This window comes from Anaerolineales bacterium (assembly GCA_016928575.1).
Classification (GTDB): domain Bacteria; phylum Chloroflexota; class Anaerolineae; order Anaerolineales; family RBG-16-64-43; genus JAFGKK01.
This window is the reverse complement of the sequence record JAFGKK010000015.1, coordinates 1-57671: the sequence shown is the minus strand read 5'-3', so window position 1 is coordinate 57671 and position 57671 is coordinate 1. Positions and strand designations below refer to the sequence as shown.

50 protein-coding genes (1 of these 50 running past the window's edge) are annotated in these 57671 nt (G+C 62.6%); 23 read left to right on the top strand and 27 right to left on the bottom strand.

Translation table 11 applies throughout. From position 1 onward, the window contains the following. From JW929_02435 to JW929_02410, 6 genes are all read right to left on the bottom strand, one after another. Positions 1–925, bottom strand: partial view of an FHA domain-containing protein gene (locus JW929_02435; protein ID MBN1438241.1) — the start only. The gene continues 1010 nt to the left of window position 1, outside the view; the window shows 925 of its 1935 coding nt (coding positions 1–925); it begins with the start codon at positions 923–925; its stop codon lies off the left edge, out of view. 254 nt (positions 926–1179) lie between these two features. Continuing rightward, positions 1180–2376 (bottom strand): DinB family protein, encoded by a 1197-nt coding sequence (locus JW929_02430; protein MBN1438240.1) that lies wholly within the window; start codon positions 2374–2376, stop codon positions 1180–1182. A gap of 433 nt (positions 2377–2809) precedes the next feature. Beyond that, the gene (efp, locus tag JW929_02425) at positions 2810–3367 is read right to left on the bottom strand and encodes an elongation factor P (protein MBN1438239.1); all 558 of its coding nucleotides are present in this window, start codon (positions 3365–3367) and stop codon (positions 2810–2812) included. A gap of 136 nt (positions 3368–3503) precedes the next feature. Beyond that, positions 3504–4166 (bottom strand): response regulator transcription factor, encoded by a 663-nt coding sequence (locus JW929_02420; GenBank protein ID MBN1438238.1) that lies wholly within the window; start codon positions 4164–4166, stop codon positions 3504–3506. Beyond that, entirely contained in the window at positions 4159–5646 is a 1488-nt protein-coding gene (locus JW929_02415; protein MBN1438237.1) for a HAMP domain-containing protein, read from the bottom strand. The genes JW929_02420 and JW929_02415 overlap by 8 nt, the downstream gene beginning before the upstream one ends. 103 nt (positions 5647–5749) lie before the next feature. Continuing rightward, positions 5750–7141, bottom strand: coding sequence for an aspartyl protease family protein (locus JW929_02410; GenBank protein ID MBN1438236.1), 1392 nt, complete (start codon positions 7139–7141; stop codon positions 5750–5752). 429 nt (positions 7142–7570) lie between these two features. Here JW929_02410 and JW929_02405 point away from each other — a divergent pair, with 429 nt between their 5' ends. From JW929_02405 to JW929_02385, 5 genes are all read left to right on the top strand, one after another. Continuing rightward, positions 7571–8125: an RNA polymerase sigma factor gene (locus JW929_02405; protein MBN1438235.1), complete on the top strand. Its 555-nt coding sequence runs from the start codon at positions 7571–7573 to the stop codon at positions 8123–8125. A gap of 124 nt (positions 8126–8249) precedes the next feature. Further along, the gene (locus tag JW929_02400; protein ID MBN1438234.1) at positions 8250–8633 is read left to right on the top strand and encodes a hypothetical protein; all 384 of its coding nucleotides are present in this window, start codon (positions 8250–8252) and stop codon (positions 8631–8633) included. Positions 8634–8760: 127 nt separating this feature from the next. Then, positions 8761–9057: a DUF4386 domain-containing protein gene (locus JW929_02395; protein ID MBN1438233.1), complete on the top strand. Its 297-nt coding sequence runs from the start codon at positions 8761–8763 to the stop codon at positions 9055–9057. Positions 9058–9452: 395 nt separating this feature from the next. Next, on the top strand, positions 9453–10193 hold the full coding sequence (locus JW929_02390; protein MBN1438232.1) for a DUF4386 family protein: 741 nt from the start codon (positions 9453–9455) through the stop codon (positions 10191–10193). Between the two features lie 129 nt (positions 10194–10322). Next, positions 10323–11132 carry an EFR1 family ferrodoxin gene (locus JW929_02385; GenBank protein MBN1438231.1) on the top strand — a complete coding sequence of 270 codons (810 nt, stop codon included), beginning with the start codon at positions 10323–10325 and terminating at the stop codon, positions 11130–11132. 202 nt (positions 11133–11334) lie between these two features. Here the strand turns inward: JW929_02385 and JW929_02380 are convergent, their stop codons facing one another. From JW929_02380 to JW929_02360, 5 genes are all read right to left on the bottom strand, one after another. Then, the gene (locus tag JW929_02380) at positions 11335–13533 is read right to left on the bottom strand and encodes a PD40 domain-containing protein (protein ID MBN1438230.1); all 2199 of its coding nucleotides are present in this window, start codon (positions 13531–13533) and stop codon (positions 11335–11337) included. 533 nt (positions 13534–14066) lie between these two features. After that, a complete protein-coding gene (locus JW929_02375) occupies positions 14067–15185 on the bottom strand; it encodes an ABC transporter permease (protein ID MBN1438229.1) in 1119 nt (372 codons plus the stop codon). 1 nt (position 15186) lies between these two features. Continuing rightward, on the bottom strand, positions 15187–16131 hold the full coding sequence (locus JW929_02370; GenBank protein ID MBN1438228.1) for an ABC transporter ATP-binding protein: 945 nt from the start codon (positions 16129–16131) through the stop codon (positions 15187–15189). Between the two features lie 144 nt (positions 16132–16275). Next, on the bottom strand, positions 16276–17472 hold the full coding sequence (locus JW929_02365; protein MBN1438227.1) for an ABC transporter permease: 1197 nt from the start codon (positions 17470–17472) through the stop codon (positions 16276–16278). Beyond that, positions 17469–18158: a TetR/AcrR family transcriptional regulator gene (locus JW929_02360; protein ID MBN1438226.1), complete on the bottom strand. Its 690-nt coding sequence runs from the start codon at positions 18156–18158 to the stop codon at positions 17469–17471. The genes JW929_02365 and JW929_02360 overlap by 4 nt, the downstream gene beginning before the upstream one ends. A gap of 307 nt (positions 18159–18465) precedes the next feature. On the opposite strand from JW929_02360, the gene JW929_02355 reads away from it, so the two are divergent. The 5 genes from JW929_02355 to JW929_02335 all read left to right on the top strand — a co-directional run bounded on the left by JW929_02355 (position 18466) and on the right by JW929_02335 (position 24975). Continuing rightward, positions 18466–19227: a MerR family transcriptional regulator gene (locus JW929_02355; GenBank protein ID MBN1438225.1), complete on the top strand. Its 762-nt coding sequence runs from the start codon at positions 18466–18468 to the stop codon at positions 19225–19227. 123 nt (positions 19228–19350) lie between these two features. Continuing rightward, positions 19351–20412 carry a hypothetical protein gene (locus JW929_02350; GenBank protein MBN1438224.1) on the top strand — a complete coding sequence of 354 codons (1062 nt, stop codon included), beginning with the start codon at positions 19351–19353 and terminating at the stop codon, positions 20410–20412. 252 nt (positions 20413–20664) lie between these two features. After that, positions 20665–21051 (top strand): VOC family protein, encoded by a 387-nt coding sequence (locus tag JW929_02345; GenBank protein ID MBN1438223.1) that lies wholly within the window; start codon positions 20665–20667, stop codon positions 21049–21051. A gap of 337 nt (positions 21052–21388) precedes the next feature. After that, entirely contained in the window at positions 21389–23899 is a 2511-nt protein-coding gene (gene uvrA / locus JW929_02340; GenBank protein MBN1438222.1) for an excinuclease ABC subunit UvrA, read from the top strand. A gap of 164 nt (positions 23900–24063) precedes the next feature. Further along, positions 24064–24975: an alpha/beta fold hydrolase gene (locus tag JW929_02335; protein MBN1438221.1), complete on the top strand. Its 912-nt coding sequence runs from the start codon at positions 24064–24066 to the stop codon at positions 24973–24975. Between the two features lie 121 nt (positions 24976–25096). On the opposite strand, the gene JW929_02330 is transcribed toward JW929_02335, so the two are convergent. Then, positions 25097–25624 carry a maleylpyruvate isomerase N-terminal domain-containing protein gene (locus JW929_02330; GenBank protein ID MBN1438220.1) on the bottom strand — a complete coding sequence of 176 codons (528 nt, stop codon included), beginning with the start codon at positions 25622–25624 and terminating at the stop codon, positions 25097–25099. Between the two features lie 341 nt (positions 25625–25965). Here JW929_02330 and JW929_02325 point away from each other — a divergent pair, with 341 nt between their 5' ends. The 7 genes from JW929_02325 to JW929_02295 all read left to right on the top strand — a co-directional run bounded on the left by JW929_02325 (position 25966) and on the right by JW929_02295 (position 32822). Then, on the top strand, positions 25966–26529 hold the full coding sequence (locus tag JW929_02325; protein MBN1438219.1) for a flavodoxin family protein: 564 nt from the start codon (positions 25966–25968) through the stop codon (positions 26527–26529). Between the two features lie 67 nt (positions 26530–26596). Then, positions 26597–29323, top strand: a complete 2727-nt coding sequence (locus JW929_02320; GenBank protein MBN1438218.1) for a hypothetical protein — start codon at positions 26597–26599, stop codon at positions 29321–29323. 249 nt (positions 29324–29572) lie between these two features. Continuing rightward, positions 29573–30301, top strand: a complete 729-nt coding sequence (locus JW929_02315) for a DUF4386 family protein (GenBank protein MBN1438217.1) — start codon at positions 29573–29575, stop codon at positions 30299–30301. Positions 30302–30330: 29 nt separating this feature from the next. Further along, positions 30331–31071, top strand: coding sequence for a DUF4386 family protein (locus JW929_02310; GenBank protein MBN1438216.1), 741 nt, complete (start codon positions 30331–30333; stop codon positions 31069–31071). 114 nt (positions 31072–31185) lie between these two features. Beyond that, positions 31186–31461 carry a hypothetical protein gene (locus JW929_02305; GenBank protein ID MBN1438215.1) on the top strand — a complete coding sequence of 92 codons (276 nt, stop codon included), beginning with the start codon at positions 31186–31188 and terminating at the stop codon, positions 31459–31461. 180 nt (positions 31462–31641) lie between these two features. Continuing rightward, the gene (locus JW929_02300) at positions 31642–32136 is read left to right on the top strand and encodes a hypothetical protein (protein MBN1438214.1); all 495 of its coding nucleotides are present in this window, start codon (positions 31642–31644) and stop codon (positions 32134–32136) included. A 62-nt stretch (positions 32137–32198) separates the two neighbouring features. Next, the gene (locus JW929_02295) at positions 32199–32822 is read left to right on the top strand and encodes a ribonuclease H family protein (GenBank protein MBN1438213.1); all 624 of its coding nucleotides are present in this window, start codon (positions 32199–32201) and stop codon (positions 32820–32822) included. 359 nt (positions 32823–33181) lie between these two features. On the opposite strand, the gene JW929_02290 is transcribed toward JW929_02295, so the two are convergent. The 4 genes from JW929_02290 to JW929_02275 all read right to left on the bottom strand — a co-directional run bounded on the left by JW929_02290 (position 33182) and on the right by JW929_02275 (position 36921). Beyond that, positions 33182–33964, bottom strand: a complete 783-nt coding sequence (locus JW929_02290) for an alpha/beta hydrolase (protein MBN1438212.1) — start codon at positions 33962–33964, stop codon at positions 33182–33184. Positions 33965–34081: 117 nt separating this feature from the next. Then, on the bottom strand, positions 34082–35344 hold the full coding sequence (locus tag JW929_02285; protein MBN1438211.1) for a MiaB/RimO family radical SAM methylthiotransferase: 1263 nt from the start codon (positions 35342–35344) through the stop codon (positions 34082–34084). Positions 35345–35428: 84 nt separating this feature from the next. Next, positions 35429–36190 carry an imidazole glycerol phosphate synthase subunit HisF gene (gene hisF / locus JW929_02280; GenBank protein MBN1438210.1) on the bottom strand — a complete coding sequence of 254 codons (762 nt, stop codon included), beginning with the start codon at positions 36188–36190 and terminating at the stop codon, positions 35429–35431. After that, a complete protein-coding gene (locus JW929_02275) occupies positions 36187–36921 on the bottom strand; it encodes a hypothetical protein (GenBank protein ID MBN1438209.1) in 735 nt (244 codons plus the stop codon). Before JW929_02275 ends, hisF begins: the two co-directional genes overlap by 4 nt. Before the next feature lie 507 nt (positions 36922–37428). Between JW929_02275 and JW929_02270 the strand changes: the two genes are divergently transcribed. Then, entirely contained in the window at positions 37429–38679 is a 1251-nt protein-coding gene (locus tag JW929_02270; GenBank protein MBN1438208.1) for a ribonuclease H-like domain-containing protein, read from the top strand. Between the two features lie 193 nt (positions 38680–38872). Here JW929_02270 and JW929_02265 read toward each other — a convergent pair whose 3' ends face one another. Further along, positions 38873–39241 (bottom strand): DUF2812 domain-containing protein, encoded by a 369-nt coding sequence (locus JW929_02265; protein MBN1438207.1) that lies wholly within the window; start codon positions 39239–39241, stop codon positions 38873–38875. 102 nt (positions 39242–39343) lie between these two features. Beyond that, positions 39344–39670, bottom strand: coding sequence for a helix-turn-helix transcriptional regulator (locus JW929_02260; protein ID MBN1438206.1), 327 nt, complete (start codon positions 39668–39670; stop codon positions 39344–39346). A gap of 367 nt (positions 39671–40037) precedes the next feature. Here JW929_02260 and JW929_02255 point away from each other — a divergent pair, with 367 nt between their 5' ends. Then, complete coding sequence (locus JW929_02255) at positions 40038–41258, top strand: DNA replication/repair protein RecF (protein MBN1438205.1); 1221 nt, start codon at positions 40038–40040, stop codon at positions 41256–41258. A gap of 30 nt (positions 41259–41288) precedes the next feature. On the opposite strand, the gene JW929_02250 is transcribed toward JW929_02255, so the two are convergent. The 9 genes from JW929_02250 to JW929_02210 form a co-directional block, all read right to left on the bottom strand. Beyond that, the gene (locus tag JW929_02250) at positions 41289–42203 is read right to left on the bottom strand and encodes a hypothetical protein (protein ID MBN1438204.1); all 915 of its coding nucleotides are present in this window, start codon (positions 42201–42203) and stop codon (positions 41289–41291) included. Between the two features lie 120 nt (positions 42204–42323). After that, complete coding sequence (locus JW929_02245) at positions 42324–43874, bottom strand: polysaccharide deacetylase family protein (protein ID MBN1438203.1); 1551 nt, start codon at positions 43872–43874, stop codon at positions 42324–42326. Positions 43875–43879: 5 nt separating this feature from the next. After that, entirely contained in the window at positions 43880–45244 is a 1365-nt protein-coding gene (locus JW929_02240; protein MBN1438202.1) for a glycosyltransferase family 2 protein, read from the bottom strand. Between the two features lie 710 nt (positions 45245–45954). Next, positions 45955–46707: a 16S rRNA (guanine(527)-N(7))-methyltransferase RsmG gene (gene rsmG, locus JW929_02235; GenBank protein ID MBN1438201.1), complete on the bottom strand. Its 753-nt coding sequence runs from the start codon at positions 46705–46707 to the stop codon at positions 45955–45957. Continuing rightward, positions 46700–48181 carry a hypothetical protein gene (locus tag JW929_02230; GenBank protein MBN1438200.1) on the bottom strand — a complete coding sequence of 494 codons (1482 nt, stop codon included), beginning with the start codon at positions 48179–48181 and terminating at the stop codon, positions 46700–46702. The genes rsmG and JW929_02230 overlap by 8 nt, the downstream gene beginning before the upstream one ends. Before the next feature lie 125 nt (positions 48182–48306). Beyond that, positions 48307–48969, bottom strand: a complete 663-nt coding sequence (locus JW929_02225; protein ID MBN1438199.1) for a hypothetical protein — start codon at positions 48967–48969, stop codon at positions 48307–48309. 521 nt (positions 48970–49490) lie between these two features. Next, on the bottom strand, positions 49491–50108 hold the full coding sequence (locus JW929_02220; protein ID MBN1438198.1) for a hypothetical protein: 618 nt from the start codon (positions 50106–50108) through the stop codon (positions 49491–49493). Between the two features lie 78 nt (positions 50109–50186). Further along, positions 50187–52016, bottom strand: coding sequence for a GAF domain-containing protein (locus JW929_02215; GenBank protein MBN1438197.1), 1830 nt, complete (start codon positions 52014–52016; stop codon positions 50187–50189). Between the two features lie 360 nt (positions 52017–52376). After that, positions 52377–53054 carry an endonuclease III gene (locus tag JW929_02210; protein MBN1438196.1) on the bottom strand — a complete coding sequence of 226 codons (678 nt, stop codon included), beginning with the start codon at positions 53052–53054 and terminating at the stop codon, positions 52377–52379. 45 nt (positions 53055–53099) lie between these two features. Here JW929_02210 and JW929_02205 point away from each other — a divergent pair, with 45 nt between their 5' ends. From JW929_02205 to JW929_02190, 4 genes are all read left to right on the top strand, one after another. Next, complete coding sequence (locus JW929_02205) at positions 53100–53357, top strand: hypothetical protein (GenBank protein MBN1438195.1); 258 nt, start codon at positions 53100–53102, stop codon at positions 53355–53357. A gap of 461 nt (positions 53358–53818) precedes the next feature. Next, positions 53819–56326: an ATP-dependent Clp protease ATP-binding subunit gene (locus JW929_02200; GenBank protein ID MBN1438194.1), complete on the top strand. Its 2508-nt coding sequence runs from the start codon at positions 53819–53821 to the stop codon at positions 56324–56326. 54 nt (positions 56327–56380) lie between these two features. After that, a complete protein-coding gene (locus JW929_02195) occupies positions 56381–57094 on the top strand; it encodes a hypothetical protein (protein MBN1438193.1) in 714 nt (237 codons plus the stop codon). Between the two features lie 371 nt (positions 57095–57465). Further along, positions 57466–57671 (top strand): DNA primase (locus JW929_02190; protein MBN1438192.1); only part of this gene is annotated, 206 nt, incomplete at its 3' end.

The following is a 57671-nucleotide window of genomic DNA, read 5'->3' as shown; positions in this document are numbered from 1 at the left end:
CGTATTTCAAGCCGACCGCAACCACCCGGGTTCCGCTTTCCGCGTTCGGCGAGCGGTAGGTGAGCACATACTGGGTCCGCAGACCCGTGAGCTGCGGCTTCAAGCCGGCGATGCTCGCCGCGCCTTCCGCGGTGTAATAGAAATACCGCCCCCCGGTCTGCTCGGCCAGCTGTTTGAGGTCCTCCTGCTCCGTTTCGGCGAACCGAACCTGTATGGTGTGCACGGGCACGCCCATGAGAACGGCTTTCTGGACGACGCTGGAAAGCGGATATTTCCTGTCCACATGGAACTCGCTGGAAAGGACGACGATCGCCTGCGCCTTGCCAGCGCCCTGCGAAGCTTCGTCCAGGAACGAATCCAAGAGCGCACTTACGCCTTCCAGCGGATACGCGAGGTGATAGGTGATGGCGGGATTGTATTGATTGAGGATGTTGGGAATTTGCGTGGCTTGTGTTTCCGGACTGACCAGCGCCTGGGGGCCGCCGGGCTGTTGAGAAATGACGTAGAAGACATCCTTCCCGGTAAGGAGCAAGGGGTCCTGGGTGAGTTCAACGACGGCGTCCTTCATCTCCTGGAGCACGGTGCCCCCGCCCGCGCCGGTCCGGTAGAGGCCCAAGCCGGTGTCCAGGATGAACCCGATCTCCGCCCCCGTTTCCTGCTTCTCGATCCCGTATTCCACCGAAACGTTGTTCTCCGAAAGCGCGAGGCTCTCGGCGGTCGGGGCGGCGGCTTCGATGCCGCCCGGCCCCAGCACCAGAATTTGAACTTTCACTTCCGGGAAGGCGCTCGAATCGACCCTGACGATCCGCAGGGTTGAGGCGACTGCCTGCGAATGGACGGGACCGGTTCGCAGCAGCAATCCGATCAAGGCAAGCAGAAGGCACCCGCAGAGGGGACGGGGGAAGATCCGCCGGAAGGGGAGCATGTCTCCTCCATTTATTCATATCGTTTGGGAGAGAAGCCGCTACGGGAGAGATTATACTCCGGGCGGAATCCCCCTGAGATGAGTTGCATTATAAATCCGTACCAACCGGTCGGCAATCGGATTCCGTCAACCCGGGCCGCGGCGTTCTACCGGAGGCGAGGGATCGGTGATGGAGGGACGCGGGAAGGCGTCGATCCGCATCCGCCGCCGGCGTCTCGGCGCAGGAAAGCCTCGGACGGGTTGCCTTCGATAAATCATCCTCCCGCCGCGGCCTGCGAGCCCTGCAGTTGCTCGATGTGCAGCAGATCGTGGCGGGCGGAAAAGCGCATCTGCTCGGCAAGCGTGGTCGGTCCGAAAAGCGCGTGACGGGCCGCGCGCCGCCAATCCCCCGGACGGAGGTCGCGCAGAAGGGCGATCGTCGCTTTGCGCGCCGCGGCGAAATCCCGCAATGCCTGCGGGCCGTCCTGGCTTCGGTAACGGCGTTCTTCCGCCCACGGATCGGATTCCACGGGCGCAAGAAACGGATTCTCTTCCGAGAGGATTTTCCGCAGACGGGGCTGGGTGATCTCACGCTCCACATCCCGCAAATGGCAGGCGATTTCCACCGGCCCCCAGCCTTCCTCGAGCGGGCAGCACGACCAGCGGCTCTCGCCGAAGATGTGCAATGCGGCGGCCAGGTGTCCGGCAAGCAGGGCTGGAAGGACGCAGGGCGAGGGTTCGGGGGATTGCAGAAAAGCCGCGTCGCAATGGTCGGATTCAAGCCCGGCGGCGAGTTGGTTCATCGTTCCTTCCCCCGTGGCGGGAAGCGGGCCGGCAGCGGCGCCCCGGATCACCCGGAAGGTCGACAGGCCCAACGCGCGCGCCGGCGCCAGGTCTTCCGCGGGATCGTTGCCGATGAAGGCTGTTTCGGACGGCGTCGCCGCGATTCTTCCGAGGACCTCGGCCGTGAACTCGGGCCGCGGTTTTGCGAAATGCATGCTCTCGTAGGAAGGGACAAGGTCGAAACCGCCGGCGTGCGAATTGAATCCCGCCCAGGCCAGGCGGTGTTCGACCGCCGCCAGCGGAAACACCGGATTGGTGGCCACCGCCACCTTCCACCGCAATCCGAAGGCGAGTTCGACCGCGCGGGCCGCGCCTTCCATCGGACGGGTCAATGCCCGGAGGGAGGGGAACCCCTCCGCATAGAAACGCTCAAATTCGTGAACCAGCGGTTCCCGTTCCATGCCGAGCCGGGGAAAGAAGACCGCTTCGAAAGCGCGCTGAAGCGTGGTTTCCGGATCGGTGTTTTCGAGCATGGCTTTGGTTCCGGCCATGAGCGCCTCCTGCAAGCGCGCCGGATCGATCCGGGAGGAAAAGAATTTCCCCAACAAACGCAGGTAGGCGGGCAGGAACCGGTCGATGTCGTTTTCGAGGAGGGTATCGTCCAGGTCGAACAGAATGGCGGAGATCATGACCGAACCTTCAACCCTTTTCACCGCAAAGGCGCAAAGTCGGCGAGGAGCAATTCAAAAAAACCGGCGCTTCGGAAAACCCGCGGCGATTGTCGGAGGCGGATTACGACAACGGCTTGCGAATCTCCCGGATGGCCCGGTGGCATTCGCCGCACCCGATGTGGGGATCGAATCCGGAGCGCTGGGTGCGGCGGCAATAAGAAGCAACCTTCACCCGACGGCCCCGGCCGAATATCCCCCGGGAAATCTCGCCGCGGAGGACCATCTCGGGGCAGGCATTCGCTAAAAGGATGCCGGGGACCGGACAATCCCTGCAGAGTTCGGGTTTCCAATCGCTTTGAGCTACCAGCAACCGGCATTCCTGAGTCGCCCGGCCGCGGCCAAAATCCTGATAGTAGTAGCCGCACTCTTTTCCGTAAGGGGTGAGCATCGGTCAGGCGCGGGTGAGATACTGTCCGGTGCGGGTATCAACGCGGATCGTGTCACCGTTTTCAACGAACAACGGGACGAGGACTTTGAGTCCGGTCTCGGTCTTGACGCTCTTGGTCGCGCCGGTGGCCGTATCGCCCTTGACCCCCATCTCGGCTTCGACGATCCTAAGGTCCACCGAAGCCGGAAGCTCCACGTCGATCGGCTCGGAATCGTGGAAGGTCAGCTTGACCTCCTGGCCTTCTTTGAGGTAGGGGGAGTTTTCCCCCACCACAGGTGCGGCGATGGCGGTCTGATCGTAGTTTTCCGTGTCCATGAAGTGGAACAGGTGGCCGTCGCTGTAGAGGAACTGCGCCTGGTGGTGGTCGAGGCGGATATCCTGCACGCGGTCGCCGGATTGGAAGGTTTTCTCCAGCACGTTGCCGGAACGCAGATCGCGCACTTTGGTGCGGATGGTGGCGTTGCCGCGGCCGGGTTTGTTGTGCGAGTATTCGAGGACCTTGAACAGCCGGCCGTCGAGTTCGAAGGTCACACCCTTGCGGAGGTCGTTGACGTCGATCATTGCTTGATGCCTTTTCTAGTCCGGTTTCGAAAGATGTCGCCCCAAGGCCGCGCATCTAGAAGGGAGCGGGGAACCGCGAGGCCGAAGGGATCAGGATCGGCGGGATTATACCGCATGCGGAAGGCGCATCCGCGGCTTATTTCGAATTGCTTCCGGCGTCCTCGAGTGACGCGAGTTTCTTTTTCAGGGCGTAGAGTGCCGCCTGGGTGCGGTGCGCCAGGTGCAGCTTGGAGAGGATGTTGCTGACGTGACTCTTGACCGTACCCTCGGCCAGGGTCAGCTCGTCGGCGATTTCCTTGTTGCTTCGTCCGCGGGCGATCAGCCGTAGAACCTCGAGTTCGCGGGGGCTGAGGTCGGCCGCCGGTTCGTCTTCCGCCCCGCTTTTCTTAAGCAGACGGGCGGCGACGGACGGATGCAACGTGGCCTGGCCGAGCGAAGCGGCGCGGATCGCGCCGACCAATTGCTCCGGTTCCATATCCTTTAACAGGTATCCTTGCGCTCCGGCCTGCATGGCGGGAAACAGATATTCATCGTCGGGGTAGCTGGTCAGCACAAGGATCCGGGCGGCGGGGCAGACGTCCATGATCCGGTCGATGGCTGCCACGCCGTTCATCTCAGGCATCAGCAGATCCATCAGGATGACATCGGGCGCGAATTTCCGCGCCAGTTCCACGGCCCGCGCTCCGTTCTCCGCCTCGGCCACGATCTCGATGTCGGGATAGGTACCCAGGAAGCTGCACAGGCCGTTGCGGACGACGGGATGGTCGTCGGCGATGAGAATCCTGATGACGTCAGTCATGGGCGGCTCCTTGTGCCTGCGAGGCCGGTCCGGGGAGGATGACGGTCACGCGGGTTCCGCCGCCGGGATCGGAATCGATCGCTAGCGTCCCCTGCAACTCCGCCAGCCTCTCGCGGATTCCCCGCAAACCGGTCGACCGTTCGGGATCAACAGCCGAGGGATCAAACCCCGCGCCGTCATCCGTGATCCGCATCCGGATTTCCTTGGCTCCGGATACCAGCTCCAGAAATACGCGCTTGGCGTGGGCGTGCCGGGCGACGTTCGTCAATAATTCCTGGGCGATGCGGAACAGTGCCTGCTGGCAATGCGGGGGCGGATCGAAATCCGCAGCAGTCGCGCGCCAGACCACCTCGATCCCCTCACGCTTGCCGAACGTCTGCAGGTAGTCCTGCAGCGCCGCAGCCAAGCCCCGCGGATCGGAGAGGGCCGGGCGAAGCTCGCCGATCAGGGTCTGCATCTCCGCACCGGCCTGGCGGCTGTGGTCGCGGGCTTCGAGGAGCTTTGTGCGCGCGGCTTCCGGGTTTGAATCCAGTAGATTCAGAGCGGCGGCTACGGCCAAATTCGCGCCAAAGAGGTTTTGTTTGATCCCGTCGTGAAGATCGCGGGCCAGCCGCTGGCGTTCCTGCAGGGCGGCCAGTTCCCGCTGCCTTCCGGCGCCGGCTTGGATTTCCTCCGCCATGCGGTTGAACTGGCGGGAGAGGAGGCCGATTTCGTCGCCGGAAGCATCTTCGACCCGCCGGGCGAGGTTACCACCGGCCAGGCCGACGCTGGCTTGGGTCAAATGCTTCAGCCGGCGGGTGAATCCGGTTGCCGTCACAATTCCGAAGATCAACCCCAGCGGGATCATACACGGCAGAAGGACAAGTGTTGTGGCGGCCAGCGGCTGGAAGAGGTCGCCGGGGGCCAAATGGACAATCGCCGGGCGCGGTTGACGGTAGAACAGGATGCCGAAGATTTCTCCACCGCTGCTGATGATCGGGACGGCGGCCGCAAAGACGTCCGCCGTCTTCATGAGCTCCGCGGCGGTGCGCTGATCGGCTAACGCTTTTTCCACCAGCATTTCCGCCTCGGGGAATCCCTCATCGGCGAACTGCTTGCCCGCGGGATAGCGGTCCGGCCGGTTGCTGGCGACCACGACGCCTTGTGGATCGACCACCACGCGCACATCGTCAAGGAACCGCGTGTCTTCTTCCCCGGAGACACCGAATTTCAGGATCAATCCGGTGGGCGCGTACAGCGCCTCTGCCAAGTTCTCCGCCGATCCATACTCCATCGGCCCGGCCGACCTGCGGGCCATTTGTTCGGCGGTCCACAAGCCGACGTTCCGCGCCCAAAAATCTCCAATGGGCTCGCCGAACAACCCCAAGATCGCAAACAGGATGATCTCGAGAGTCAGCGCGGTGATCAGCGTTACGCCGACATATGAGAGCGCCAGTTTCCACCGAAGGGTGGCGAATTTCTGAAGGAAGGAGGCCGACATGGTTTTTGGAAAAATCCCGCCCCGGAGGGCGGCACAAGTATTGTACTGGCAATGCCGTTCCGTCGGGGCGGGATTTTACCCCATGGGCGGACTCAAAAGAAGCTCACTGGAGGATCAAGCGCATTCCTGTGAAATCAAACGTCAGTGCATACGGGCGGAAGAAGGCATGCGAGATCAATCCGCCGACCTGAAATCCATGCGAGCCCTGCAAGGTCTGCAACCCGCCTTCCATGACGGTGCCAAGAACGTCAATGGCGACGACCTCATTCGGACCCGATCCGAGGGTCAACCGGCGGATTTGGACGTCCACGGATCGGAAGTTTTCCGTTGCCCCGCCGATATCTTCCTTGGCCCTGCTCCAATCCACGGCGATCCCCGCCCGCTTCATCACGGCTTCCATTCCGGTGAACCCTTTTCCGGCCAGCCCGGTGTCCACAAAAAAGAGCATTGGTTCAAGGTCGTTGAGGGTGCCCCAGGCCAAGATGACGTGCATGTCGGCCAGCCAGAACGGAATGGTCTTGACGGTTCCCCGCCCGATTTGCCGGTCGAGATCTTCCAGGGCGCCGGGGGTGATTTTCCGAAGCGTCAAGCATCCACCGGCGTAGTCGATGGTGGAGAGAAAATGCATCAGGAACCTCGTCCCGACGACGCCTTTGATTTCCATTCCTATTACGGATACCCAACGATCCGTGTCCAACACTTGGATCGGGACGTTGCGGATGAGGAAATCCCCGATGGCGACCGAATCCACCAGCCCCAATCCCAGTTCGGATTTTTTCCCGCCGGCGAACGTGCCCTGGAGCGATCCGCCGATCCGCGCGCCGGTCTTTTCGGCAAGATCGTCGTCAAGGAGGATCTCCGCGCCGCCGGTGTCGATGATGAAATTTACCGGCGGGAGACCGTTGATGGCAACTTCGACCACCGGCAACGGATCGGTGATGACGAAGCCTATCCGGCTTTCCTCCGGCCCCTCGATATCGTATGTCGCAAGGCCGGCAAGCAATCCCGCCTGTCGGCCGAGCCCTTGCGCATCCGCCAGCGGTCCGACGGCGAGCGGACCTGCGGTGTCGAGAAAAGCCGCCGAGGCGTCGGCGAAGCGGTCGGCGCGGTAGTAGGCCAGACTCAGCCGGGATTTCAGGTTCGCGTTCAAGGGCCAGAAGTTGGTATACCAAGGGGTGGATCGCAAGGCCTCCAGGAAAAATTGCTGCGCTTCTCCGGCGCGATTGTTCAGCAGCGCGATGTTGCCCAGCTGTTCCAGGATCCGCGGATTTCCCGGAGAGAGACGGTTGGCCTCGCCGTACAACTCCGCGGCGTCGGCGAACCGGCCGGCGGAATAGGCTGCGTCGGCGGCATCGAGTTGGCCTTTCAATTGAGGATCCATATCTTCACATCCCAGAAACAGGACGGCCAGCGGGATGATGCAAAAAGTCAGCATGCCGGCTGCGCCAAGCAAGAGGATTCTGCGAAGAGACTTTGTTCGATTTTTCTTTTCCATTCATACCTCCATCCGTATTCAATATGTTTGCCTCTCCAAATCGGTCCACCCCTACATCCAGCCGGAGGGCAAGACAACCGGTCGCAATCGGAAAGTGCCATACCCGGACGGCCTCCTCCGGCGGGAGCCCTATCCATCGGATTGCGCATACCATATCGTGGGGTGCCTTCGAGGAAAAGGATCAAAAGAATGATTGTTCCCTAAACGAAAGATGTGTTCCCAAGTCAAAAGACCTGAGGATGGGTCTGTGCGGAGCGGAACGGCCGAAGTTGCAATTCGAGGAAGGAATTTTCACCGGGATGCGTCCGGGAAATTCCCATCTTGGCCGTCCGGCAGGGAAATCGCCGGAGCATTTCCGCCGCTTTTCCGGATCATCCCAAACGGAATACACTAATACCGGGTCCCGTACGTCGATATAGGTGAAATGCCATGGAACGGAAGACAGTTTGGAGTAGCGGCGAGACTCACAGACGGCTCGCGGAAACCTATACACGCGAGAAGCCGAAACTATTGGCCCGCCTGCGCGCCGCCGGACGAACTTGGGAAGAGGCGGAGGATCTCGTCCACGATGTCTACGCCGAGATCATGGAAAAGCTGCCGCTAGTGTCGGAGATCCGCAACCTTCCCGCCTGGATCAATTCCCTGACCACGCGCCGGATGATTGACGCCTGGCGGCGCGACCGGGCCCGCGAGAGGGCCGGTGAAACGGACGTGGCCGAGGATACGCTGTGCGAGATCATCGCCGGGGTGGGGCTGGATCCACAGGATGAATTCATCCGCGAGAGCCTGGTCGAAGCGCTGAACGACGCCCTGCACGCGCTTCCCTCAGCCCAGCGCAGGGTGGTGGAAGCCCAAGTCTTCGGCGGGCTGACCTTCCGGGAGATCGCGGAAGCCACCGGCGAAAGCATCGACACGCTTACGGCCCGCAAGCGATACGCCATCCGCAGCCTGTCGCGCGCATTGCGGCAATGGATAGAGGAATGATTTGCTTTGGGCTGCCCCGGCCCGCCGGGTTTCCGGATTGCGGGATTGGACATGCCCGCGGGCGGCTCGATCCCGCGGGTTGAAAAGAGCGAATGACCGGATGAATGCCGGAGGAGGAAAAGCCATGCGAGTCGAAAAGGAAATTCTGGTAGAGCTGGGTCCTGATGAGGAAAAAGTCGACGGGGAGGGCTTCGAGGCCTGGTGGGAAGACCGCAGCCTGCCGCAGAAGGTTGGCCTCGGGATTGTATTTGCGGCGGGCGGCATCGCCCTGGTGGCGCTGATCGGATTAATCGTCATGCTGCTGTGGAACTGGCTGATGCCCGAGATTTTCGGCCTGCCGACCATCGATTACTGGAAAGCGTGGGGCTTGATGGTCCTGAGTTGGATCCTATTCAAGGGGATCCGTTTCGGGGAAACCAGCACCGCCCGCACCGAACGGAAGCGCAAGCAGGAATTGCGGCGATACATCCGCGAAGGGCAGGATGAGGAAGCCTCCTCGAAGGGATAAGCGGGCGATCAGAGTCGGGCCGCGGGATAAGCCCGGACGGATCGGCGGATGTCCGGGCTTTGCTTTCGTATAATCCCGAGGATCCGGCAGAGGACCGGATTGGTCGGAAAAAAGCAGGAGCTCGACAATGAGCGTGAATGCGCGAACGGTCCGATCGACGGAGATCCCCCGGTCGAGGCAGGCGGGGATTGCGGGATTCTGGTACCTCCTGATGGCCGTGCGCAGCGGGTTTGCGATGATGTTCGTGGATAAGCAAGTCGTCGTCCCCGGAGATGCCGGGGCGACGGCGGCCAACATCCTGGCATCCGAAGGGCTGTCCGCCTGGGGTTCGTCGCCAATATCGCCGGGCAGGTCGTTTTCCTGTTTCCGGCGCTGGCGTTGTACCGGCTGTTGCAGTCCGTGGATCATCGTCCGGCCCGGCTGATGGTCGCCCTCGTCACCGCCGCCGTTCCCGCCGTCTGTCAGACGATGTCCTTCAATTCGCCCCCGTCCCGGTGCTGGGCGGCGCGCCCTACCTGCAGACGTTCGGACCGGACCGGAGCGGCTGAATGCGTTGGCGATGCTTTTTGTCGATCTGTACGGGCAGGGAGATGAAGTCATGAGGGTTAATTCCGCGGTCGGATTCCTACCTTTTTTCGGATTGGGACCCGTGACCCTGGTCTCGGCCCTCGCCAACGACATTTCCCGGCAGAACGGAGAGGTATGACTGTCTTTGACGGGTTGGGGAGCCAAGGGAAGCGTCTTTTCCCGCACAGACGACCGCCGACCCTTATCCGCATCCTGCTTGAGGCGAATGAAATGGAAAGGAAGGCGTAAACCATGAATTCAACCCGTAATCCCGACATCGATCACCGGGTTCTTTGCACACTCGGGGGCGCCGCCGCCTGGGTTGCGGCGGGGCTGGTGCTGGGCGAGGCGGCGGTGTTCGCCGTCTTTCCTCAACCGGATGAAATTGGAGACTGGTTCCGCTTGTTGCAGGAAAAACCGCTGGTCGGATGGTTGGACCTTTGGGGACTGGAGCTTCCGTTGTACGCGGCTTTTCTGTTTTTGTTTCTCGCTCTCTACGCCGTCCTCCGGAAGACCGATCCACAATGGATGAAGATCGCATTGGCCGCCGGATTGATCGGGATCGGGGTCTTCTTTGCCACGAACAATCCCGCGGCAGTGATCTCCCTCAGCCGCCAACACGCGGCGGCGGCGACTGAGACGGATCGTTCGGCGTTGCTTGCGGCGGGGCGGGCACTCCTGGCCGCCACCGGACAGCGGGCCGTGGGCGGTTTCAACACGGGCCTGGGCCTGGTGTCCGTCGCTGGATTGATCGTTTCCTGCGTGATGATCGGCAGCCAGGTGTTCGGAAAGCCGACCGCGTATCTCGGCATTGTGGCGCACGCCTTGTCGTTGGCCGATTTCTTGAGAGCGGCGTTGACGGACTCGGATATCGCCGTGCTGATCTTGGTCGCGCCCAATGCATTGCTGCTTGTGATTTGGTATGTTGCCGTCGGCCGGACGCTCCTGAAAACGACCGATCGGAGGAAAGGATCCACGGCCCGGCATCCATAGACCCATTTTGTTGCTCAGGGTAAATCGAACGCGTAACGGCAGCCCTTCCGGTTTCCTGCAGGTTTTCTTCCTTTGGTTGGAAGATTCTGACGGGACCAAGTTCCGAGCGATAAAGGGAAAAAGGAAACGATGAACGCGCAAATATACTATTTTTCCGGCACCGGCAACTCCCTGCACGTCGCCAAAGAATTGCAGAAGAGATTCGGGAGCGGCGAGCTTGTGCCGATCGTCCGGGAGTTGAAAAAACCGTCTTCCGCCTCAACCGGGGAGGTGGTGGGTTTTGTTTTTCCGATTCACAATCTGACCTCGCCGGTTCCGGTGAGGAAGTTTTTCGAGTGCGTGGATCTGCGCTCGGCGAAATACCTGTTTGCAGTGGCCACCCGCGAATGCTCCGACAAGGTGTTCCTGGATATCGAAAAGATTCTTGCGCCGCAGGGGAAATCGTTGGATGCCTGGTTCTCCGTGGAGATGCCGTGCACGTACATCCCATTGTTTGCGCTTCCCTCGAAGGAAGCCGCCGCGGAAATGGAGCGGAAGCTTAAGCAGAAGCTGGATGAAATCATGGATGCGGCGGTGCAGAGGAAGATCCGCCGCGTGAAGGACGATCCGCTGGTGTTTCTGCTGGGGCACGTCCTCTATCCGCCGATCACGGAGTTTTTCTTCCGGGTTCGGTTTCCGGAAATGGTCCGTTCCTTTTACGCCGATTCCCACTGCAACGGATGCGGATTGTGCGAGAAGGTCTGCCCCTCCGACCGGATCCGAATGCGGAACGGAAAACCCGAGTGGATGGAAAGCGTCGATTGCATGTATTGCTTCGCCTGCCTGCATTTGTGCCCGAAGGAGGCGGTCCAGATCCGCGGGAGGAACACGGTCGGCAAAGGGCGATACCATCATCCGCAGATCAAGCCGGTGGAAATCGTGCGCCAGAAAAATCCCTAGCCGGTTGCTGAAAAAGGGGAAAAAGGCGGTCGGGCCTCGCTGTGCGAAACGGGGCGGGGCCGACCGCCTTTTTCAGCGCAACGCTGGGATCGTATCCCAATAACTCCTGTCAGCATTCTGATGGTTCAAAGGGCCGAGATGAAGCGCATTCCTTGCGCTCGGCCCGGGTTTGCCTTCCCCTTTGTTGGCCATCAATACCTCTTCACCGATCGAGGACTCCCGCCACATCCCAAAGCAAAATCGTACCGTCGTAGGATGCCGAGGCCACGGTCTTTCCGTCCGCGGAAAAGTCCACGCCGATGACCAGGGAGGTATGCCCTGTCAGTCCTGCAAGGTATTTCCCGCTCGAGGGATCCCAGAGGTTGACAAAATAATATTGATTTCCGGGGGAACCCGAGGCGCAAACCGTCCCATCCGGCGAGCAAGCGGCATCCGTCCCGCCTTCCGGGCTGCCATGGTACTCGTACCCGGGAAGTTTGTAGACGGAGATCATGGAGGAAAAGGAAACCACTATTAGGTACTTCCCATCGGGCGAGTACGCAACCCGTGAGACCCCCCAAAACTCCTCTCCCAATGTTCCTAGAAGCTCGCCGGTGGCCGGATCACGGAAGTAGACATCCGTGGGCGAGCCGGCCGTGTAGGCCAGGGTCTTTCCGTCCGGCGAAAAGGCAACGTTCGATACACCCCCGCCGAGTCCGGCCTTCACCCACAGCTTGGCGCCGGAGGTTGCATCCCAGAGAATGAGGGTTTGATCGTCGCCGCCCGAAGCCAGCGCGTCGCCGTCCGGGGAAAAGGCAATCGAGTTCACGAGGTCGGTGTGCCCGTGCAAGACCGATTTCTGACTCCATACGTTCGTCTCCCACAGGATGATGGACTTCGCGGCTCCGGCGGTGGCGAGCGTCTTCCCATCGGAGGCGTACGCGGAAGGCCCGGCGTAAACCGTGAGGAGGATTTTCCGGCCGGCGATATCCCACAGGTCCACTCCGGCGCAGACATCCGCCGCCGCCAGGGTCTTGTCATCGGGGGAGATGGCGACGCTCGAGAGCTGGGCATGCTCCTTAAGGGAATAGGCTTGGATGACCGCGCCGCTGGATACCCGGTAGCGCACGATGCTGCGGTCGAAGGACACCGAGGCTAATTCGAGGCCGTCGCCGGAAAAGGAGAGCGCGAGGATGCCGGATTTCTGCGCATTAAGCATACGGATTATCGCTCCGGTGGCGCTGTTCCATTCATAGATCCGGCCGTCGCTCATTCCCGCAGCCAGCGTCTTGCCGTCGGTGGAAAAAGCGAGGCGGGTGTTGTTTCCGCCGAGGCAGTAGTAGTTCACGCCCTTCTTTTCCGCGGAACCGGTTGTCAGGCTGCGGATTTTTTCCCAGCGGACGGCATCCCAGAGGATGACCACACCCTTCCCGTCAGCGGAGGCCAGCAGGGTCCCGTCCGGGGAGAACAACGTGCTCCGCACTCCCTCGGCGTGACCGGCGAGCGTTTGGATCATTTCGCCCGTCTCGGCGTTCAACAGCAGCACGGCCCCCTGTTTTTTGATGGAAAAGTCGAGGAATTCCATGCCGACCGCCAATAGCGCGCCGTCCGGGGAAAAAGACAAGCCCATGACCTGCTGGGGCTGGAGTTCTTCGAATTCAAACGAATATAGGAGGCTCACAACGGAGGTATTTCCGTTTTGCGGATTCACGAGGGCGACGCCCAGACTGATCAACTCGGCTTCGTCGGCGACGACTTTGTATCCGGCCGCCAGCCGGGTCCCGTCCGGAGCGAAGGCAAGGCTCGTGATTTCGGTGCCCGGCCCGCCGACAGAGAAGATATCCAGCGGCGTCCCGGATGAAACATCCAGCAGCAGCACCACGGTGCTGTCGGGAGCTTCCCCGGACGCCCGATCCATGCCGAGATGGGATCCGCACGCCAGAGTTCTCCCGTCCGGGGAGAAAGCGACCGCGGTCATGCGGAGGGCGGTCGGAAGAAACCATGCTTCCTCGAGGACGCCGCCCTCTTCCATCCGGTACAAATACACGCCGATCGACGTGGCGACGGCGATCTCTTTGCCGGAGGGCGAAACCGCCGCGCCGTTCAGAGCGCCTTTCCCCAAACGCCCGACGGCGAATTCCGGCAGCGGCTTCGACAGGTACGCCGCAAAAGGAGCGGGCGAAGGGGTTGCGGCAGGCGGCAGAGTCGGGGGGGGTGCAGCGGTTGCGGTCTTCGTGATCTTCGCGGCGGATATGCCCGTGGGGTGCGCAGGCAACGCGGATTGAACGGCGGGGGAACCGCCGGTCTTCTCCAAAGGCGCCGCGGGCGACGGCGGCGGGAAAACCCCGCAGGACGCGGGAAATAGCGCCGTGAGCAGCACAAAAACGCAATTTCGCGGAAGGATGGTTCGATAGGTCTTCATCCGTAGGCCTCTCACTTGGAACGGAACGATTCTCCACCCGGATTCCGGCTCAACCACGAATAATGGCGCCGGTATGCATCTACGAGGGAGTATACCTAACAGGGATGCATGGGAGGTGACAATCCGGTGTTATTTTTGAAACACGGTTTGCGATTCCCGAATATTCCCCTGTTTTCACCGATTTTCTCATCCCGCATTCCCGACAACCTGGGACGCGACAACCTCCATATCATCCATGGGATCGCCGCCGGAAGTGATGGGAGTCGAATTTGACCAATGGCATTGTATTTGTTCGCCGGGGGGAATGTCTTGTTCCTGGCCGTCTACCGGGTCGTGGTGGCGGCGATCGGCCGCAGGCCGAGGTTCTTCACCGCAAATGCGCAAGCGTGAGCGCCGATTGCATTAAAAGGAATGCCTTGGGATGGGGAAAGCCGGCCAAACGCATACCGCGCCGCGGGTTCCGGGCGTCCGCCTGGAAGAAGATGCGAAGCCCCGCTACGATCCCCGTAAGAATGCCCCTTTGCTCCGGAACCTCAACCCGCCGAATACCGCATTACCTTCCATTGGAATAACCACGCGCCGGCAATGAAGAAGGCCGCCGAAAGCGCCGCCGCCGCGGCCAGGCGGAATCCGATCTGCCCGAGGTCGGATCCGTAAAGGACCGCCTGTTGCAGCGCGGTCATGGCATGGGTGGCGGGGAAGACGTCGTTCCATCCGATCTCGTGTCCGAAGAGGTGGAACAGCGGCGGAGCGGGCATCGGGAAGAAGGATCCGGAGACGAACACCTGAAGCATCGTGACCGTTGCCCCGAGGTTGACCGCCTGGCTGTCGTTCTGGACCAGGCAGCCGACGATCAGGCCGGCCCCGACGGCGGACACGGCGGTCAGAAAGGCGCCGAGAAAAATCGGTATGGCGGCGCGGGAATAATCCAATCCGAATAGGATCATCCCGCCCATCACCAGCGCGATCTGCACGGCCGCCATCGCCAGTTGCGAAAGGGCGATCCCGCCGAGCAACTCCGGCCCCGACACAGGGCTGAGCCTGAGACGCCGGATGGTGCGGGTGCGCATCTCGCGGCCGAGCAGCAGGGCCGTTTGCGGGATGAGGAACAGGATGCTGAAGACCAGCAGGCCCGGCGCGTAGACGGTGAAATCGGTGCGGGCCCGGAAACTTGTCGCAGGGATGGCTTCCTGCCGCTGGCGGACCGGCAACGCAACGCCGATCGCTTCGAGAAGGTATTCGCTCAGCCGGCTCTCGAGGATCGCCGAAGACGTCAGAAAGTCGTTGAACAGGGCGTCTCCGCGGATGGTGTAGGCAAAGGGCAGCCCGTCGGCGGCCGGATCGAAGATCAGCAGCGCGGCCGCCGTCCGGTCGCGCAGGGCTCGATCGGCGGCGGAATAATCTGAGTCGGTCTCGATGGTAAAAACAGGGCGGCCGTCGGGATATTCCAGCGCCCGCAGGCCATCGAGCGCGCCGTTCCCGGCCGGCGCGTTCACGATCGCCAGTACCCGGTAGGTTTTTAAGTGGGGAGTCTGGTAGGCGAATCCATAGACGAGCAAAAACATCAGCGGCGTTAGCAGGACCATGCCGAGCAGCATCGGCTCGCGCAGCAGTTCGACCAGGCTCTTGCGGGCGACGGCCAGCAGTTTCATGCTATTCCCGCAGCCTCCGGCCGGTGAGTTGGAGGAAGGCGTCTTCGAGCGTGTTCTCGCGGATGCGCATCTCCGCGGCGCGGGCCCCCGAGCGGCGGATCGATTCCACGAGGTCCGGGACCCTTCCCACCGCGTCGAGCATCCGCACCGAGAGCAGGTCCGCCTCCAACCGGGCGTCGGCGCGCGGGTCGGCGGCCCGCGCGGCGGCCAAAGCGGCCGCCAATTGCGGCGGATCGCCTTCCAGCCGAATTTCCACAACGTCGCCCTCGCCGATCGTGCGCTTGAGCTCGCCGGGCGTCCCCGTGCGCAGCAGCTCGCCGTGGTCGATGATCGCGATCCGGTCGGCCACCCGGTCGGCCTCGTCCATGTTGTGGGTGGTGAGGATGACGGTCTTCCGCCGGGCGAGGGATTGGATGTATTGCCGGACACGCACGCGGCTTTGCGGATCCAATCCGGCTTCCGGTTCATCGAGGATCACGATCTCCGGATCGTGGACCAGCGCCATCACCAAGTTCAACCGGCGCTGAAGCCCGCCGGAAAGCGTCCGCGCCTGGGCGTTGCGTTTCTCCTCGAGGTTCATCTCCGCCAGGAGCAGGTCCGCGCGCTCCCGGGCGGTTCTCGCAGGCAGTCCGTACATTTCGCCGATGAAGATCATTTGCTCGCGGCAGGTCAGCCGCTCCCACAGCACGATGTCCTGCGGACAGACGCCGATCCTCCGGGTGATTCCTCCGTTGCCGCGGATCGATTCCCCGTGGATCCGCACCTCGCCGGAATCCGGGGCGATCAAACCGCAGATCATGTTGATCGACGTGGTCTTGCCGGCGCCGTTGGGGCCGAGGAAACCGAACACCTCTCCCGCGCGGATCTCGAGGCTGAGGTCCTTGACCGCTTGGACGGAGCCGAAGCGTTTGGCGAGACGGGTGGTTTGCAGGACGAAGTCGGTCATGATTGATCCTTATCGGTTCTTTGCCACAGGGTCGTTATCACACGGAAGTATGTCATTGCGAGGAGCGAAGCGACGAAGCCATCTCATCCCTACTTCGAAAACCGGAGATTGCTTCGGGGCCTTAGGCCCCTCGCAAAGACATGGTCATACCCTCAATTTCCTGCGCTGGTACAGCGCCGCGCCGATCCACAGGATGACCGCGCTCTGCAGCAGCATCCCGACCACCGGAAACACCAACGCGGCAGGATCGCCCAGCGTGACGGCCTTGCGGATGGCCTCCGACGCCAGCGTGGACGGAAAAAGATCGTACAGCCCGACGGTCCGGCCGCCGACGGCGAACAACGGTACGGCCGGCATCGGAAAAAGGATCCCCGAGAGGAAAACCAGCGGCACGAGGAGGATCGAGCCGAGCGAAGCGGCGTCTCCGTCGTTTCGCGAAAAGGCGGCGGTGATCAACCCCAGCCCGATGACCGGCAGAGCGAACAGCAGCGCTGTTCCGCACAGCATCAGAATCCGCGCCGGCTGCAGCCAATCCGTACCCTGCCCGTAGCCGAGGGCGACGGCGGCGAGGAACCCGGCCGCGACTTCCACGAGAGCCAGGGCCAATTGCGCCAGGCCGATCCCGGCCACCAGCGCAAACGCCTTCACGCGCGCCAGCCGGAAGCGCGAGAGGGTCCGGTGCATTTCCTCCTGAACCAGCGAGGAGGCGCTGGAAATGATCAGGAACAGCAGGCTGAAGACGAGCAATCCGGGGACGGCCGCGTCGAAATCGGAACTGGTCCCCGTACCGGGGAGGAATGTAAACCTGCCGTAGATCAGCGGCGTCTTCCCGGATTGCGTTTGGATGTAGGCGCGCACGTACGGCTCGACAAACCCCTTGGCGAAGACGTAGTTGTAGCTCGACGGGTCGCCGATGTACACGATCTCCGTCGCGGGAGTCGTCGCGCCCCCGGTCCTCGCCGCCTCCAAGGCCGCTGAAAAATCCTCCGGGATGATCAACAGCAGGGCGGCTTTGGCTTCGCGGAGCGAGATCAATCCGTCGGCTTCGCCGCCGATGGACTTCACATCCAAGGCCGGCTTCCCCTCGAATTCGACGGCGCGCAGCATGTCCACCAAGCCCGCTCCTTCCAAGCCCGAATCCCGGTTGACCACCTGGATTTTCAGAAAATCGCCCAGGCGGTCCTTGGCCGGGAGGAAGATGACATACCACAACAGAACCAAAAACGGGGGACCGGCGAGGAGGAACGACAACAACTGCGGCTCGCGCCAGTATTCGACCAGCGTCTTGCGGGCGATGCGGAGGATATCCGGCACAAGACCGCCGCGCGATGAAACCTTCATGCCGACGCCTCCGGGGAAAGGCCGCGGAAGATCATGTCCAGAGCCGCGTCCAGAGTCCGTTCAAACGCGACGGCCGACCCGGACACCTGAAAATACGTGTTCAAGTCGGGGTGGATCTGGCTGTCGCCCAGCGCGATCAACAGGACGTTGACGGCCCGCGCCGCCGCTTCGAGGTCGATGTCGGCGCGGATTTCGCCCCGACGGATCCCGTCGCACAGCATCTCCTGCACGACTTCCCGCATCACGACGGCGATCGGTCGCACGACCGATTCTCCGGTTTGGGCGTCGCCCTGATACGCCGACAGGATCAGGAAACGGGTCAACGACTTCTGCGACCGGCACATGCGGATGCCGTCGAGGATGTAGGATCGCAGCGCTTGGCGCAGGGGCTTTCCTTTGTAGTAGGAAGCCCCCATCCGCAGCATGGCGACCATCGACTCGACGGCGATTTTGGTGAAGAACCGGACAAGGTTTTCCCGGCTGCCGAAATATTGATAGAGCGAGCCGATCGAAGCGCCGGACCGTTCGGCCACCTGCTTGATGTTCAGCCGGGAGGGCCCCTTTTCGGCGGCTTCCTCGAACAGCGCGTCGAGGATCGCCTGCCGCTTGTCCGGATCCAGCCGCCGGAAGGTGCGGGTGACCGAATCTTCGTTCTCGAGATCGGGAAGGATGAGTTCGAACTCCATTGGTATTTCATCATGAACCATAGGTTCATATTATATGAACAATAGGTTCATATGTCAAGGGAGGTGAGCAAATCCTTCCTTAGCGGGGTGGTGGAAAAGTTGGTAAAAGGAATGGCGTTGGATCCCAGCAGGGAGAGCGAGGGGAAAACGATAATTCGGGGGCCGGCTATGCCCGCAACGAGCGCGGGCTACCCCCGGCTTCGCAACGTACAGCGGGGCAAGCCCAGCCGGCCTTCTTCAGCACCCCGGTACAGAAAGAGTGGGGACAATAAGTGAGGTATATTTGTCTGAGGGATTGTCCCCTACCATGAAGAGAACGACAGAGACGTTTCGCACTTCCGAAGTCGCCCGCGCCGCCGGCGTGCATCCGAACACGGTGCGGGTGTACGAGCGGTGGGGCTTCCTGCCGCCGGTCCGGAGGCTGCCCAACGGATACCGCGTGTACACCCGTTACCATCTGGAGCAGATGAAGCTGGCGCGGATGGCCCTGCACGGCGGCTGGCCCGGAGGACGGATCCGCAAATCGGCGATCGAATTGGTCCGGTCCTCGGCCGGCGGCAGCCTGCCCGCAGCGGTCCGGCTGGCCGGAAACCACATCCGTTTGGTGAAGGCCGAACGCGCCCAAGCGGAAACCGCGGCCGCGTACCTGGAAAAATGGGTGAACGGACGGAAGCCCGAGCGGCGCGCCGCCCCGCTCACAATTCTCGCCGCGGCCAAAGAGGTCGACTCGACCGTGGACGCGGTGCGCAACTGGGAGCGCAACGGCCTGCTGCGCGTGCCGCGCAACCCGCACAACGGCTACCGCGAATACGGGGCGAAGGAGATCGGTCGGCTGAGGGTGATCCGCATGTTGCTGCGCGCCGGATACAGCACCATGGCCGTCCTGCGCGCAATGCGCCACCTGGATTCCGGCGGCGGAAAAAAGCTCCGCCGGGTGCTCGACACCCCCCGCCCCGAGGAGGACGTGCTGTGGGCGGCCGACCGCTGGCTGTCGACGCTCGCCGAGCAGGAAGCCCGCGCCCGAAAAATCCTCGCGCAACTTCGCAAGATGAACCGGATTTTCAAATAGCCAAGGGAGGCAAAGCCCGGTCCGTATACCCCCCAGGATCATGTTCCCCATCCCGTCCTGTGGGATGGGGGTGAAAGGGGGGCGGGAAAACACCGATGACTGAATTATAACGGGAAGATAACTATGAACGTCAAGCTGAGTATCCGGCGCGCCGGCCTCGGCGGCGCCGCCGCATGTCTCGCTTTCGCCTGCCGGATCAGCACGGCCGCGGACTCACCGCATATTATCGAAAGCGTTCGCCCGTCGCCGAGCGCCACTTCGTTTTCCACGACGGTCGCCATTCCGGAAGGGTCTCCGGCGGCGGAAGCGGCGCGGATCGTTCCCGGGGAAACGACGGTGGAAGCCGCCGCCGAGGTTCCGATTTTGGGCGGATGCCGGCTGTTCCCGCCGGACAATCCCTGGAACCGGGATATCTCGGCCGCGCCGGTCCATCCGCGGTCGGCGGCCTACATCGAATCGATCGGCGCCGATGCGCACCTCCACGCCGATTTCGGCTCCAATCCGGAATACGGAATTCCGATCAACGTGGCGCCGGACGAACAGACGCGCGTTCCAGTGGAATTCGTCGAATACGGCGACGAAAGCGATCCCGGCCCCTACCCGATTCCTTCCGACGCGCGCGTCGAATCCGGTTCGGACCGACATTTGCTGGTGCTGGCATCGGGGGAATGCCGACTGTACGAACTCTATCATGCCCGCCGCGCGGGAAGCGGCTGGCAGGCGGGGTCGGGAGCAATCTTCGACCTTTCCAGCAACGCCTTGCGGCCGGACGGCTGGACCTCGGCCGACGCCGCCGGCCTGCCAATCCTGCCCGGCTTGGCGCGCTACGATGAAGTGCAAACCGGCGCGATCCGCCACGCCCTGCGGGTGACGGTGAAGGAAACGTACCGGGGATACATCCGCCCCGCCACCCACTTCGCCAGCCGGGCCATGAATCCCGACCTGCCGCCGATGGGATTGCGGCTGCGCCTGCGCGCGGATTACGACGTTTCGCGCTTCACCGGGGACGCGCGCGTGATCCTGGAAGCGTTAAAGCGCTACGGGCTGATCGTGGCCGACAACGGATCCAGTTGGTTCATCACCGGAGAGACCGACTCGCGCTGGAACGACGAGGATTTGAATCAATTGAAGACCGTCCCGGGGAGCGCCTTCGAAGCGGTATACACCGGAGAGATCCTTCCCTAACCGGGGGGGGGCGGCCAAGGCCGCCATGCATGTCTTTGCGAGCCCCGCCCCCGCTTCGCGAGGACAAACTCGCAATGACATCCATGCCGATGGACGCATCCTGGCCAGCCATATACGGGCCGGCGCCTCGCCGGCGGAATTCTCCGCTCCCCAAACCCTCCAATTGCCCACCAGGGCTGTAGAATTTTTATTGGAATGAGGAAACCGGGTCAACCCACGCCGGCCCATGACATATTTCAGATTGGAGACGATATGAATTCCAACATCCGCGACCGGATTCGCAACGATACGGTGATGTTCGAATACGACGTACATGATCTCCCGCGCGCCGCAGCCTGGTACCAGGACGTCCTGGGATTGGAGATGGTATTCCGGGGAGGCGACTGCCACGCCGAATTCGCCCTGCCCGTGCCGGGAGCGCGCTTGGCGCTCAGCCGGGCCGGAACGGAAAAGCCGATTCAAAAGGCGGCGCGGCTGTTCCTGCGGACGGACGATCTGGATGGGGTGGCGGCAGCGCTTAACTCTAAGGGCGTAAAAACCGGACCCTTGGAGACCGTCGAGGGCGTGGTGCGGATTCTTTGGGTGGAGGATCCGGAAGGCAACCATTTCGCGATCGAGCAATGGATGGGTGAAAAATGACCCTGGCAGATCCCTCCATTTTCACACCAGGGTTGTATGATGGTGAATAAACGTGAAGGGCGGGGGCCGTGAATCTCCAAAAAGAAGTCACTAAACACTTGCGGGAACTCGCCGTCCGGATCGGGGTCCGCTATGTCGGATCGCCCGGCAACCGCGCGGCCGCGGAGTACATCCGCCGGAAGATGGATCGTACCGGGCGGACGGCGTTGATCGTGATGGAGATGCAGGGGAAAAGCATAGAATGGGGTAGAGCCCCCTCCTCTGTCCTCCCCCGTTTAGCGAAGTCCGCTAAACGGGGGAGGACAGAGGAGGGGGCGAGGCGGTGAAAAGGAGAATTATGTCCGAGCAGATCCGCATCCGCGGGGCGCGGCTGCACAATCTCAAGAACCTCGACCTCGACCTGCCGAAGAACAAGCTGATCGTGTTTTCGGGCCTCTCGGGATCCGGAAAATCGACGCTGGTGTTCGACATCCTCCACAAGGAGGGCCAGCGCCAATACCTCGAATCGCTTGGGATGGTGACCCACCAGAACAAGCCGCCGCTCGACCGGATCGAGGGGCTCTCGCCGTCGATCAGCATCGGCCAGGAGATCACCAACCACAGCCCGCGCTCGACCGTCGGGACCGCGACCGAGGTGTTCACCTACCTGCGCGTGCTGTTTGCGCGGTTGGGCCGCCGTCCGTGCCCGCACTGCGGGAAATCTGTTGAACCGTCCTACCTGCCCCTCCAAGTGGATTGGAGCGACGAAAGCGGCGGCCAAGGCTCGTCCGACTGCCCGCACTGCGGCAAATCCGTCCCCGAGCTCTCGATGGCGGATTTTTCGTTCAATAAACCCGACGGCGCCTGCCCGGCGTGCACCGGGTTGGGCGTGACCGCCGCGGCCAACCTTTCCAAGCTGGTGGACGAGACGAAGACGATCGCCGAAGGCGCGATCACGGGCTGGGAGGAGTGGTATGTCAACCACTATTCCAAGAAGCTGCGAGCGGCGGCGAAGTACTACGGATTTCCGCTCGACCTCGAAGATCCGATTCGCAAATGGAACGATGCCGCGCGCGACCTGCTGTTCTTCGGCGTGGAGGATCCGCGCTTCCGCAGGCATTTTCCGAAACTCAAACCCGCCAAGACCAACGCCCAGGGGATGTTCGAGGGCGTGGCGACGAATCTTCTACGCCGGCACGCCGCCCACATCCAGGACGAAGCCTACCGCGAGAAGGTGGAGAAGTTCCTTATCCGGCAGACATGTCCGGATTGCGGCGGGACGCGGTTGAAGCCAGAAAGCCGCGCGGTGACGGTCGAGGGTAAGTCGATCGTCGAAGCCGCGCGAATGCCGATCGCCGGTTTATCCGTATGGCTCGAAGGACTGACCGGCGCGGTCCCGCCGGAGGCTTCCCCCGTTCTTGCGCCGATCCTGGACGATTTGCGAGCATGGATACGCCGCCTGGTCGACGTCGGGGTCGGGTACCTGACGCTCGAGCGATCCTCGCCGACGGTGTCGGCGGGCGAGGCCCAGCGGCTGCGGTTGGCGGCGCTGCTCGGATCCGGCTTGACCGGCGTGCTCTACGTGCTCGACGAACCGACGATCGGGATGCATCCGCGCGACACCGGACGGATGATCGCCATCCTGCGCGGGCTTCGTGATCTGGGAAACACGGTCCTGGTGATCGAACACGACCTGGAGATGATCCGCGCCGCGGACCATCTGGTAGAAATCGGCCCCGGCGCGGGAAGGCTGGGCGGGAAGGTTGTGGCCGCCGGCCCGCCGGATCGGGTGGCCGCGGGCGAAACCGCCACCGGGAAATTACTGTCCGGCCGGATCTCCATGCCGGCCCGGCCGCGCCGGCCTTTGAACGGGAAGGCGCTCGTCATCCGCGGGGCGCGGGAGCACAATTTAAAAAACCTGACCGTCTCCCTGCCGGTCGGGCTTTTCACCGCGGTCACCGGCCCTTCGGGATCCGGCAAGTCCACGCTGTTATTCGACATTCTCGATCCCGCGGCGCGCAAGCGGTATTCCGGGACCGAGGACGCGGCCGGAACGCACGATTCGATCGACGGCTGGGAGAATTTCGAGCGGATCATCACCGTCGACCAAAGCCCGATCGGCCGCTCATCGCGCTCCAACGCCGCCACCTACACCGACACTTTCACCCCGATCCGCGAGGCGTTCGCCGCCCTGCCCGAGGCGCGCAAACGGAAATTCTCTCCGCGCCACTTCTCCTTCAACGTTCCGGGCGGCCGCTGTGAACGCTGCGAAGGCGCCGGCGTCCTATTGGTGCCGATGCAGCTCCTGCCGCACGCCGAGGTAAGGTGCCCCGCGTGCCGCGGCGGACGCTTTCTGCCGGAAACCCTCGCGGTCCGCTACAACGGATGCGATATTTCGGAGGTCCTCGCGATGACGATCGAAGAGGTCGCCGAGGTTTTCAAGGACGTCCCGGATGCGGCTTCGCGGCTGGAATTAATGATGGAGGTCGGATTGGGATACCTGCCGCTGGGCCAGCCCGCCAACACGCTTTCGGGCGGCGAGGCGCAGCGGATCAAGCTGGCCAAGGAGCTCGGCAAACGCGGCGGCGGGCGCACGCTTTACCTGCTCGACGAGCCGACGACGGGCCTGCACGCGGCCGACGCGGCAAAACTGGTCGCCCTGCTCCACCGGCTGGTCGGCGCCGGGAACACGGTCGCGGTCATCGAGCACAACCTGGAGCTCGTCCACTGCGCCGATTGGGTGATCGACCTCGGTCCGGAAGGGGGAGACGCGGGCGGATACCTCGTGGCGCAGGGGACTCCGGAGCAGGTAGCGGCGGCGGAAAACTCGGCGACGGGGAAGTGGTTGCGAAACGCCGTCGATGTTTGACGGGCCGGTAAAAAAGGGCTATGACGCCGCCCAACGCCTTTTTCATCGCACTTTGGGCGATTGAACGGCTGTAGCCACATTCCGCCGTTTGGACGCCGTTCCGCACCGTAAGGCCGTTGATGACTTCCGCAGTTTTTGCTCTGGATGGGGGAAAGAGAAATCCCATGAAGAAGGCTTTGACTCTTGGCGTCCGCGGCGCAGACGCCATGCGGGCTTGGTATGAGGAAACCCGGGCCCGGCTTCCGTTCCCGCACGAATGCCGGACCGTACCGACCCGTTTCGGAAAGACGCACATGCTTGCCGCCGGGCGTGAGCAGGGCCGTCCGCTGGTCCTGGTGCAGGGCATGGGCGGCAACGCGATGTTGTGGGAACCCTTGCTGGAATCGCTGGTCCGTCGGCACCGGGTGTACGCTTTGGACGTCATCGGCCAGATGGGGAAAAGCGATCCGGTTTGGCTTTCTTACCGCGACGACAGCTTCTCGGAATGGATCGAGGATGTCCTCGACGCCCTCGGCATCGACTCGGCGGACCTCGCGGGGATGTCGTTCGGTGCGCGGCTGGTTCTGCGCTTCGCGGGATATGCGCCGCAGCGCGTAAACCGCCTGGCTCTGCTCAGCCCGATCGAGATCTCAGGGATCCGTTGGAGCATTGTCCGCCGCGTCTTCCCCCTGGGGATCAATCTGTGGAAACCGTCCGACGAAAAGATGCGGAAATTCGCGCTTGCCTTATTCGGAGTCCAGGGCCGCGCGATGGACGGTCGTTGCGCCGAGGCCATGTTCCTCATTCTCAAACATTACCGGCCGGTGAAGGGATGGAAGCAGACCCTAGACGGTTTGTCTTTGTTCCCGCCGCTGCCGGCTTCCGAACTGCGGCGCGTACGGGCTCCGGTGCTGGTCCTGGAGGGAGCGCACGAGCAGTTGTGCGATCCGCAGGCGGTCGTCAAGAGGTCGCGGGAATTGCTGGCCAACCTGGCCGCGGCGGAGATCGTGCCGGCGGCCGGCCATTTACTGCAATACGACAATCCCGCCCGCGTGAATGCCGGGCTGATGGAATTCTTTTCCGAAGCGCCGGGATAGCTTTCGGAGTACGGAGGGGAAACTCAGTCGGGCGAACTCAGAGGATGATGGACCCGCTGTCCCGGAGGGGCATTCCTCGGCGTCGCGGGCGCTTTGCGCCGCGAGGGAAACGAAGGACCAATCAACGGCCCGCGGGTTTTCGCTTTCCCGGCTTTTTCTCTTTCACCGTATCCCCCAATCTCGTGTGCCGAAACGCGGTCAGCGGCCGCAGATGCTCCTCGTAGTGGGCGTACGTGCTGTATTTCGCCCAAGAACCTATCCGGCTCTTGGAATCCAGTAGACGGCGCTCGGGCAAGCTTGCGAGCAGCGCCAATAAAAGTCTGCGGTTGCGTTGCAGGCGGCGCTTGCTGGCGGCAAGCGGAAACCTCCGGTAGCGGGCGTAGTGCAGCGGATTGAACGTCGAAATCGCGTATTCGCCCTTGGGCGGGGTACGGCCGGCGAGGCGCATCGGAATCACCTCGCGCGCGGCCGCCATCCATGAAGCGATGTGATTCATGACGTCCTTAACGCTCCACGTCCCGCAGGCGCCGGGGCGGGTCAGGTCCCTATCCGGCAAGCCGGCCCATAATCCCTTCAAGGATTGCCAGGCCGCTTCTTCGCGGAGGAAAAACCCGGATGCGGTTGTCGGATCGCGCTTTGGCTTGGCCATGTTCATCCTTTCGATTGACTGGCTCCGCCGCAGATGGAGCGGAGGATGGAAGGCGGAGGATTCCTCCGTGGTCTATACGCCTCTACTGTAATAAAAAAGGGGGCGAGATTCAAATCCGGTCCGATGCCGATTGTGATAGGATGAACCGCGGAACGGATAGACTGCCAGGGGGCTGAAAAGGCCGGGCCGCCCCGGCCCAGCCCGAACAAGCCGAGCGAGACCGCGATAAACGCCGGTGGTTTCGATGCGCCCTGGCATATCGCCAGGTCTGCTCAACTAACTTTTTGCCTTTTTTCAGCGACCCGCCGGTGGAGATTAACCCCAATTTCGGAGGATGACGGGTGAGGAAAATCCTCGGTGTCGTCGGCAGTCCGCGCAAACGGGGAAATACTCACCTCCTGGTGGAACGGATCCTCGAAGGGGCGCGCGCGGCGGGCGCGGAAACCGAAGAGGTTTTGCTCGGCGAGTTGAACATCCGGGAGTGCATCGGCTGCCACGCCTGCTGGAACGGCAAGCCCTGCAGCCGGATGGACGACATGAACGAGCTCTATTCGAAAATCGCAACGGCCGATGCGTTCGTCTTCGGCACGCCGGTCTATTGGTACGGCCCCACCGCGCTGATGAAATGCTTCATCGACCGCTTCGTGTATTTCAATTGTCCGGCGAACCGGGGGCGCGTCCGCGGAAAATCGGCGGTCCTCGCCATCCCCTTCGAGGAGGAGAATCCCGAAACGGCGGCGTTGGTGACGGCCTTCTTCGAAAAGAGCCTGTCCTTTCTGGAAATGGGGCTGATCGGAAGCGTGATCGTCCCGGGAATGGCGCGCAAAGGCCAGGTTCGGGACGCGCCGGAGTGGATGGCGGAGGCGGGCGGGCTGGGCCCGTTGCTCGCCAACGGTTCCAGATAAACACCGGCACGGGATATAATCCTAAAAAAGGCTTCCGCGAAAAACGACCGTGTGATCGATTAATGCCATGTTGACCTCCGCCCTGCAAGCGATCAAGCTCCGCCCTCCCGCACTCTCCCCCAAACGCGTGGCGCGTCCGCAGCTTGTGGCGCGGCTGAAGGCCGGCTGGGAGGAAGGCCGGCGGGTGTCGCTCGTCTCGGCGCCGGCCGGGTTCGGAAAAACGACCTGCATCCTCGAATGGCTGGAGAAGCTGAACGCGCCCGCCGTCTGGCTTTCCCTGGACTCCGCGGACGACGACCCCGGCCGTTTTTTCTCCTATTTCGTCGCCGCCTTGCAGGGAGTGGATGAAAACATCGGCCGGGAGATCGAGGGCGTGCTCCAGGCCGGACAGCTCCCGCCGGAAGAGATCCTCGTAACCACCCTCGGGAACGACGTTCTCGAGATCGAAGGGCGCTTCCTAATCGTCCTGGATGATTTCCAGGTGATCCAGGACCCCCTCATTCTCCGCGTTTTGGAAAAGCTGATTGCGGGACCGCTCGATCCCCTGCATCTGGTCATCCTCACCCGCGAGGATCCCTCCTTGCCGCTGGCCCGCCTGCGCGCCGGCGGCCGGCTGACGGAGATCCGCGCGGCGGACCTGCGCTTCGACTCCGCCGAAACGGCGTCTTTCCTTAACGGCGTCATGGATCTCTCCCTCGGCGAGCACGAGGTCGGCGCGCTGGAGGAACGGACGGAAGGGTGGCCGGTCGGGCTGCATCTGGCGGCGCTGTCGATCAAGGACCGCTCCGATCCGTCGCGGATCATAAACTCCTTGGGCGGCGGCCGCCGCCACATCCTCAACTACCTCGCCGAGGAAGTTCTCAACCGGCAGTCCGAAAAAACCCGGCGTTTTCTTCTGCAGACTGCGATCCTGGAAAAACTCACCGGAGGGTTGTGCGATTCGGTTACCGGCGGAGAGGACGGCGCGGATCAACTGGAAAGGTTGCACCGCGCCAACCTGTTTCTGATTCCGTTGGACGAGGAGCGGCGCTGGTACCGGTACCACGCGCTGTTCGCCGACCTGTTGCGCGATCGGACGGCCGCGCTGGCCAAGGAGGAGGTCGCCGGATGGCACCGGCGGGCCGCGGGATGGTACGAGCGGGCGGACCTCCCCGACGAGGCGATCCGGCACTACCTGGCGGCGGCGGATTACGCAGAAGCGGTGCGGCTGATCGAAGCCCACGCCATGGACTTGGTGATGCGCTGGCACATCAAGACGGTCGACGGCTGGATGCGTTCCATTCCTCCGGAGTGGTTCGAGCGCAGCATCCGCGCCAACCTGGCCTTCCTTTGGATGCTCATGATCCGCCGGGAGTACGAACGGTTGGTGCAGCACGTCCGGCGCCTGCATGAATTGTTTTCGGAATCCCAAAGCGGCGAAGCTTCCGATCCTTCCCTGCGGGCAAAATGGCTCGCCCTCCAATCGATGATGCAGAGCGCCCAGCGCCGCCCGGAGGAAAGCCTGCGCCTCGCCCAAGAGGCGCGGACGATCGCCCCGGCCGGGGATTTTCAGACCGCCTGCCTGTCTTTCTTGGCGCTGGCCGGCGCGTATGAAGCTATGGAGGATTACGACCGGGCCGAGGAAGCCTACCAAAAGATCATCGGGGAAAGCCGGCGGCGGGAGAATTCGGCCTACGATCTGCTGGGCGTCACCGGCCTCGGATTGCTGGCCGTGACCCACGGGAAATTGCATTTCGCGCACGAGGTCGCCGCGCGGGCGATCGAACGCATGCGGCGCGCGGGCGTCCTTTCGCCCGCCAGCCAGGCTTTGTATGGGGAGTTGGGGACCATCTATTATTCCTGGCACCGGCTTGAGGACGCCGACCGCGAGTTCCGGCGGGCGATCCAGGTGAGCGCGGTCAGCGGGTTCAGCGACTCCAAGCTGTACTACGGCGTGGTTCTTTCGCGCCTGCATCAAATCGAAGGGAATCTGGATGAAGCGGAGAGGGAAATTTTGGAGTCGGCTCGGCTGATGCAGTCCGTCGCGGCGTTGGTCGTCCGCGAGGAGGTGATCGCCCAGCAGGCGCGCGTGTATCTGGCCCAGGGCCGTCTGCCGGAGGCGGAAGCGCTCCTGGCGGCGGAGGGATTCTCCTTCGAGGGCGGTTTTTCCTGCGGCGAACCAGAGGCGAACGCGGTCAACCCCCGCTCGTGGGCGGCGCTTTCCGCCGTCGCGCTGCGGATCCTGCTTCACCGAGTTCTCGCCGGACGGGAGGGAACGGACGCGGAATCCGGCGTGGCGTTGGCCGGCCGGCTGGCAGGGGAAGCGCTGCGGAACGGATACGTGCCCTTCGCGATCGAAATCCTGCTCCTGCGCGCCCGGATTCATTCCGCCTCGGGGAACGAAGCCCAAAGCCGGGCGGATTATCGCCGGGCGCTGGAGTTGGCCGAGCCGGAAGGGATGATCAGCGCGTTCATCGAAGAAGGCGCGCCCGCCCGCGAAGCCTTGTCGGGCCTGTTGGCTGACGGGCGCCTATCCAAAACGCAACGGACATTTTGCGGGGCCGTGCTGGCCGCCTTCGCCGAATCCGGGGCCGCCAAGCAGGCAGCGGAGGCGGAAGGCTTGGGTCTCCTCACCGAACGCGAACGCGAAGTCCTGCGGCTGATCGCCGAAGGACTCCGGTATGAGGAAGTCGCCGAGCGGCTGGTCGTCTCGCTGAACACCGTGCGCTCGCACGTCAAAGCGATCTACGGAAAGCTGGGGGTGAATAACCGCACCCGAGCGATCGAAACCGCCCATCAGTTGAGGATTCTGTAAGCCGGACGGGCAGGCGGGACTATTCGGATCATTTCGAGAAACCCCGCCCCATCGGTGGTCTTGGCACGCAAAGACCGCTACTCGACCGCCGTACTGCCCGATCGTCGTAAAATCACATAGCGTTTCCCCCGCAGATCACATTTTCATGTGATCTGCGTTTTGTTTTTCCTGGGTAGCATCAAGATCAAAGGGTCCCGCCCAATGCAGTTTTGGAAGGAAAGCCGCCGGATCCTGGAATAGGAGAATCCAATGAATCCGAAACAACCCGCGTCAGACTCCGATCGCGGAGCGCCGGAACCGAAATGGAGGGATCTGTATCGGATCGGCTTCGCGGCCAGCGCCGCGTTTCCCACGGTGATCGCCGTCGCGGTGCTGGTGTATTTTATCTGGCCGTATACGCCCGGACGCGCCGCGGTGTCGGACGTCTTCGCCGCGTTGCAGGCCGACCGGCTGGGCGGATTGCTCTCGCTGGATCTGATGGTTCCGATCCTGCTGCCGGTGATGGCCCTCTCGACACTGGCGCTGTATGCGGCGCTTAAACGGGTCAACGAATCGTATGCGTTGATCGCCCTGGCGGCGGGATTGTTGGGAGTCGGGCTGTGGTTCGCGGCGCGCCCGGTGGCGGAAATGGCGTATCTCAGCGATCAATACTCCGCCGCGGAGGGAGAAACGGCCCGTCTGCAATACTTGGCGGCCGGGGAGGCGCTGCATGCGTTGTTCAACGGGACGAACTGGATCGCGTCGCAATTCCTGATCACCGTTTCCAGCCTGATCAGTTCGCTGCTCATGCTGCGCAGCCGATCCTTCAGCCGGGCGACTGCCTGGACGGGAATTTTGCTTTCCGTCGTCGGCCTGGGATTCTTCCTGCCGGCGGTCGGCGTGGTCTTGACGCTTGCGGGAACCGCCGCCGGAATCGCCTGGTACATCCTGATGGCGCGCGATTTTTACCGCCTGGGATGGGGCAACCCCGCAGGTTGACGCCGGGCGGATGAGAGATGGAGGCTGCAATGAGCCATAGGATGCCGCAAAGGGAATCGGCCGCCGGGGAAGCAAAGTGGGCCCGGCTGTATCGCATCGGCGGGATTTCCACCCTCCTGATGGTGGCGGTCGTCCCGGTTCAAATCGCCGTTTTCGCCATCCAGCCGCCCCCCGATACCGCGCTCGGGTGGTTCGAGTTGTTCGGAAAAAATCCGTTGCTGGGCTTGCTGTCGTTCGAATTCCTCTTCCTGGTGTATGGGATTCTCGCCGTTCCGCACTCGCTGGCGCTGTATTTCGCCGTGCGGAAGACGGATCCGGACCTGGCCGTGATCTCCATCGCCTTGAGTTTGCTTGCGACCGTGGCGGTGTTCACCGCCCGGCCGGCGTTTGAGATGCTCTATCTCAGCGGCGAATATGCCGCGGCGTCGACGGAAGACCAGCGGGCGGTTTTCCTCGCGGCCGGGGAATCGATGCTCGCCGTGTGGCACGGCACCGCCTACTGGGTGTGCTATTTCCTCGGATCGATAAACGGCCTGATCCTCTCGATCGTCATGCTGAAAAGCAGACTTTTCGGGAAAACCATCCCCTCTGTGCGCATGCTCTCGAGTGTGCTCGATTTCACGCTGTTCATTCCGGTTGTCGGATTGTTCCTCTCAATTTGTTCGGCGCTGGCGCTGATGGTCTACAACATCCTTGTCGGCCGGCAACTGCTGCAGTTCGCCGGAGGAATCTCCCTTTACGCCAAGCCAGAAGAAGCTGACGGGGAATGAACGGAGCACATCCCTTCTTTCTCCCCAAGCGAAGTTGGGGGATCCTTCCTCTTCTCCCTCCAAATTCCTTTGGAATTTGGAGGGACGGAGGGGGGGTGAACGGCGGAGGAACGCATGGATAACCTTCACACATACCGCATTGATGTGCACGGCCGGATTGACGGGGAGGATCTCAACGCCGGAAGCCCTTTGCCGGTGACGGTGGAACGAACCGAAGCGAACGCCACCCGGATCCAGGTGCGGACCGATCAATCGGGATTGATCGGCCTTCTGCGGCACCTGCATGCGAGGGGAATTCATCTTTTCGCAGTCATCATTCTTCCCCTCATTCCCAGCCCCTCTCCCAGCCCTATGAACACAAGCAGGGGCTGGGAGAAGGGAGAGGGGTGAGGGAGTCCTAGGAAGGGACCTATGCCTACCAAACATCTCACCCGACGGGATTTGTTGAAAATCGGCTGCATCGGCACCGCGGCCGCTGGAGCGGCCGCCTGCGGAATCGGCGGGGTTGCTTTGGCGAATTCCGATCCCCCGGCCGTGGATCCGCCCAGTTTTTCATTTGGAGGAAATTCCATGGAACGACACATTCTGGTCGCCTACGCGACCTACGCGGGTTCCACCGCCGAGGTGGCGGCCGAGATCGGCCGGATCCTCGCGGAGCGCGGCGCGCAGGTGGACGTGCGCCCGGTCAAAGAAATCACGGATGTCGGCCCCTACACGGCCGTCGTCGCGGGCAGTCCGATCCACGGCAAATGGCTCCCGGAAGCCATCGAGTTCGTGCGCATTCATCAAACGGAACTCCGGCGCAAGCCGTTCGCTATTTTCGTCATGAGCATGGGGATGGCGCTGAGCGATTCCGCCCGTACGGAGGGCCGGAAGCGCCTGGACCCGGTCCGCGCGATGGCGCCGACGGTAGACGAGGGATATTTCGCGGGCAAGCTTGAATTGAAGACCGTCCCAATTCTGTTACGGTTACCGATGGCGCTGCTCCCCCAAGGGGATCACCGGAATTGGACCAAGATCCGCGCCTGGGCCGAAGCCCTATCCGGGAAACTGGTTTCCGGATAGTCAGTCGATATGCAGTAGAATTTGATGGCAATTCCGGTTTTTGAGCACGGAATTGGCATCCTATGGCCAAGGAAAAATACTACGTCGTCTGGAAGGGCCGCCGGCGCGGGGTGTTCGCCTCGTGGCGGGAATGTTCGGCGCAGGTGAGCGGGCACGCGGGCGCGCAGTACATGGCGTTCGAATCCCGCGAACTGGCCGAGCGGGCGTTTCGCGGAAGCTACGAAGAATACCGCAACGGGCAATCCCGCGCCGCCGCGCTTTCCCGCGGAGGAAGCGGCGGGCCGGCGCCGGATTCGATCGCGGTCGACGCGGCCTGTTCCGGCAATCCCGGCCCGGTGGAATACCGCGGCGTGCGCGTCGGGGAGGGGCGCGAACTGTTCCGCCGGGGGCCGATCGCGGGGGGAACCAACAACATCGGCGAGTTCCTGGCGATCGTGCATGCTTTAGCGTACCTGTCCCAACGCGGACGGGATTGGCCGATCTACAGCGATTCGGTCCAGGCAATCGGGTGGGTTGGGCAGAAGCGCTGCAAAACGAAGCTGACGCGCACGGAGGAAACGCGGGTGGTGTTCGACCTCATCGACCGCGCCGAAGAATGGCTGCGCGTCCATTCCTATCCGAACGAAGTGCGCAAGTGGAAGACCGGGGAGTGGGGGGAGAGTCCGGCGGATTTTGGGAGGAAATAATTCCGCGAAGCACACGAAGACCCCCCCACCCAAAAAAAAGAAATCAAAAAGCTTTGTTACTGCTCAGGCAGCTTATTTCGACTGAATAACCTCGGCATAACATCACCAGTGTTATCGGTTTTGTCCGTCACCCCGGCGCGGCTTCCCCGCCTTCGCGCCTGCCCTCGCGAAGCGGGGGAAGCGGGGGAAGCGGGATTCGAAGCCGGGGTCCAGTTTTTTTACAGCTTTGCTGGATGCCGGCTAATTTCACCCCCGGCAAAGAACGCGCCGAGGGCGGGCGCCGGCATGACGATCGCCAGCTGAGTAGCAACAAAGCTTTGCGGCTTACAGATTTTCCTTCGGATCCTTCGTGGAATCTGTTACTCCAACTCCCGCGACAATACCGAAAAAAACTTGGCTCGTGCTTCCTTCTCCCGCCACGGCTCATGTCCGCATTTGGGCAGAAGGAGGAACCGAAAATCCGAGAGGACGGATTCGAGCGGATTCTGTACGCCTTCCGCCGGATGCGGATCGTAATCGCCGTGGATCGCGACGACCGGACAGCGGATCCGCTTTCCGAGTCCCAGCAAATTCCCGTTGCGGCGCATTTCCGACGCGGTGCGCCAAACGGCGCGATAAATATTAAATTCGAGTTTGATCGTTTCATCCGGAAGCGGAAGCGGGCGGAAGTTATCCGTCTTGGAGAAAAGCACTCCCAGACGCGCGAGCGAGGTTTGGTGGCTTTGCCCGGAAATGTCGCTCAACCGTTTCAGGGTCCGCGTCGCTTCACGCTGATCTTCCTCGTTCAAGCGACTCATCCGGTTTTCCTCGACCTGCGCGGCAAAGCGGTGGTCGAATGGCGGGCTTCCGACAAGGATGAGTTTCTTCACCAGCGGCGGATACCTCGCCGCGAGAAGGTAGCCGAGCCAGGCGCCCCACGACCAGCCGATCAGCGAAACGGGAAGTTCCGCACGGGCTTGAAGGACTTCGCGCAATTCCTGGATTTGGCCTTCCAGAGTGTCTTTTGTCTGCAGAGGTTCGAGCACGCCCCGAGCGGATGCCAACTCGCGCGCGACCGGCGCCATCTCGCCCGGCGCGCCGGGTCCGCCGTGCAGAACGGCGATGCAATAGGGGGCTTTTCCGTACAATCTGAAATTTTCCATTCCTGCCTTGGTTGAATATATTTTTTAAGGATTGTCAAAGAATTCCGCCCCCAAACTTCGACGAAATCCAAGAGGGCAATTTAAAAACCCGCGGCTTTTACGGCCTGGTGGTGAAAATTATATCCTGGGTTCTCCAAGGACGTCCCCATGATCCAACGAAACCAACCGCACACGCGAGAATGTGTTCGGCGGGATCGAATCCGATTTTATCCGGACCCGCAGGAAATTCCCCGTCAATCCGCGGCGCATGCCTCCGCGCGTGTCCGCCTCCCACAGCACGTCCATCTCGCGGCCGAGAAACGAGCGGGCGTAGGCCTCCTCTGGCGGATTGACGGCCCGGCGCGCGCGCAGCGCCCGGCGGCGGATCTCCAGCGGGTGAACGGCGTCCGCCATTTCCGCCGCTTCCGTCCCCGGACGCGGGGAAAACCGGAAAATGTGGGTCCTCGCGAATTGCATCCGCTCCGCGAACTCCAGGCTTTCCCGGAACTCCGATTCGCTTTCGCCGGGGAATCCGACCATCAGATCGGTGGTGACCGCCAGATCAGGGATCGACGCGCGCGCCGCTTCCACGATCCGCTCGAAATCGGCCGGCGACGCGTTGCGCCTCATCCGCCGCAAGGTCGCCGCGCAGCCGGATTGCAACGGCAGGTGCAGGTGCGGGCACAGCCGTCCGTCGCCCCACAGGCGGAAAAAACCCGGGGGCAGATTCCAGGGTTCCAGCGAGGAAAGCCGCAGGCGGGGGATGGAGGTGCGGGCCAGGACTGTTTCCAGCAGATGCGCCAAGCCGTTTTCGACTTGGCTGTCCCTTCCCCAGGCACCGAGATGCACGCCGGCCAGCACCGCCTCCTGCGCCCCCGCCCGTTCCGCGGCGAGGACGTCCGCCGCCACGGCGTCCGCCGGACGGCTGCGGAGGGGGCCGCGCGCCAGGCGCGTGACGCAGTAGGCGCAGGCGTTGTCGCAGCCGTCCTGGACCTTGATGTATGCCCGCGTGCGGCGCCGGAAGAACGGCGGAGGGAGGCGAGGATTTTGCCGATTACCATCCGCCTCATCCGGCCAGAGCGAGGCGGGGAGCAGTTCTTTTTCGGCGTTGGGGATCACGCGCGCGACGCCCGGCAGGGAGGCCGCCTGGGCCGGCTCCATCGTCGCCCAGCATCCGGTGACGGCGATCCGGGCCGCGGGGTTGCAGGAGTGCGCCCGGCGGATTTTCTGCCGGCTGTCGCGTTCCGCCTCGCGGGTGACCGTGCAGGTGTTGATCACGATCCAATCCGCGTCCTTCAGGGCGCAGGCCGGATTGTGGCCCTGCGCGCGCGCCCGGGCCGCCATCGATTCGATTTCCGCCTCGTTCACGCGGCAGCCGACCAGATCAAAAAAAATTTTCAAAGGTTTTGCTTGCCGGGACGCCGAACACGCCGGTCTCGCCGCAGCATGATGAATTCCCGGCAGGCAGCTCTTCTCCGGAGTCCATCAAAGCACATTCAAGCCCTTCTCGCGCAGGTATTCCTTCACTTGGCGTATGCGCAGGATCCGGAAGTGAAACACCGAGGCCGCGAGCAGGATGCTTGCGCCGCCCTGCTCCACGGCGTCGAAAAAATCCTCAAGCTTTCCGGCGCCGCCCGAAGCCACGACCGGCACCGTCACGGCGTTTGAAATCGCCCGGGTGAACTCCAGGTCGTAGCCGGCTTGGGTCCCGTCGCCGTCCATGCTGGTGGGAAGGATCACCCCGGCGCCCAGGCTCTGGCACTCGCGCGCCCACTCCGCCGCATCCCGGTCCACCGCTTTGGTCCCGCCTGCGACCACCACCTCGAATCCGGATGGCTTGGCGGGATTGCGCCGCCCGTCGATCGCTACGGTGACGCAGGCCGATCCGAATTGCCTGGCGGCTTCACCGATCAGCGCCGGCCGTTTAACCGCCGCGCTGTTGACCGAAATTTTGCTCGCTCCGGCTTCCAACAGCAGGTCGATGTCTTCCAGGGAAGAGATGCCGCCGCCGACGGTCAACGGGATGGTGATCACGGAGGCGACGTTCCGCACCCACTCCAGGCGGGTTTTGCGGTTTTCCAACGTCGCCGCGATGTCGAGCATCGCCAGTTCGTCGGCGCCCTCCGCTTGGTAGAAGGCGGCGTTTTCCACCGGGTCGCCGGCCTCCCGGATGTTCACAAAATTCACCCCCTTAACCACGCGCCCGTTTTTCATATCCAGGCAGGGCATAATTTTCACCGTCTTCATGTAGGCTCCTTCCCCGCCCGGCTCGGTGTGGATTCTACGGTTCGCCGGTTTGCACGGTCCGCATCCGAAAAAACCGGGAAGGCCGAGGGGGGGTATGGTTTCCGCACGAGAAAATTATCGAAAAACAGGTCCGTCCCCGGTTGGTCGTAGGCGCCCAGCCAGAGTCCCGCATCGCCGCCGGTGAACTCCGAATCCTCGGCGGTGGCGACCAGCAGGCCGTTGACGTACAGCGCAAGGCCGATGCCGATGCAATCCGCGCGGAGGTGGTTGGTCTCCAGCCCCGGGCGGATGCCCGGGTTGGTCTTCAGCGATTCTCCGGAGAGCATCACCAGGTCGGCGGAGGCGCTGCGTTTTGCGATTCCGGCCTGGCCGTCGCCGGAAATCATCAGGATGTAAAAATTTTTCGCATCCTGGTAGCGGCACAAAACCCCGAAGACATCTGCGTTGGGGCCGGCTTTCTTGGTCACGTCCACTTCGATGAGCACGTCGTCGGGAAAATTCCGCCCCGGAGTGGCCCACATGTAGTAATCGGCGGTGGCGGTGAAGATCCGGTAGGCCCCGTCGGCGTAATCCGTCACGCCGTCGGCTGCCTGAACCCTGTCCCAGCCGCTGGAGGCGCTGGAAAAATCATCTTGGAAATAGACGTCGCCCTGGGGCATGCTCCACAGGGCGCATCCGGTCAGCAAACCGGCGGCGAAGCCGAGGAAAAGCGCGCGTGCCTTGGAGGACAATCCGTTCTCCTTCCCGCGGATCCGCTGTCGGATTTGCGGAAGGCATAGAATACAACACTCCGGCACGGGAAGCAATACGCGGGCTTTGGAGGAGCCCGGCGGTCGAATGGTGCCGGCCGGTGAGGCACTCGAGGATTTGACGCATTTCGTCGGACCGTCGGGATTTACGGCGGATTTCGTCCGGCTGATCTGCAAATAACGGCGGATCCGAGTGGAGGAACTCGTTTTGTGTTCGGCCTTGGCATGATCCGCCGCGCCGGAACAGTGGCTGTTTGCCGAAAGGAAACCTCCGCCGGCTCGGCGCCGGCGGAGGTTTGCCCAAAGAGGAGGAGTTGTTGTCCGACAACTCTGCGTGCCAATACAGGATAGGGCACTTTGCGGAACTTGTCATTGCCGAATGTCATACGGAAGCCGCGACGGTTGGCGTATAATCGCAATTGCGGATCTTTTTTTACGCGCACCTTACGCGCCGGTCTCGATTGTAGAAAAAAATTATGCGGCTTTAATATGAAAGATCTCTCCTCGCTCCGCGCGCGACTCCGCCAAGCCGGATTGAAACCCGCCTCGGATCTCGCGCCGCCCGTCCGACGGACCCGCGCCGTTCCCGTGGATTGGCCGGGCCGGGAGGTGGATACGCCGGCCGGATCCTACTTCCTGGCGGAGTACCGCTATGCGGCGGATCTGCGCCACGGACGCCGCCCCTTATCGGAATTTCTCGAATCGTTTTCCTTCCCCGGGGTTCCGGATTTTCCGCAGCAGACCCTGCCGGCGGATATGATCTTCATGGACACGGAGACCACCGGCCTGGCGGGCGGCGCCGGAACGATGGCCTTTCTGGTAGGAACCGGATACTACGATGCCGGCGGGTTCGTGGTACGCCAATACTTCCTTGCGGATCCGTCCGGCGAAGCCGCAATGCTCGAAGATTCTCTGGCAGAGATGGAATCCCGCAAGGCGCTGGTCACTTTTAACGGGCGGGTGTTCGACGTTCCGATCCTGCAATCGCGCGCCGCCCAGCGCCTGCGCCGGTTCGACGCCCTGACCCGGATTTTCCAGTTCGACTTGCTGACCCATGCCCGGCGGCTGTGGGGCCGCCGGATGGAATCCTGCGCCCTGCGGGCCTTGGAGACGGATCTGCTGGACGTGCGGCGGTCGTCGGAAGACGTACCCGGCGGATTGATTCCCTACCTGTACCGCGAATATCTGCAGACAAACGATCCAAGCCTGATGGCCGGCGTGTTGTATCACAACGTGCAGGATGTCCTTTCGATGGCCGTCCTGGCGGCGGAGGTCGTCGAACGCTACCGGAAACCGCCGGCCGAATTCGAGGATCCATTGGATGCGCTGGCGATGGCGCTGGTGTACCGCGGGCTCGGACGGCCCGCGCTGGCCGAAGAAGGGTTCCGCACCGCGCTGAAAGCCAGGTTGGCGGGCGCAGATCGGGCGCGCGCGCTCGAGGGATTGGCGGGGCTTTCCAAGGCGGCCGGCGACTACGAACGGGCGGCGGAGTATTGGGAACGCTGGCACGGGGCCGCGGCGGACGATCCGCGGCCGTGCGTAGAGCTGGCCAAATTCCATGAATGGCGGAGGCGCGACTTGGAGGCGGCGGCCCGCTGGGCCAAATCCGCCTTGACCGCGGCGGCCGTCCTCCCCGATCCCCGCCGGCGCCGGGAAATCGAACATGCCGTGGAGCATCGCATGAGCCGGCTGGAGAAGAAAAGTAAAACCGCCAAGCGGCCCCCGAAGCAGCGCCGTTGAGGATGCCCTCGGCGGTGCGTCCCAAACGGCCTCCATGGGGGGCGGGATCGGCAAACGATCAGGCCGGGAACCGCGGCCGGTCCATCGGCGCGGCGGCCTATTTGCGGACGGTTTTCTTCGGTTGGCTGATCCGACGAAAAATTCCCAGCGCGCCGATGCTATAAAGGAATAAAATTCCCAGGGTGATGCAGATTTACCCCGATCCGAAGGGCCCCTTTTCCTGCAGATGCCTCCAGCTGGTGACGTAGATGAGGAACAGAATCGGGAAGAAAAACAGCAGCCACCGCATCACCCGTCGATTTTTCTGGATTTTAGATTCCGGATCGGTGAAAATTTCCGGTTCCTCGCCGGGATGGGACTCCTTCCGGAAATACTCCCAGGCCGAAAGGTGGCCCACGTGCTCCCAGCCGGCATCGCGGAACAACTGCAGATAAGCCTCCCGGTCCTTCATCGCGGATGTCTGAAAATCCATCCGGTAGGCGTAGCGCTTCGGCTCCCCCTTCCGGAATCCGTATCCTCCGGGAAATCCGAACTCGGCCAGGTGCCATCCTTCCCGAGACATCGCTCCCAGCCACCCTTCCTAACGATCGTCCTGCCAGGACCAGAACCAACGGAATTTCCAGCGTATTTCCTTTTCCATCGCCGTCTTCACCCCGCCGGCCGACTACAAGCGATTCTTGAATTCTCCGGCGCATTTATTCATGATCTCCAATCGTTCGATCTGCCGGGCCAGGACGCGTTTCCCCTTGGCGGACAGCAGATAGCTTTTGCGGCGTTCCTCTTCTTTCACCAGCGTGATCAATCCTTCTTCTTCGAATCCGGTGAGCATGCCGTAGAGGGTCCCGGGCCCGACGGTCACCGTACCGCGGCTGAGGGCTTCCGCTTTTTGCATCACCCCGTACCCGTGCAGCGGCTCCAGCAGGGAGAGCATGACGTAGAACATCGATTCCGTCAGCGGCAGGTATTTTCGGACATCGTCGGCTTTGGGCATGGTTTCCGTCCTTTGTATCGGCAATCGGTGTACCGATAGATGATATAACGGATAACGATATAATGGCGCGGAACGGCGGGTTGTCAAGCGGCGGATGGGCTTGGGCTGTTTTTTTCAAACCGCGGGTGGGCTACCGTCCCCCGGAACAACCGCTGATCCATGCCGATCGGGACCGTCGATGCCTCAGGCGGGGCGAAGCGATGGAAATGGAAAAACGAAGGCGGCGGCTTTGCTTCACTTTGCATGACGGGCTTTTTCTGCGGCTTCTTTTTATCTTCAAGCCCTTTGGCCGCTATCCTTAACCCTTTTCTCGGTCACAGAGGCCGTGGGAGGATGCGGAGGCTGTGCTACAATCGATGCGATTTCCATGCGCATCGTACGCCTTTCCCTCGCCAACTTCCGCAACTACATTCGCCTCGAAACCGCCTTCCCGCGCGGACCGATCCTCCTCGCCGGTCCGAATGCCCAGGGCAAGACCTCGCTCCTGGAAGCGGTCTACCTGTTCACCCACGCGCGTTCCCCGCTGGCGGAAAACGACCGCCAGCTGATTAATTTCCTGGCTTTGCGGGAGGAACAGCCTTTTGCTCGACTGGAGGCGGAAGTGGAGGACAGCTCCGGCGGCCAGCGCCTTGAACTGCGTCTGTTCTTCGAGCGCACCGCCGCCGGCGAACGGCGCTTCCGAAAGGATATCCTGGTCAACTCCGTCCGGCGCAAGCCCTCCGAACTGCCTGGCATGTTCCGCGCCCTGCTTTTTCTGCCGCAGGAACTGCGGGTGATCGACGGCGCGCCCGGCGACCGGCGGCGCCACCTGGACGAGGCGGCGGCCCAGGCCGATTCCTCCTACCGCGCCGCGATGTGGGAGTATCATCACGCGCTCACCCAGCGCAACGCGCTGCTGCGCGCGCTGCAGGAGGGAGACGGCCGGCGGGAGCAGTTGGACGTGTGGGACGAACCCCTGGCCGCATCCGGCGCGGCGCTGCTGCTGGGGCGGGCCCGCGCGCTGGCCGAAATCGAAGTCCTGGCGGCTCCGTTGCACCGGCGGCTGACCCGCGGCGCGGAAGCCCTGCACATCCGCTACTGCCCGGCCTGGGATCCGGCGCGCCCGACGGGGGAGTCCGACGGCGCGCAGCGCGAACTCCCGATGGACGCCGCGGTCGATCATACGAAATGGAAGATGGAGGACTTGCGGGGGATGTTCCTCGAAGCCTTACGGCGGAACCGCGAACTTTCCATCCGCCGCGGCTTGACTCTTGCCGGGCCGCACCGCGACGATGTGCGCTTCCTGGCCAACGGGATCGACCTGACCTCTTACGGATCGCGCGGCCAGGCGCGCACAGCGCTGTTGACGTTGAAGCTGGCCGAGGTGGAGTGGCTGCGGGCGCGCGGCGGCGAGTGGCCGGTGCTGCTGTTGGACGAGGTCTTCTCGGAACTGGATGTCCGCCGGCGCGAGGATCTGCTCGGCGACCTGGAGCGGGCGGACCAAGTGTTCACCACCGCCAGCGATCCGCAGATGCTCCCGGCCGCCTACCGCAGCAAAGCCCGGGCTTGGTGGGTCGAAGGCGGGACCTTGCAGGAGCATTCACTCTAACGGGAAGCCCGCAGACAGGGCTGTCGGTTTTTATTCGCAGTTGCTCTCCTCGATCCGGTAATCGTCAAACTCCACATCCATGAAATCCGTCCGGATCCCTCCGTGTCCGGCGTGCGCGAGGGCGTCCTCCGGACCGGGCGCATCGTAGGCTTGGACCGCAAGCGCCCAGAAGCCGCTCCGATCCGGATCGGTGTACAACAGGATGGTCACTCCGCCTCCCTCCGTTTGCATCACCGCCCGCAGGCCGATCCACGCGCCGTGGGGGATCAGGTTTGGATTGCCGTTGCGGTGATACGTCCCGGGATACAGCGGCGCCTCCGCCAGGGTTGTGTAGATACCGCCGGATTTCTTCTTGATCACGGCGAATCCGTCGACGCGCACCCCCGCGTAATACAAATGATCCCCGTCGCTGTAGCGGAGGAACAACAGCACGCCGTTCGATGGGTTGCGGTTCGGACTGCCGCTGAAATGATCCGCGGCGACGCGGAAATACACCTGTTGGACGGGCGCGAGCCACTCGCTGCGGGTGATCAGGCGGAACAGATTCTGCGGATGCGCGCCCTGGTCGGTGTCCAGGGGGTTCGCGCGGCGGTAGGCCGAGCGCCAAGGGGAATCCGCGGGCGCCTCCCCGGTCCACGTGCTCCCCACTCCGTCCCGCTGGAGAAACCAGGCGCCGGAGTTGACCCACCAATCCGGGCTGGCGCTCAGTTCCATGCGGGCCGTTTCCTCAAGAACCCGGTCGGGATCGAAGCCGGTTGCGAAATGCGGGGGTTCGGTTGGCGTCAGATCCGCGGTGGCCGTCGGGGTTGGGGTAAGGATCGCGGTTGCCGTGGCGGAGGGGGTTGGCGCGGGGGCGGGAGATGCCGGCGCCAGGACCGCTTCGCCGAGCGGTGAACAGAGCATTGGGATCAGGAATGCGGCCAGCAAACGTCGAGAGGTTCTCATCCCGCGGACGATTAACCCTTCCTGCTCGCAAAATCGCAAAGGAGAAACAAACCCGATTATCTCCGCCCCCTTTGCGCCTTGGCGGTGAATGGGTTTGTATAAAAAGGCGACGGCGGCGGGTCAATGGATCTTGCGGGCGTCCAGCGAGATCACTTCCAGCGCGCTTTCCCCCCGCACCGGCCCCCAAACGCTGACGCCGATCATGCCGTTTTCGGCCTTGTGCCGGAGGAAAGCACTTTCCACACCCCAGATCCCGTTGAGCAGACAACGGACGGTGTTGCCCTGAACGGAGATACCGGCTTGAATCTCCAAGCCCTGGAGCAGGCTTAAATCGGTGTACCATCCCGGCCCCTCGATGAAATTTCCGTCGACCTGCTCGCCGTATGCGACCCCGTTCTGACCGAAGGAGCAGAAAACGAAATTTTTCCGGCGGTCCACCCGCGCCAGGATCGAGAAGGATTCCCCGCGCAGCAAACGCGCCCGCAGGGTCAGATCGAAATCCGTCCACAGATAGGTTCCGTCCAGGTAGGAGGAAGCGCCGGTGGTGTCTTTGGCCGCCGCGAGGTTGAGCCGGCCGGAAGCGACGCTGACATCGCCCCATCCGTCAATCCAGCCGGGATCGCTCTGCATCGCCGTGCTGAAGTCGGCCGGCTTGTCTTCGCCGCCCAGGACGCTGTTGAGCAACCGGGTCGCATCCCATTCCGGTTCCACTTCGAGGCGGCGGACCATGAACGTATCCAACCCCGGATAGTTGCGGACCAAAGCTCCGTCCCAGGATTGGTAGAAGGCCATGTGAAACAGGGCGGACGCCGCCTTTTGGATCGCCGCCACGGCCGAATCCGCATGGTTGACGCTACCCTGGCCGTAATCCCCGTACGGATAGGCGAACGCCCGGACCGTAACGCCGAATCGGCCTTCCAACTGGCGTTTGGATTCCAGCAGGTCCAGGGTGATCCGTTGTTCGTATTCGGTGTCGGTTTCCGGGCGCCCTTCTTCCGGACGGAAAAGCCGGTTGCTCAGGGAATGCCCCTTCTCCCCGGCGGTATTCACCGCTTCCGATTTATGGATGTCGTGGCCGTGGGATTCCAGTTCCCAACGTCCGGATGCGGCCATTTCCTTCAGTTCCTTTTCGGTCAGGTAGAAATCGTTTTCTTCCGAGATCATCGAGGTGATGATGAAGATCACGGCCCGGTAGTCCAACGCCTCGAGGATCGGATCGACCGGATAGTAGCTGTCTTTCCGGCCGTCGTCGAAGGTCAGCAGAAAGGATTTTTTCGGCAGCAGACGGCCGCGCAGAAGGAATTCCTCCAGGTCGGACAATCCGACGGTTTGGTATCCGGCCGCTTTGAGGGCGAACATCTGGTTTTTGAAGTTTTCCCAGCTGACGATGCCGTCCGCGGCTTCCTCGCGAATCCCGTGGTACAGGAGCACGATCAGCGATTGGGCCGATTCCCCCGATCCGCGCATGGGGGTCGGGAAATCGGCGACGATTTCGATTTCCTTCGAAGCCAGGTAGTCGAATTGCGACGGCATCCCGGTCCGCCAGAATTCCAGCTTGCGGGTGGAGGGGACCTTCTGGCCCAGGAAGTGACTCCCGCCGCACATCAGGACCGCCAGGAGGATGAACAGCACGAAGAACACGGCTTTCGTCCGGTCGCGGTGTTTGAGCATTCCGCTTACCTTGTGCCCCACTTTCGGTTTTGGATCGTCGCGATCGAATAGAACAGGACGAACGACAGGAACACCATGTTGATCGCCGACCAGACGAACACGAACGGCCAATATTTATTCTCGCGCGAGAGCCAGCGGTAGTACAGGGTCATGACGAACGACATCAGGAAAACTCCGGAGATGTAGTAGAGGGGGAGCGCGCCGCGCAGGATCGGCCCGAGAATCAGCGACTTGACCGCGATGAAGGGGGTGATCAGGGAGATGATCAACAGCGGGAAGAAGTAGGTGAAGGCGACGAACGGTTCGCGCCGGACGATGAACATGGAGGCGAAAATCGAATTCACCAGCCACCCCTTCTTCCAGCGGATCTGCTGTTTGAGGAATTTCCGGAAGGAGTCCGGGCAGATCGTGTGGGCGCGCACCTCTTCCGAGTAGATCGTCCGGTAGTTGAGCCGCAGCACCCAATTGGTCAGCGCGCGGTCCTCGCCCCAGGTGACGGGCAAGCCAAGGAATTTTTCGTCCAACCAGCGATCAAGGATCGGCAGGATGATTTCCCGGCGGTAGGCCGAGGAGCATCCGCTGCAGCAGAACACGGTCATGAAGGCGGATTCGGCCGCCTTCAAGATCCGGAACGAGACGAAGTAATAGGCGGCCTGCATCCGGGTAAGCCAGTTTTTCTCCGCGTTCGCCGGATCGGCGTGCGCGCACACGGCTCCCACCTCCGGATTGCGGAACGGCCGGACAAGGTTCCGAAATGTCTCCGGGGAAATGTGGCTGTCGCTGTCCAGCTGGATGATGATCTCGCCGGTCGCCCTCCGGATTCCCTCCGCCATGCCGTGCCGTTTTCCCCGGTTCTCCTTCCAATCCACCACCGCCAACCGGGGCTGCTTCTTTTCCAACTCGCGAAGGACCTCGATCGTCCGGTCCGTGCTGCCGTCGTTGATTACAATGACCTCCAACTTTTCCTTCGGATAATGCGCGTCAAAGCATTTCGTCACCGTCCCCGCGATGGCGTCTTCTTCGTTCTTGCACGGAATGACGAAGGTCACCGGCGGCTCGAAGGCTGCTTCACCGGGGGAATCGGAGACGGCGAGATATTGGTGATTGGTCCGCCGGTAGAGGATTGCGCTCAGCAGCCGGGAGAGTTGGAACAGGGTGATCCCGACCGTGTACACGAACAGCAACGGATCGCCGACCAGGGCGATCGAGGAGCGGGATTTTAAATAGAGGATGACCAGGAGCGTGACCAGCGCCAGGAACAGCAGAACCGACCGGTAGAGGAGATTTTCGATCCCGTTCCAGTACGGGCGCCAATTCCAAACGCCCCGGCGGACTGCCGGCCTGGGTTTGGTGATAATGGATGATTCCATATGATGTTTTCGAAGGATAGCCCGAATGCCGGCCTCCGGATAGGGTACGCTTCTCCTACGGTACTTTCCGCTATCCCGATGCGCGGGAGAAGGCGGCGATGCGCCCGATCAGGAATTTGCAAAGAAAAGGAAACAGCCCGTGCAATCCGATCGAAACGATCGGGGCTTTCCGGAAAAACGGACGCGGACGTCCAGCAGCGTTGCGGGTTCTCCAATCCCGCGGCAGCCATGATATTTTATTGGGCGTGAAAAAGCGGTGAGGGGAGGGATGGCGGCAAATCCATTAATGACAAAGGCGCGACGGCATGTGAACGCCTGCGTTCGGGAAAAAACCGGGCCTACCTCCGGGGGCGTTGAAAGAGAGTGGTGTTTCCCGCCGGCGTGCGTGACGAGAAAAGGACGGATCATGCCGTGAAGAGCGCCTCTTCTTCACCGATTGTGGCAAAGGCGCGATCGAGTCGCGGCGGTCCCCGCCACGCCGAAGCGGCATCCTCTACTTTCCACTCTCCAGCGATGATGACTTCCCGAAATAAAATCCGCGGCCACGCTTCACTCCCGACGCCCGGCCGGCAAACCAAAAAATACCTGGGAAGTCTCCGGTTGAGGTTTTCGCCACAGCCGGATACCGCCGGAATGGCATGGCGGGAGGAACCGTATCGCCTTTCTGTTTCCGGCTTTCGTTTTCAAGAATACGAAATCGAACCCGATTTTCAGCGCCCCAGCGGTCTTTTCGACGGGATCCCTACCCGCCGGGGGTATTGCGGAGGCGTGGCGGCGGATTTGCGGATGACGATCAAATAGCGCACCTCGGCGATCCCCGGCAATTCGACCGGCATGATCTTTTCCACCGATCCCCCCAAAAGCCGCAGTGCGCCGGCTGCCGCCTGAGCCTCGGTCGGGCCGCTTTCCCCTTTTTGCGCCAGGACGTATCCGTGGATGCACGCCATCGGCAGCAGGTACTCGGCCAGAACCGACAAATCCGCCACGGCCCGGGCTACCGCCCAATGGTATTTTTCGCGATGAACGGGATCCTGTCCCACTTCCTCCGCACGCGCGTGCAGAACCGTCACATCGCGCAGCTCCAGTTGCGCCGCAAGGCGCCGGCAGAAATCGGCCTTCTTGCCGGTGGATTCCACCAGGGTGAGCTGGATGCCGGGCGCTCCGATTTTCAACGGCAATCCCGGAAATCCCGCCCCGGTCCCGATGTCGATGACGCGCATGCCCGGCCGCAGATCCATCGCCTTGAGGCAGGAAAGGGAATCCAGGAAGTGTTTCAGGCGGATCTCATCCCGTCCCGTGATTGCGGTCAGGTTGAATTGCCGGTTGCCGTCCAAAAGGATGTTTTCATACCGCTGGAAATGGAGGATTTGGGTCTCGGTAAGGGAGAGGCCCGTCAGGGATTTCGCGCAAGCGGCGAAAGGAGCCAAGGCGTCAGACCGGTCGGGCGGACGGATCTCATTCATGGGGCGGCGGCAGGCAGAGATACTCATCCCATATGCCGTACAACGGATGCGCGGTGTGGGATTGAAAAACCCGGAACGCGTCGGCGGGGACGATGACGGATCCGAAATACGAGTGTTGCAGGTCTTGCAGGCTTTCCAGAAACGCTTGATTTCCCATCCGCATGCGCAAGGCGTGCAGCATCTGGGCGCCGCGCAGATAGACCGTATCCACGTAATCCCGGAATCCTTTGAACTGGTAGATCGGCATGTCCACGCACATCTTGGAAGCGTAGCGGTCGACCCGGGTCCACCACCACCAATCCACCAGGGAGGGATAATGCCGTTCGTAGAAGAGCAATTCGCTGTAGGTTGCGAAAGGCTCGTCCAGCCACGGATCGATGGCCTGATCGTTCGCCACCCGGCCGTACCACCATTGATGCGCCGTCTCGTGGGCCGTGATGGCGGTGAGATAATCCGCTCCGTTTCCTTCGTAATAGGGGAACAGATCCGGGTTGAGGAACACCAACCCGTCGAATTCCATGCCGTCGGGCAATTCGGATTCCAAGAGGGTCAAGCGCGGATGGGGATATTCTCCGTAGCGTTCGGCAAAGACCGTGACGGCCTTGGCGGCGATGTCGGTTATGAATTCCCCCTGGGCTTCGTACTCCGGCCGGGTGTAGCCGATGACTTCCACATTCCCCGCCATCCGGGCGTGCGGGGATTGAGTGGTCAACGCCATCGCGAACGATCGGCCGGTGAAGCGGAAGCGCGGCGGCGAAGAGCCTTTCTCCTCGATTCCGCTGGCGGCGATCCAGTAGGACGCATCGCCCGTCCATTCAAATTGAACGTCGAAATCCGCATAGGCGAAGCTCAGGTGCTCGCCCACATTGCCCGGCGGGTGCGCCAGCCAGCCTCTTCCGGCCACATACGGCGGAAAAAACGCATACCAATTCCCGAGGACGATTTGGTAATCGTTCCATCCGATGAGCGTGTTTTCCGGAGCGAGAAGGCGGCGGTATTCCAAACGCAGGCGCACACTTTCCCCGGACTCAAGCGGGGCGTCGAGCGGAATCCGCAGTTGGCCGTCGGCGACGGAGGCCGGAAAGGTCGCTGAGGAGAGGCTGGAGGAAACGCCGATCAGTTCGAACAGATCCGCCCGACGCGCGGGTTCGAACTGGAGCACCAGCTCGTTGATCGATTCCCCGGAACGATTGGTGTAGGTGACCTGCTCCTGAACGGTGAGCGGCATCGTCCAGCCGTTCGCCTCGGAGGCGCGCGTGTCGAGTGCCGCGCGGATGACATACAGCGGCCGTTCGACCGGCTCCGGAGGGGGTTCGGGGGTGAAGGTCGCAGTCAACGCGGGGCCGGCTGTCGGTGAGGCGGGAGACGCCGTCGGAGTTGCAGAGACCGGATCGCCGGCGACTCCGGCCGCCACGCAGGAGCAAAGGCAACAGGATAAAAAGCTGGCCGTGATCGGACGGCGGTCTGTGCGCATTCGCTTTGAACAATGGAGTGGGCGGAGAATCGCCGGGTTCCGCTCGGCAGGAGACGGATTCTCGGACTCGCGGCGAAACGCTAAGGAGCTTCTCTTCGATGCCGCGCGGTCCGAGGCGCAAGCGTTCATGTAGTCACCAGCGCGACGATCGTTTGGCGGTATTCACCGGCGGCGAATTCGTCTTTCCCGTCGCTTGTCGGCGCGCTGTGCGTATAGCGGATCTCCAAGAACAGCGACCGGTCAAGCGGCCAGCCGCTCAGTTTGGTCGACCAGTTACGGCAGATCCACCCGCCGGCGCCGGAGCGGTCGTAGATGCGCAGGGATTCGTCCCCCAAGCGGACGTCGTCAATTCGGAATTCCACCGTCAGGGTTGCCAGGAAATCCTGAAAGGCGTCGCTGGTGGCGCAGAAGCGGCAATCCCAAAGCCAGACGCTGTTGCGCGCGACTTCGATCGTGTAACGGATCGAGCCGGGCTCCGGGAGTTCGCGGAATTTCGTCAGATTCCAAATGGATGGCACCGTTTCCAAGTCGGAATCCGACGGCGCGGCGGCGGTTGGGAAATTCGGCGCATGGGTCGGCGCGGCAGTCGAGGCGGCCGGCGTGGATTCCGCCGGGCGTGCGGTGACCGTCGGAGCGAGGGCGACGGTCAGGGTGGCCGTCGGCGGAACCGTTGGCGTGTCGGTCGCCTGCCCGCCTTGGAGTATGTCGGGCAAGTTGGATTTTCCGGTCAGGAAGACCAGCAGGCTGGTGGTGCCGGTCAGGACCGCAATCACCGTAGTCAACGGCAAACCCCTCCGCGGCTCAGGCGGGGTACTCCCTTTCTGCTTCTCCATCCGTTGGTCCTCTCGAATCGACGCGGCGGTTCGGCGGGAATTATTTTACCAATGAATCCGGTCGCGGCAGGCGCTCCGCCAGGGGCGGATGTCTCGGAAGACGTTCGGCTGATTGATGTTCGAGGACGAGCGGATGTTGATTCCCGATCCGGGAGAATGCGACCGTTGGAGTCGCGCAGGCTGTTGATTGGCGCCGCTGGGGGTCGATGGCGGCGCTGCGAAGGTCGACCCGGTCCACCCGGCCGGGGATTTTTCCGCGCCTCAGGATTTTCGGCCGCGGGAGACGGACGCCCGCGCGGCGATTAACCCGGCCGGCCCGCCGCCGGTCGCCGCGATATTTGGTGCATTCATCAGAGCGGACGTCCCTTCTCCCATTCCCGCCGTACGAATTCTTAATGGAATGGAAACCGGGTGGAGCCGTGCGCCGGATCGTCGAGGATGGGACCGCCGCGCGGGGAAGCGCGTTGGGGGCGAGGTCAGGAGAGTGCCCCCAGGCGGGGCTGCTTTTGGGCGTCCCGTTTTCTAGCAAGCAGGGCGGCGTGCTTCTCGTCCACCTCGCGGTTCAGGCCCATCCAATCCTTCACCGCAAACAGGAAGCCGGGTTCATCGCCGAGGAACAGGAACGGATGCGAAAGCGCCCGCAGAAGGAAAAACCCGCTTGGGTACGAGGTCAATTCGATCGCCACGCATTGCGTGAGCGCCAGCCGGACGGCCAATTTTCGGTGGGCACGGGGTTGGGTCTTCGGGGAGTGGATTTGTAAGTGCTGGACCGACCGCGACGTCCGCACCCGGGAGTAGGAAACGATCAGGCGCAATGGACCGGTCCGCAGCAGGAGGTAATCCGGATGGCATTGCACGTAAGCCAGGTGCGGGAGGATCAGCACGGTCAACCACAGCACGAAAGCGATCCCCGTCGCGGCGCCGAGGACGGGCGCTTGCGCCTCGGCGTACACTCCCACATGCTCCGGGAGCCATCCGGACAGGGCGGCGGCCCAGAGGACGCCCAGGATCGACATTAGGAAAAGGATCGGGAAGGAAAAGGAGCGCATCCACTCGCGGTAGAGGATCAGGGGGTAGCGTTTTTGGACGGACATCGGACCTCGGGGCGTTGTCGTCGCGCTCCGCCGTTCTCCCTCATCCCCGTTCCAGGGGGCGGAGTCGGAGAGTTGTCATCAGGTGGAGGGTTCCACCGGCTGGGTGAAGGAAAACGTGCTTCCCCTTCCCGGTATGCTTTCCACGCCGATCTCCCCGCCCAGCACTTCCACCAGGCGCTTGGTGACGTGCAGGCCAAGCCCCCAGCCCGGTTGGTCGCGGACCGCCGAGGATTCCCCGCGGAAGAACTGGGTGAAGAGGCGGGATTGCTCTTCCGCGGTCATCCCGATGCCGTGGTCCTGCACGGCGATCCGCACCCGCGTCTTCTCGTCCACGGCGCGGAGGAGGATTTGGCCGCCTTCCGGGGAATATTTGCTGGCGTTGCTGAGCAGGTTGGTGAGGATTTGTGCCAGGCGCTGTGGATCGGTGCGGATTTTCGGAAGGGCGGCCGGGAACTCGGTTTGCACCGTTTGCTTGCGCGCGTCGAATTGCGGCTTCATCTGGATGACCACATCACGGACGGCCGTTTCCGCGGACACCGCCGCGGGCTCGATCCGCAGGCGGCCGGTCTCGATGCGTGAGATGTCGGAGAGATCGGAGACTAGCGCCGTCATCCGGTCCACGTTGCCCATGATTGTGCGCAGGAATTCAAGCTGTTTTTCGTTTACCGGGCCGATCAATCCCTGGCGCAGGAGGTCGGCGTAGCCGCGGATCGAGGTCATCGGGATTTTTAGCTCGTGGGAGACGATCGAAACGAATTGGGATTTGGCGTCGTTGGCCCGGCGCAGGCGCTGGAACAGGCGCGTGTTTTCCGCCGCGGCGGCGGCATGGTCCGCCAGGCGTTCGAGCGCCTGGCGTTCGGCGTCGATGAAATTCCTCTCCGGGCGTTCGACCAGCACCAGGCCGACGGTGTTCCCCTCGCGGACGATCGGGGCGAGCATCCCGGCCGGCAGGTGCGGCGCGGCGGCGCGCAGCGCCACCCCGCCTCCGGATCCGGCCGCGCCGAGCGGATCGCCGGACGGGGGCAGGGCGGGCTGTTCGTTTTCGGGATATCCACCGGCGGCGACGATCTGCGGATCGCTGTCTTCGTCCGGGCGGATGGCGACCCAGCCGCGGGCGGCGTGGGTGATCTGCAACGCAAAATCCAACAGCGCCGACGCGACTGTCTCGGTCTCGAGGGTGGCGTTCAATTGCCGGTCGGCGCGCTGCAGGCCTTCGAGTTCGGCCACCCGGGCGGCCAGTGCGCGGTCGGTGAGCGTGTAGAGCTGGGCGTTCTCGATCGCGATCGCGGCTTGCACGGCGAACGCCGAAAGCAGTTCGCGGTCGCGTTCGGAAAACAGCCCCGTCCGCACCCGGTTGTCCACGTAGATCACTCCCAGAATGCGGTCCTTGACCTTCAACGGCACGCACAGCACCGAACGTAGGGAAAACTGCATCACCGAGTGCTGGTCGGAGAAGCGCGGATCGGTCTGGGCGTTGGTTGTCAGCACCGCCTTGCCGGTGCGTGAGACCGTCTCGACCACCGTCCGGCTGTATTCCATCTCCTTTTCGCTGAGCGATTCGCGCTCGAGGTTGCGCGCGGCGCGCAGATCCAGCCGGCCGGCCGCCTCGTCGAAGAGCATGATACAGCCGCGCTCCGCGCCGGTGAGGCGGATCACCGCGTCCATCACTTCTTTCAACGCGTCGTCGAGAACCAGCGACGAGCCGAGGGCCTGCGAGACCTGGAAGATCGCCGCCAAGCGCGAATGCTCGTCCGCCCGGCTGGCTTCCTCGTGGAAGGAATCCAGCTTCGAGAGGGTCTGCGCGATCAGCGGCTGCAGGCTGTCTTCCGGCGCGAGCCGCTTCTGCATGGCGCGCAGGGCGACGCGCAGTCCTTCCAGCGAAGCGGGCATGGTTGGGGTGGAGGCCATTTTGCGAATGCGGTCTTTCCTGTGTGTATTCTATGGGAGAGGAGAAAATTCCACAAGCAGGGGATCGTAAAAAACCGGTAAGGACTTAGGCTCCCCCTCGCATGCCCTACCCTCGCTTTCCCTCGCTGTCCCTCGCTTCGCTCGGGACAGGCGCTCGGGACAGGAGCTAGGGACAGGCGCTCTGGGACAGGTTCGGGCATCCTCCCGGTATTGCACCGCGACCGGCTTCCCGGCCCGACAACAGCGGAAAAAAGGTGCTTAATCGAATCCATCAATCTTTGGGGAAAGGCAGGGAGGGTGTATTCCGGACGCAGTGACGGGAGGATGGGATGATGGGGAGGCGGTGGAGAGGCCACCCACTTAGGAGGCTCGCGACGGATGGGAGCGGTGGAACGGACACATCCGGCGGAAAACGCATCGTCCGCATTCCGGCGCGCGCGCATGGCACACTTCGCGCCCCAGGCGGATCAAGTTGAGGTGGGCCGTTGCATACTGCTCCGGATCGAACAATCCGGCGAGGTGTTCGTGCGCCTTGTCGGCCGACATCCGCGGCGGGCGCAATCCCAGCCGGCCGGTCACCCGCTGGACGTGGGTGTCGACCGGGAAGGCGGGGATATCCAACGCGAACAGCATTACGATTGCGGCGGTTTTCGGACCTACGCCGGGAAGGGAGGTCAGCCACGAACGAACCTCCTCAGCCGGAAAGCCGCGCAAAAAGTCCATCCCGATCCGGCCGCCCCTTTCCCTGATGGCGGCCAGGGCCTTTTGGATGCGGGGACCCTTCTGCGGGCCTAATCCTGCCGGGCGGATGGCGGCGACGATCTCCTTTGCCGGGGCATTAAGCACATCCTCCCATCGCGGATATTTCCGCCGAAGCGCCGAGAAGGCTTTTTCCCTGTTGGAGTCATTGGTGTTCTGCGAAAGGATCGTCGAGATTAATTCGTCGACCGGCGACGGCTTTCGTTCCCAAACGGGTTCGCCGTAGGTATCACGGAGTTTCCGATAGATGCGCTGGGCTCGTCCGCGCAGAGCAGGCATGCAAAAATTATAGCCGGTTCCATCCAACCCGCTCAACTTCGGAGGATGGAAAAAACCTCGCGGCGTCCAAAGCAAGCCATCCGTTCATCCAAAGGATTCTTCGGGGTGCCCGCCCGCCCGGCAGGCTTGGCTTTGCGGTCATTCTCGCTCGCTTTCTTGCCGGATGGAAAAGGAAATCAAGGCAATGCAGCGGATGATGATCACCCCGAGGAGTTGGCGCCGGAATGCAGTGTCGACGGTTTCAATGCCCGGAAAGCAAACCGCTTTTCCGCGCAGGACGAGGATTCGGCCGCGGATGCCTAACCGGGTGCTGAAAAAGCGGGTAAGGCGATGGAGTAGCCCCGACCCTTTTCCGGGGCGTATCCTCGGCCCGGCCTGCGCCGGGGCCGGCGCTACCGCCGGGAAAAAACCCGGCCTTAATATGCTCGCTGGGAGCGCAGGCTGACCCGGCCCGGCTCCGCGAAGCGGGACGGACTTTTTCGGCGCCCTGCTGGGTCTGCGCCGGAAGAACCGCCGCTTAACGGGGTAATCGCCCGAGGATGCTATCCGGCAAAGAAAGGCAGCCGGCCGGCTGGACGTCGAAAACCTGGGACATTTTTACAAGCACAAATTCTGAGAACCTTCCGTTTTCCCCTTCTTTTTAATTGATTATTGCGATTTCATATAATAAATTAGCAATTTTCTCACCGTTCTATGAGGGGGGAATTTGGTAGAATAAATGCGTAGTTCGTGATTCACCAATTCCACGGGAAAGGCAGGTTCTGGTGGCAGACAGCCTCGAACGGTTTACCCAGCGGGCTCGGCGGGTGCTCAGCTTGGCGCATCAGGAAGCCGAACGCCTGCACTCGAAGGAAATCGGCACCGAACACCTGCTCCTGGGATTGATCCAGGAGGAAGGCGGCGTCGCCGGACGGGTTTTGCGCGAACTCGGCCTCGAGGAAGAGCGGGTAAAAGAGATGATCGAAAGGATCATCCCGCCGGGCAGGCTGTTTCCGGAGCGCATCCAATTGTCGATGGGCACCGAGAAGGTGATCCAGAACGCCATCGAGGAAGCCCGGAAATTGGGCCACCAATACATCGGCACCGAACATTTGCTCCTGGGCTTGGTCCGCGAAAGCGAAGGGACCGCGGCGGATGTGCTCCGCAGGCTGGGAGTATCCCCCGAGCAGGTCAGGCGCCAAACCCGGCGCATCCTGCAAGACAGCCCCATGGGCCATCCCTTGCAGCAGTCGGCCGGCGCGCCGGCCAAGGCCGAAAAAGCCAAGACCCCGATGGTCGACCAACTGGCGACCGACCTCACCTCCAAGGCGGAGGAAGGCAAGCTGGATCCGGTCATCGGACGCCAGAAGGAAATTGAACGGGTGATCCAGATCCTCGCCCGCCGGACGAAAAACAACCCGGCGCTGATCGGCGAACCCGGGGTGGGCAAAACCGCCATCGTCGAAGGCCTCGCGCAGCGCATCACCACCTGCGACGTGCCCGTGCCGCTGCAGGGTAAACGCCTGTTGCAACTCGACGTCGGATCGCTCGTCGCCGGGACGATGTACCGCGGCCAGTTTGAAGAGCGGTTGAAGCGGGTCATCGACGAATTGAAGAGCGCCGGGGCGATCCTGTTCATCGACGAAGTCCACATGCTGGTCGGGGCGGGCGCCGCCGGATCGTCGGTCGACGCGGCCAACATCCTCAAACCGGCGTTGTCGCGCGGGGAACTGCAGGTCATCGGAGCCACCACGCTCGAGGAATACCGCAAACACATCGAATCGGATGCGGCCCTCGAACGACGCTTCCAGCCGGTGACGGTCGAGGAGCCGACCATCGACGAGACCATTCAGATCCTCCACGGCGTGCGCCCGAACTACGAGCAGCACCACCGGCTGGCGATCACCGACGAGGCCTTGGAGGCCGCCGCGCGGCTTTCCGCCCGCTACGTTCCGGACCGGTTTCTGCCCGACAAGGCGATCGACCTGATCGACGAATCCTCTTCGCGGGTGCGGATGTACAAGAGCCCCGAAGCCCGCAAGCTGCGCGAGACGGCTGATGAGTTGCGCCGCATCCGGCAGGAGCAGGCCCAATCGGCGGAGAATACGCCCACCGAGCGCACCCGCGAACTGCTCGCGCGGGAGCGCGATCTCGAAGCCCGGCAGAAGGATTTGCAGGCGGGCCCGGCCCGCAAGGAAGATTGGCCGAAGGTCGGATCCGAGGACATCGCCGAGGTGGTATCGATGTGGACTGGGATCCCGGTCATGCAGCTCGCCGAAGCCGAATCCGCGCGGCTGATTAAAATGGAAGAATCCCTGCGGGCGCGGATCATCGGGCAGGAGGAAGCCATCACCGCGATCGCGCGCGCCGTACGCCGCTCGCGGGCGGGGCTGAAGGATCCCAATCGCCCGATCGGATCCTTCATTTTCCTCGGCCCGACTGGCGTGGGCAAAACCGAGTTGACCAAAGCCCTGGCCGAATTCCTCTTCGGCAGCGAAGAGGCGATGATCCAGCTGGACATGACCGAATTCACCGAGCGCCACACCGTCAGCCGCCTGGTCGGCGCGCCGCCGGGATACGTCGGCTTCGAGGAAGCCGGCCAGCTCACCGAAGCCCTGCGCCGCCGGCCATATTCGATCGTCGTCTTCGACGAGATCGAGAAGGCCCACACCGAGGCCCTCAATATCCTCCTGCAGATCATGGATGAAGGCCGGCTTTCCGACGCAAAAGGTCACAAAGTGGATTTCCGCAACGCGATGGTCGTGATGACGTCGAACGTCGGCGCCGAAGCTATCCGCCGCCAGGCCGCGCTCGGATTCGGCAAGCGCAGCGAGAGCGTCAAGGGCGAAATCGAACCGTATGAGGAGATGCGCAAGAAGCTGCTTGAGGAGCTGCGCAAAGCCTTCCGGCCGGAATTCCTCAACCGCGTCGACGCGGTCATCGTCTTCCGCGCGCTGGACAAAGGCGATATCGCCCGGATCGTGGACCTGGAACTGGCCAAGGTGGCGAAACGCCTGGAGGATCATCGCATCACCCTGCAGACGTCCATCGAGGCGCGGGCGCGCCTGGCCGACATGGGATACAACCCCGAGATGGGCGCGCGCCCCCTGCGCCGGGTGATCCAATTGGAAGTGGAAGACCGTTTGTCGGAAGCTCTGCTCTCGGGCCGGGTGCGCGAAGGGGATTCGGTTACGATCCAACTCCGAGAAGACAGCATTGTCATCGAAACCGCCCCGGCCGGCGGCGAAGAGGGCGCCGCTGAACCCCAGGCCGAAGCGTTGCCCGCGCGGTAGCCTTTCCGCCGCAGCCCCTCCCTATCCGCTCATTAACCATCGAGGTCAATCGGAATGATTCGAAAAACGATCGTGTTGGGAGTCTGTCTGGTTTTTTCGGCCCTGCTCGCCACCTGCGCCGCCCCGTCCGCGCCGACCCAATCCTCGGAGGAGGAATCGGCCGAGACCATGTCGGCCGTCCTGACCGAAATATCGGATCAGATCCGCCAATCGCAGACTTCGGCGCCGAGTCCGACGGACACCGAAAAGCCGACCCCCGCGGCCACCGATACGCCGACGGAGATCCCCACCGTCGATTTGGGGGCCGCCACGCCGGAGTTGATCACGCCCGTCGGATCGCCCGCCGGCCCCACGCCCACCACCGATCCGGAATCGCTTAAGACCCGCACCCTGGTGGGAAAGTGCAACGCCGCATTTTTCGTCGGCGATATCGGACCGATACAGGACGGAACGACCGTTAAGCCCAATGCGCAATTCACCAAAACCTGGGAGATCCGCAACATCGGATTCTGCACCTGGGATCAGCGGTACCAGCTGTTTTACTACGGCGCCTCCGCGGACAGCCAACACATGAGCGGGCCGGATTTCGTGGGCTTTCCGGAAGTCGTCGCTCCCAACCAGAGCACTTGGCTGTCGGTGACTCTGATCGCGCCGGATAGTCCGGGCATCCACAAATCCACCTGGTATCTGCGGGATCCCGACGGCAAACGCTTCGGCGTCGGCATCGACGGCAACGAGCCGCTGTTGGTGATCATCAACGTAGAGTAGAAGAAAAAAACGTAACCGCTCGGCCATTGGTCGCCATGTCGGCGCCCGCCCTCGGCGCGTTCTTCGCCGGGGGCGTTTTTCGAAGGCATCCATGGATTTATTAAAAATCACTGGATCCCGGCTTCGAGCACCTCCGCTCCGCGAAGGCAGGCGCCGGGAAGACGGACAAAACCGCGAACGCCGGTAGCGCTCTTTTAGGATTTTTGCGCGGGAAGAGACAACCTGAGCAGGTATAAAAGAACTGAAAAAACGAATCCGGCCGCAAAGGCGCAAAGACCGCGAAGGATGATGTGTAATCTTCGCGTCCTTTGCGTCTTTGCGGTGGCAAGGTTTTTCCTGCGGAAGGGTATAATCCGCCCCGGGAGCGAATCGTGACCGCCGTCGAGGAAATCAAAGCCCGGGTGGATGTCGTCGAACTGATCGGCGAGACGGTCCGACTGCGCCGTTCGGGAAAGAACTACACCGGCTTCTGCCCCTTTCACGCCAACGTCCGAACCCCCTCCTTCGCCGTTTTCCCCGAAAGCGGAACGTGGCGCTGCTTCGGCGCGTGCAACGAAGGCGGCGATATCTTTCGCTT

Excerpts from the sequence above, each read along its gene's own strand:
- JW929_02430 (MBN1438240.1), bottom strand. The coding sequence starts at position 2,376 with ATGATCTCCGCCATTCTGTTCGACCTGGACGATACCCTCCTCGAAAAC.
- efp (MBN1438239.1), bottom strand. The coding sequence starts at position 3,367 with ATGATCGACGTCAACGACCTCCGCAAGGGTGTGACCTTCGAACTCGAC.
- JW929_02420 (MBN1438238.1), bottom strand. The coding sequence starts at position 4,166 with ATGACTGACGTCATCAGGATTCTCATCGCCGACGACCATCCCGTCGTC.
- JW929_02415 (MBN1438237.1), bottom strand. The coding sequence starts at position 5,646 with ATGTCGGCCTCCTTCCTTCAGAAATTCGCCACCCTTCGGTGGAAACTG.
- JW929_02410 (MBN1438236.1), bottom strand. The coding sequence starts at position 7,141 with ATGGAAAAGAAAAATCGAACAAAGTCTCTTCGCAGAATCCTCTTGCTT.
- JW929_02405 (MBN1438235.1), top strand. The coding sequence starts at position 7,571 with ATGGAACGGAAGACAGTTTGGAGTAGCGGCGAGACTCACAGACGGCTC.
- JW929_02400 (MBN1438234.1), top strand. The coding sequence starts at position 8,250 with ATGCGAGTCGAAAAGGAAATTCTGGTAGAGCTGGGTCCTGATGAGGAA.
- JW929_02395 (MBN1438233.1), top strand. The coding sequence starts at position 8,761 with ATGAGCGTGAATGCGCGAACGGTCCGATCGACGGAGATCCCCCGGTCG.
- JW929_02390 (MBN1438232.1), top strand. The coding sequence starts at position 9,453 with ATGAATTCAACCCGTAATCCCGACATCGATCACCGGGTTCTTTGCACA.
- JW929_02385 (MBN1438231.1), top strand. The coding sequence starts at position 10,323 with ATGAACGCGCAAATATACTATTTTTCCGGCACCGGCAACTCCCTGCAC.
- JW929_02380 (MBN1438230.1), bottom strand. The coding sequence starts at position 13,533 with ATGAAGACCTATCGAACCATCCTTCCGCGAAATTGCGTTTTTGTGCTG.
- JW929_02375 (MBN1438229.1), bottom strand. The coding sequence starts at position 15,185 with ATGAAACTGCTGGCCGTCGCCCGCAAGAGCCTGGTCGAACTGCTGCGC.
- JW929_02370 (MBN1438228.1), bottom strand. The coding sequence starts at position 16,131 with ATGACCGACTTCGTCCTGCAAACCACCCGTCTCGCCAAACGCTTCGGC.
- JW929_02365 (MBN1438227.1), bottom strand. The coding sequence starts at position 17,472 with ATGAAGGTTTCATCGCGCGGCGGTCTTGTGCCGGATATCCTCCGCATC.
- JW929_02360 (MBN1438226.1), bottom strand. The coding sequence starts at position 18,158 with ATGGAGTTCGAACTCATCCTTCCCGATCTCGAGAACGAAGATTCGGTC.
- JW929_02355 (MBN1438225.1), top strand. The coding sequence starts at position 18,466 with ATGAAGAGAACGACAGAGACGTTTCGCACTTCCGAAGTCGCCCGCGCC.
- JW929_02350 (MBN1438224.1), top strand. The coding sequence starts at position 19,351 with ATGAACGTCAAGCTGAGTATCCGGCGCGCCGGCCTCGGCGGCGCCGCC.
- JW929_02345 (MBN1438223.1), top strand. The coding sequence starts at position 20,665 with ATGAATTCCAACATCCGCGACCGGATTCGCAACGATACGGTGATGTTC.
- uvrA (MBN1438222.1), top strand. The coding sequence starts at position 21,389 with ATGTCCGAGCAGATCCGCATCCGCGGGGCGCGGCTGCACAATCTCAAG.
- JW929_02335 (MBN1438221.1), top strand. The coding sequence starts at position 24,064 with ATGAAGAAGGCTTTGACTCTTGGCGTCCGCGGCGCAGACGCCATGCGG.
- JW929_02330 (MBN1438220.1), bottom strand. The coding sequence starts at position 25,624 with ATGGCCAAGCCAAAGCGCGATCCGACAACCGCATCCGGGTTTTTCCTC.
- JW929_02320 (MBN1438218.1), top strand. The coding sequence starts at position 26,597 with ATGTTGACCTCCGCCCTGCAAGCGATCAAGCTCCGCCCTCCCGCACTC.
- JW929_02315 (MBN1438217.1), top strand. The coding sequence starts at position 29,573 with ATGAATCCGAAACAACCCGCGTCAGACTCCGATCGCGGAGCGCCGGAA.
- JW929_02310 (MBN1438216.1), top strand. The coding sequence starts at position 30,331 with ATGAGCCATAGGATGCCGCAAAGGGAATCGGCCGCCGGGGAAGCAAAG.
- JW929_02305 (MBN1438215.1), top strand. The coding sequence starts at position 31,186 with ATGGATAACCTTCACACATACCGCATTGATGTGCACGGCCGGATTGAC.
- JW929_02300 (MBN1438214.1), top strand. The coding sequence starts at position 31,642 with ATGGAACGACACATTCTGGTCGCCTACGCGACCTACGCGGGTTCCACC.
- JW929_02295 (MBN1438213.1), top strand. The coding sequence starts at position 32,199 with ATGGCCAAGGAAAAATACTACGTCGTCTGGAAGGGCCGCCGGCGCGGG.
- JW929_02290 (MBN1438212.1), bottom strand. The coding sequence starts at position 33,964 with ATGGAAAATTTCAGATTGTACGGAAAAGCCCCCTATTGCATCGCCGTT.
- hisF (MBN1438210.1), bottom strand. The coding sequence starts at position 36,190 with ATGAAGACGGTGAAAATTATGCCCTGCCTGGATATGAAAAACGGGCGC.
- JW929_02270 (MBN1438208.1), top strand. The coding sequence starts at position 37,429 with ATGAAAGATCTCTCCTCGCTCCGCGCGCGACTCCGCCAAGCCGGATTG.
- JW929_02265 (MBN1438207.1), bottom strand. The coding sequence starts at position 39,241 with ATGTCTCGGGAAGGATGGCACCTGGCCGAGTTCGGATTTCCCGGAGGA.
- JW929_02260 (MBN1438206.1), bottom strand. The coding sequence starts at position 39,670 with ATGCCCAAAGCCGACGATGTCCGAAAATACCTGCCGCTGACGGAATCG.
- JW929_02255 (MBN1438205.1), top strand. The coding sequence starts at position 40,038 with ATGCGCATCGTACGCCTTTCCCTCGCCAACTTCCGCAACTACATTCGC.
- JW929_02250 (MBN1438204.1), bottom strand. The coding sequence starts at position 42,203 with ATGAGAACCTCTCGACGTTTGCTGGCCGCATTCCTGATCCCAATGCTC.
- JW929_02245 (MBN1438203.1), bottom strand. The coding sequence starts at position 43,874 with ATGCTCAAACACCGCGACCGGACGAAAGCCGTGTTCTTCGTGCTGTTC.
- JW929_02240 (MBN1438202.1), bottom strand. The coding sequence starts at position 45,244 with ATGGAATCATCCATTATCACCAAACCCAGGCCGGCAGTCCGCCGGGGC.
- rsmG (MBN1438201.1), bottom strand. The coding sequence starts at position 46,707 with ATGAATGAGATCCGTCCGCCCGACCGGTCTGACGCCTTGGCTCCTTTC.
- JW929_02230 (MBN1438200.1), bottom strand. The coding sequence starts at position 48,181 with ATGCGCACAGACCGCCGTCCGATCACGGCCAGCTTTTTATCCTGTTGC.
- JW929_02220 (MBN1438198.1), bottom strand. The coding sequence starts at position 50,108 with ATGTCCGTCCAAAAACGCTACCCCCTGATCCTCTACCGCGAGTGGATG.
- JW929_02215 (MBN1438197.1), bottom strand. The coding sequence starts at position 52,016 with ATGGCCTCCACCCCAACCATGCCCGCTTCGCTGGAAGGACTGCGCGTC.
- JW929_02210 (MBN1438196.1), bottom strand. The coding sequence starts at position 53,054 with ATGCCTGCTCTGCGCGGACGAGCCCAGCGCATCTATCGGAAACTCCGT.
- JW929_02205 (MBN1438195.1), top strand. The coding sequence starts at position 53,100 with ATGGAAAAAACCTCGCGGCGTCCAAAGCAAGCCATCCGTTCATCCAAA.
- JW929_02195 (MBN1438193.1), top strand. The coding sequence starts at position 56,381 with ATGATTCGAAAAACGATCGTGTTGGGAGTCTGTCTGGTTTTTTCGGCC.